A 57,671-nucleotide genomic window follows, 5' to 3' on the forward strand; every position below is an offset into this window, starting at 1 on the left:
GTCACATCAGACTGCCCTGCCATACCTGTTACACCAGCTTTGGTTGTACTGGTTTGACTGTCACCATCACTGCCATAGCCAATGCCTTGCATATTAGCTGAGGCTTTTCCGTTAGACTGACCCAAGCTTACGCCAACTGCTATGGCTTCACCGTCATAGTTACTATGGTTTTGGATATCTGAGGTGTCTATACCTTGAGCAAAGACAGTCTGGTTGTCATCAATTGAGGCTGTGGTGAACGCGGCGCCTTTAAAGCTGCCTTTGCCGCCAACCTTTAAGTCTGATTGCTGAGTGTAAATACCCGTTTGCTCAGTGACGGCGGCATAGTCGGCATCAAGGTTAGTCCTACCACCGTTGATAGATAGGTTAGAGCCTTTACCCTTACCAACTATGTCAATATCGGCACTAAACCCTGCATTTTTCTGCTTGCTGTCATACTTGTAAGTGTCTTGCAGGCTCTCTGCGTTTAGATCCCCTGCCACTTGCCCTGTGAGTGTGTCTGTGGTGAGTACACCGCCTTTGATATTGACATCATTGCCGATATCTAATGTGGTGGTGCCGCCCACATTGATGTGACTGTTGGCATAAGTGGTTGCGTTACTGTTGGCATGGCCTTTAGCGCCACTGGCGTTAAGGGTGATACCTGCGCTTGTCTCTCCACCTGGGTTAGTAGCGGCATAAGCCCCTATTCCAAAGCTTGAGCTTTTGTTGTTGCTGCGTGTTTGCTCGGTTTGTGCCACGCCGTTTATATTTAAATCATTGTCTGTTTTAAATAGGGCATTATTAGCGACACTGATGTCACTGGCATTGATGTTGATATTACTGTCTGGATAGGTACTAAATAAGCTACTGATACTGTAAAAGCTAAGCTAATACTGAAAATCCTCACCATAAGCTGTAAAGTCAAAAAAACCTTCTTGTCTATTCAATAAGTGAGCGGCATATTTGTCAATTGCTTCAGCAGGGTTATTGAGTTTTTTAATGCTATAAACATCTTGTTCTTCAATAAAAAACATTTCTTTTTTAGCGTGATTGACAATTGAGAATAGCTGAAAGTTTTTTGGTTGCTCTAAGAAGTTAAATCTAGTATCGAGTAAGGCTCGAAGCTGAAAATGAGTCGCATAACTATCATCATCTTCATAGTCTACTAAAAACGGCTGTTGAAACTTTTCTTCTAAAAAGGCTACTTTCTCTCGAGCTTTTTTGCTCTTTCCTTCAATATCTGGACAAATTGATCCTAAAGGAGGGTTGTTACTTGACGGTAGAGCACTTGCAACTAATGGTGGAATATGTGTACTTTCTGGAATATACCAACCTGCACTATGCCACAGCCACGATTCAATAATCTCTATAGGAAAATTATACTCATTTTGCTCAGCACTTTCTGTAATATAAGGACTAAAATCCAAATAAACAATAATCCCATTTATATCGATACCAAAAGCTGTCGTATCAGACATTATTGCTGGAATTTCCGATCTTTTAATGGCATAAAAGAACTTTTCTTTAACTTGAGAGAGCACTGCATAAGTTTCAGGTTGAGCGTCTTTAAATGGCTCAAAGAAATACTCATGAAAGCTTATATCTTTAGGTTTGACGTTTTTGAAGTTTAAAGGATCATGACGGAATCGATCTAATCCTAATGAACTAATTCGATTCTTATAATAGATACTGTCTGCGTTAAGTTCACTCATATCATAATAAACTTCACTAAATTCACTTAAAACGTAGCTATTCATTTTATTTTCCCTCTTTAGCTTTAATAGCATCTAATATATCTTGGCGAACTTTCCTTTGAATCTGATCAATATGTTGTTTGTAAGCAGGACTAATCGGTATAGGATTCCCATTATTACCGTATTGCACCCAACCGCCATTTTTATATTCTACTCTACCGCCTTTAGATGAGTTTAAATGACCAGGTAGGGGCATTAAATTATCAGGATCATTGATGATTTTGTTTAGCTCTGCTGTTGTTAGCTTATTACCCGCTATCTTTTTAGCTTCGGCTCTAGGTAAGATATGATCAACCGTGGGTTTAACATTATCAGGAAAATCTTTAAATTTACCATCGAATGGATCTAAATATCGAACCTTATTTGTTTTCGGATCCACCCAACCTGCTTCTTTAAATTTGGATTCAATATTTCCCCAGTTACTAGTAAACTCACAACAATCTGCATTATGAACCCAAACACCCAGCTCACCAATGTGATAGGTGCTAAAGTCTTGTACTTCAAAGTTATAAACGGTATCAGTTTGCTCTAAAGCAGTTTGACTCATCACGGTAGCGGTTGCTTTACCGTGTTTATCCAGTAACTTCATTCCTTCTTCTAAGATAGACGCTTTACACCAACCTAGTCCGTCAATCCAGAATGGATGCTCTTCGGTGGTGCCGAAGGTTTCTTCTAATCCATTATCATGCTGCACCTTAACCTCATAAATAGGTATATTAGGTGTAACTTTAGTAGCAACAACAGGGCGATAATCATACTTCTCACCAAATTCTTCTCGTGACCAAACCAACTCACCACGTTCAATCGTTTCAATTGAGGTTAAAGCGCTTGTTATGACCACACGTGGTGCGTTTACAAAGGGTTGTTGGATAAGACAATATAGTTCAATACTTCTTCATCGTCTTAGAAACATTATTAAACTGATTGGCTGGGATTGTTTTGTTAAATATAAAAAGGCTGGACTAAAAGCCCAGCCTTTTTATAAAATGAGCAGCACTTTTTTGTCGATTAGAAGAATATATACAATCTCGTCTTAAGTTTGATGTATGGATAGAATTAACTTACATCCATATTCGATATATGTTTATTTATAAAACTTAGGTGATTGATTGTCTAAAACAGCAGTGGCAAAGTGTGATTGATGGTAAACTGGCTTCCCTAGAATGGGGCGTAACTCGATCACAGCTCTCGCATTGAGAAGCTAAATCAATACTCAATCAATTTTTAACGCCTCTCAGGTTTAATAAAACTAACATTCATAATACGATTGGATATGTGTCATCTTATGAATTTGAAAGACGATTCTATGATAGTCCTACTATGTCAAGCAAAGCTGCCTGACTCATGTAATTCACTCTCGGATATATTCGGGGTTTTCAATATTAACCTAAATAACTAAACACTCACCAAACTTAGAAATAATATAAAAAACTTAATGAATGAGGTGATGACAAAAGAAATGTATTGCAGAATTTTAGCGTTTGTACTGCTAGTTTTAGTCTTTATTATCAGAAACAAGATTAAAGAATATACCAAACTTAGAGTAAAGAATATAAATAGTACAGTATAATCTATAGACTGAAAAACTATATATACTACAATACTTATATATATGTCTGATATAAACCCTAAATAAAATCTTTCTTTTTTAATCATATTGTATAGCCATGAATAAAACATAAATTTAATTTGTAAAACAAAATAGCTTAGTTTTTTCTACAATTAATCGAATAGGACATGTTGACAATTAACGTAAATGGATAATCATCGCTGCAAAGTAGATATTATCAGCAAACCACTCATCCGTTTTTTAAGCATGCATAGCAATTATCTTAAAGTCTTTAAGTTTACAAAAAAAGTTCTCAATCAAATGATTCCATTTGTACTTCTCTTTATCGAAATTTCGTTGCTTTAAACGAGAGCATTTAGGGGGTATAACGCTTAGCTACCACGAGCTCCTAAATCCAGTAGTAATCAGTCGGCATCAAAGGATCCATCGGAAAGTAATGCACCAAACTCTTTGTCTTCAATTAATGGTTTAACACCAGCCATATCATGCTGTTGTCATTTGAATAAGGTAAAGTCAACGGGGTTACCTAAAGCATCAACATTGCAATGATTTTAGTCTTCATACTGCCTCTAGGTTTGCCATTTACCTGACATAAAGCCCCCTTTTTTCCACCTTTTCCATAGCGCTTTACTTATAAGATAGTCACATTAATCATGGCATACTCTAAATCAGGGTCATTTAGAGCATTAAATAGGTTGCTAAACATTTTACTTTTTCCCCATCTAAGGTAGCTCTTATAAACACTGTTCCAGTTACCAAATTTAGGCGGTAAGTCTCGCCATGGGCTTGCCAGTACGAATAATCCATAGGAGCGCTTAAATAGACAGGCTGTTATCTAACGCTTTTTGCATCGGTCAGTGGGTATACCCGCGCAGTACGATGCTAACTTTGACCATTGGGCATCACTTTATGTTAGTCTAGTCATATAGTCCTCTATTTCTTGCTATATATCAACACACCCTAGTAAAGCTTAAAAAATAGCAATTAATATACCTAAAAACATGTTAATTGTTACTACATAGGCTAATCTTTCATAATTACTCATAAATTAATCTCTAGTTTTTTGTCTATCAATCCTTTCAAACTCAGATATCGCATTCCTTCGTTTTGTTATTTCAAACATTGAAAACTCTCCAAAATACTTACCAGATATTTGAACGCGTCTTGATCCATAGGTCGTATTATCACCATACCCGCTGCCAAAATCTGCCCAAGGATCTACATCAAAATCTATGTGATCAAGAGTTGAAGTGCCATAATTATATGTAGCCCGGCTGTTAGGTTGTTCGATATAAACTATTTTGCCATCGGAATTGCGTTCTCTGGAAATGATAACCTCAAAATTACCATTGTTGTGTATGTATTTTATATTAGGATATTTTCCATTAACCTTTTCTCTAACTTCATTACCAGTTACATTAAAATTATGAAACGCGTTTTTACTATCTGTAACAGCTTTCCAATTCTCGTTCAACCTACCGTTACTTAGGTCTTTTTTAAACTCTGCAATTCCCATTCTAGTTAGTCTTTCACGCTCAATAACATGTATCTTATAGAATTGATCACATTTTGCATAGTTTCTACATGAATCATAGGCATCATTAAAAGCTTTACTCTGTTTAGAGTCTATAACATCCCATTTATGAGTTACCTCTACAACACATTTAACTGATTCACAATCACTAAGCTCTCTAGCTTTTTGAGCTTTTTGTAAATGATCTAAATAATTATTATCTGTTTGGTTGAAGCTATTTATTGTACTTGACGTATCATCACCTACTACAGCCCCAATACTTGCAGATAAGCCCAATAAAATAGCACCTTTTGTATTATCATCATAGCCTTGACCTTCAAGATACTTATCGACAAACGGAACTGTTAGAGATGTTGTGCCGCTGCTAATTGCTCCATCAATACTACCGGTAGCAAGGGCGCCTATCATTGTGTGCAGGATAGTTCGATATGTTCCACCCTCCGCCCACTTCTTAGATTCTTCAATATTGCCTGTATCAATTAATTTAAGTTGCATATTACTCGCAAAATCCCCAACCGCCTTCGGTGCTTCCTGTCCAAAAGCCCTCGTAATATCAACCTGAGCCCCAAGCTCTTCATTGACGGTACTGGCATCAAAGCTATTAACCAACACTTCATTTAAGCTGTCTTTAGTAGCCGTAGTCACATCAGACTGCCCTGCCATACCTGTTACACCAGCTTTGGTTGTACTGGTTTGACTGTCACCATCACTGCCATAGCCAATGCCTTGCATATTAGCTGAGGCTTTTCCGTTAGACTGACCCAAGCTTACGCCAACTGCTATGGCTTCACCGTCATAGTTACTATGGTTTTGGATATCTGAGGTGTCTATACCTTGAGCAAAGACAGTCTGGTTGTCATCAATTGAGGCTGTGGTGAACGCGGCGCCTTTAAAGCTGCCTTTGCCGCCAACCTTTAAGTCTGATTGCTGAGTGTAAATACCCGTTTGCTCAGTGACGGCGGCATAGTCGGCATCAAGGTTAGTCCTACCACCGTTGATAGATAGGTTAGAGCCTTTACCCTTACCAACTATGTCAATATCGGCACTAAACCCTGCATTTTTCTGCTTGCTGTCATACTTGTAAGTGTCTTGCAGGCTCTCTGCGTTTAGATCCCCTGCCACTTGCCCTGTGAGTGTGTCTGTGGTGAGTACACCGCCTTTGATATTGACATCATTGCCGATATCTAATGTGGTGGTGCCGCCCACATTGATGTGACTGTTGGCATAAGTGGTTGCGTTACTGTTGGCATGGCCTTTAGCGCCACTGGCGTTAAGGGTGATACCTGCGCTTGTCTCTCCACCTGGGTTAGTAGCGGCATAAGCCCCTATTCCAAAGCTTGAGCTTTTGTTGTTGCTGCGTGTTTGCTCGGTTTGTGCCACGCCGTTTATATTTAAATCATTGTCTGTTTTAAATAGGGCATTATTAGCGACACTGATGTCACTGGCATTGATGTTGATATTACTGTCTTTGCCACTGCTTGTGGCAATAATGGCAAGGTTGTTCCCAGCTTGAATAGTTGAGGCTTGGCTTTGCTCACTATCGCTTTGTGTATTGGACTGCGATTTACTACTGCCTATGGTGGCTTGTATGCGGGTTGAGCCCACATCTTTTAGGTTGCCAGCTTTTATAGCTTCTAAAGCTGCGCCGCCTTGTTTAGCTAAATCTTTGACTTTGAGTCCTGCACTGATGGCTGCTAAGCCTTTCATACGAGGGCTACTGGTATTGCCTGCAGCATCAATGAGGCTGTCTATGTTTTGGGCGCTATCGATAAGTGAGTTTGAGACAGAAACCGTTAGTCCGCTTTGTTTGAATGTCTGCTCGCTTTGGTTGGTGTAGAAATCCATTTCGTTGTCAATATCAACGCTTTTGGCTTGATAGACAACGTTGCCACGCTCTGTATCGCTACTGTCAACAGATTGACGATCGCCTATTCCTGCAATGACGTTACTGCCTGTTTGCTGGATATGATTGCCAGCACTGATGCTGACGTTACCGTCTATCGCGCCGATGTTGCTGCCGGTATGGGTCAGTGCGGTTTGGGTGTTGTCATTTTCTGTTTTTTGCTTACCTATGGTAAAGCCGAACCCGCCTGAGCTAAATACGCCTGATTTTTTGGTGCTGCTCTCACGAGTGGTGCTTGAGGTGTTTTGTGCTGCTAAAATGTTGGCATTATTACCCGCTTTTATAGAGGTACCGGTATCGCTAACAGCATTAGTGGCAGTAAGGTTCACGTCATTGCCAGCGTCAAAGATAACTGTGTTACCTTCAATGCTATTGCTGATGGCAGTGTCACTTTGGCTGTCATAGCGGTCTTGGGTGGTTGTTTTGCTAAGCAGGCCTTTGTCAGTGACTTTAATGCCAGTAGATAGGTTTTGGGTGTGACGACCCTCTGTTAGGGTGATATCATTACCCGCTTTGAGTCCTACTGTGCCATTATCTGAGCTTAGGGTGACGGCTTTTCCTGTGATATCGTCACCTGAGAGGATGGTAACATCGCCTGTGCCTGTGATACGGCTACCAATGTCACGGGTTTCACCTTGTTTATAGTAGTTGTTAGCATCCCCAATGGCATTGGTTTGATAGCCTGTGTTCACGGCATTAAGCTTGGTATCGCCTGTGGTGTTGATTCGGGTACTGCCGCCTTGGTTGTTAAGCACTCCAGCTTCAAAGGTGGTGTTACCGCCGACATTGGCATTAAAGGTGATAAGCGGTTTGCCGTTTGCGTCAGTTTGACCTTTTAGACCATCACCGACATAGATGGTGGCAAGCTGACTGATGCCAGTTCGGCTACCTGAGCTTAATCCTTTGGTTGAGCTTGTGCTATAGGTATCGCTTTGGTTGTTGAAGTTACCACCGACGTCAAGATTTGCGGCATTGTTTGCGTTGATTTGGGCTTTGTTGGTGAAGTCTTCTGTAGTGTTAATTTGTAGGTAGTTACCGGCTATAACGCCGCCGTTTTCGTTAGTTAGATTAAGTGCTTTAACGTTCAGGGTGTTATGCCCAACAAGTTGGCCTTGGTTGTTGACGTTACCGGTGACGTTGACAACGATATTTTGGGCTGCTATGAGGCTACCTGTGCCATCGATTTGTGAGGCGGCTTGGCGGGTGTAGACTTTGGGGACCAGTACCTTTTGGGTGCTGCCATCTGCAAGCGTGATACTTTGCTCCTCTAGCCACACCATGTCTGTGGTAAGATTTGCGACTTGTTCGGGGCTTAGGGCGATACCTGGGCGTAGGTTAAGTGCTTTTGCCATGGTGATGCCTGCATCCATTAGCCCTTTATATTGTTCGTCATTGTTACTATAGTCGCCTAAGTAATAGCGCCCTGTGAGTGCCATGATTTGGTCTTTGATGTATTGTTGTTCATAGTAGCCATCGCCTAGACGTTTTTGGGTGACACTAGGATCTAGGTTTAATTGCTGCATCATGTAATCTGATGATAGCCATTTTTTATAGTCTGCAAAGGCGGGGTCGGTTTCAACTAAGTAGTTAGTTTTACTATCTGGGTTAATGGCATATAGGCTAGAGTTTGGCACAGTTGGGCTATTACCACTACTGCGTATCTCCTCATCGGCTTTTTTATTTTTGCTGGTATCCACTTTATCGGTTGTAGCATTAGGCGCATCGCTAGCAGCTGCCGTGAGCTGAATATCTGTCTTTAATATAGGTAAGGCGTCGCTATCTATTTGGTAAAACTCATCAGCAACGTCTTTTGTCTTAGAATAAGTGTAAGGCCGTTTACTGGTTGGATTATCACTCCTTCTTTTCCTTTTTGTATAGTAGGTAGTCTCATAACTATTTGTTTCCTCTAAGTAAGTCTTACCTAGAGTTGTTATGTTTTCAAAGTCAAAACGACTCGTCTTAGTAGGATCATCTTTTACGATTAAAGTTTTACCGTCCACGACAGTACTATGATCATTTATTGCTTTTTGAGCTGATAGGTTTAAGTTTCCACCAGCTCTGATTAAAGCGGGATCACTGCTTAGTGTTTTATCTTGGTATGTATTTTCATCGTAGGTAAATTTATTGTAATGGCTATAACGCTTGCCATCAGGTGTTACTAAAGTTTTTTCCCAGTCTCCATCCCATCCATGCTCATCGATCTCGATTTCGCTTTTATCAAACCGAACCGTTTGATCTTTTGGGGTATATTCAACTTTATTTGAGCTATTTATAAGAGCTGAATAGAAATCAAAATCAGCATTTTTGTTATTCAATAGTTGAGTACTGATACTCATATCAGATAAAGACTCTATTGTCGCCCCAATATTGTTCACGGCTACCGCTTTACCAGTGGCATGATACTCATCATCTAAACTGCCACCAATATGCATCTCACCATTACTAATAATTTGCGCTTGACCATTAAAGTCTGCATTAAATCTATTCGCTCGTGCAATATTAGCTTCATTATTCAGTTTTTGGACGCCTATATCTAACCGCTCTCGTGCTGCAATAACAGGTGCTGCGTTTGAACCTACTTTAAAGTAGGTGGGTGTGTAGGTTGTATGTGCATCTACCCATGCAGGGTTAGTAGTAGGGTTCGGATTAGTTGGTGGCGTTAATTTATACTCGATTGAACAGTTATCAATTTGCTGACACTCCTCTTGAGTAATTTCGGATTTGCTAATATTTATATCAGGCGAGTTGTTTAGCGTATTTGCTTGAATTGCTACATGATCACCATAAATACGACCATGACTATGATTGGTTATAATAGGAGCATCAAGATAGGTTTTACTACCGTTAATCAATCCTCTATTATCAAGCTTATTATGAGCTGTGAACTGGGTGCGATTAACACTCTCTACTTGAGCATCTTTTTCATTGGTAATACTATCTGCATTCAGACTCAAATTCTGCGCTTTGAGCACATCTTTATTGATTAAATTACCTTGTGTAGTGACATTAAGATCATTTGCTTTGATAGTTGAGCGCTTATCATGCGTTATATTATCATTAACGGTTAAGCTTAGTTTATTAGCGCTTATTGTGCCGTTTTGGTTACTATATCTATTGGTGGTAATAGTTAATGTATCACTGGCTAATATATCGCCTTGATTATTATTAATACCGGCTATATCTTTGGTGTTTAGCTTTAAATTATTGCTCGATATTAGACCCTGTTGGTTGTCGATATTATTTGCGTCAATAACGGCTTTACCATTGGCTAATACACCAAGCTGCTTACTATCTGCCGCATCTGTATTTTTATTACTCAGTACCCCTCCGACATGAATGTTCAAGTCTTGGGATGAGTCAGTTTGTGCTATTAATCCTGCATCATTACTTATATCTTGACCAGTAGTTATATTAAGATGTGATGCTGATACACTGCCTGAGCGATTAGTCAAATTAGCCTCTGTAGTTAGTGCCAATTTACCAATTGCACTAATTTGACCTGTCGTATTATCGATATTATCTTTTACGATAATGTTGGCATTGTCTCTACTCACAAGTTTGCCATCTATGTTATCAAAGCTTGCAAGTTTCCAGTTAACGTCATCTAATTGAATACGGCTATCACTGTTGTTAACCGATCCATTATCATTAATGGCTAATGAGCTAACGCCAATACTTGACTGCTGAGTATTGTTGAGGGTATTTGATTGTATGTCCATCTTGCCATTGGCATAAATGGATCCTGAGTCAGTATTGGATAGCGTATCCACTTTGATGCTCCCCGCATCAGTAATGGTTGGTAATGGCTCAGGATTAGTGTCAGGCTCACTGCCAGCATTTATATCATCAGTGCTATTAAGGTCACTGCTATTAATATTACTACCATTATCGGCACTAGTAGGTGGTGTGGTTGTCGGTGCGATAACCTCAGGTTCACTAGGTTCTGTCGCAGGGTTTGGATATAAGTTTTGACCGATGATAGCGTTGTTGTGGTTATCTAAGGTAGCTGTCTCAATAGACAGGTTGCCTTGACCTGTTTGTAGCAGTTTACCTGTATTGGTTAGGCTTGCCGCTGTGATATCAAAGCTACCTGCGCTAATCTCAGCACTGTCACCTACGTTGCTAATACCCTGTGTTTGCTGCAGTTTGGCGGTATCATAACCACTGATCACACCACTATTATCAAGACCATCACTGCTTAAATGAAGACCGCTGCGGCTACTGGCAATCGTACCAGAATTATCAATCTGATTATTATTTACATCAATATCAACTTGGCCCTGATTGGCCATAACGCTTCCAGTATTTACCAAGTTGCCATTGGCATCAAGATGTAAGGTGCCACTGGTTGCCATAATACTACCGGCATTCGTCACCCCCATACCCTTATCTGTACCAATTAAACGAATCTTCCCGGCATACATACCGCCAAGGCTTGATACATCAAGGGCAACGCCAGTTTGACTGTTAGTAGTGCTTCCGGTGGTATTGGTAACTTTTGTATTCTCAGGATTATTGTCATAGCTTACTTGGTTTGTGCCTGTTATCACATCTAAGTTTTTGGCCGCAATGTTGGCATTAAGCTGTGCGGTTTTGGCGATAAGCTGGGTGTAGTCAGAGTCGCTGCTATTCATCCCTGTGCCATCTACTCGAATAAGACCGCCTTGAACATCAAAGCCTGTCAGCATGCCATCTGTCATCATTGCCTCACCTGTGGTTAAGGTGGTTCTTGAGGCGTTGATAAAGCCGCAGCCTGAGCAGCTAATACCGGCAGGATTGGCTATCACCAGTTCAGCGCGCTGACCTGCAATCTCGGTAAAGCCGTTAAGTTTACTTGGGTCACTAGAGTTCACTTCATTTAAGATAACGTTCGCTTCCCCGCGTGCAAGCCAAGGATTGCCCTCAACCCATCCGGCCATTTGGGTTTGGGTGTTGGTACGGCTGTTGTTTAATATCGCACCATCAGCACCGACATCAAATTGACTAAAGACGTTACGTGATACGCCCGCTTTACTTGGGGTTTGGATGTTAACTTGCGTCATCCCATTTGAGGTGTTGATAATGGAGGCTTGCTGGTTTTTAGCGGCGGTCTGATCGGCAATAATCTGGGTGTTGTCAGCGTAAGAGAGGTTACTGATGCCAACGATACTAGCAAGTCCTAAGGCAAGCAGTAAGTGCGATCTTAGGGTGTCAAGCTTGCTACTTTGGGCAGTGCTCAGCGTTTGTGAGCTGGCAGCTACTTGACTGATATCACTGCCGGTACTTGCAGGATTACCCGTTTTGCCTTGTGCGCGGGCGGCTTCGGATACCACCATGAGCATGCCACGGGCTTTGTTGAAGATAACTCGGTAACATTGTGCGTTCATAGTGGTGTCCTATTTGTTTAATATTACTTAGGGCGTGTGGAACATTCGCAAATTAGCACTGCTGATAGCTAAAATCGTTCCAGACTAGGCGCAAACTGACGCTAATGTCTAGACCTTGGCTAGGTTTGTAACAACGTCTGGGGCGATTTTAGTATCAGCCCGAAGGGGCGGGACTCTTTTTTGCCAATATATGGCGAAATTTTCTAACTTAAAATGACTAAGCGTCAAAAATTTCACTGCATATTGACTAAAAAATAGTCTCCGCCAGTGCCATGGTCGAATGTTCCACACGTCCTATATAAATATATTGATATTTTTAATAAAAATTGCATGATTTGTGTGAAAGATTAATGAATAATCTAACATCGTAATTTTTGATTTACTATTGGTTAAGTGACAGTGTTTAGTACTGCCAACCTAGGCTAAAGCCTGTCGTCCAGTCTTTATCACTAAAGCCATCGGGTTGTTTGAGCGGATATCCTGCAAATAAGTCATAATTGATATGCGCAGGCTTTATATAGCCTTTAATACCGACCACACCGCCAATTAAGTGATGCCCAAGCAGCAAATCATCTTGTGCGCTATTGTCCATTTTGACATAGCCTGCATCTACCCCAGCGTATAAGGCATGCGGTTTGTCGCCTAGGTAGGCGCTGATTTCTTGACGAATGAGCGCACCATGATCACCACTTAGGCTTCGCTCTCCATCAAAGCCGCGTACGGTGTAGCGTCCGCCTATACTAAATCTGTCATTGGGAACTAGCGCCTCCACGGCATATTGGCCTTTGATGTTGGCATGATAGTTTAGTGCTTGTGCTTTGATTTTAAACGGATGGTTAATGTCGATATTGGTTTTTATGATGCCGGTACGGGCACTACCTTCATTAAATAAAGATTCAGGCGGGGTCATGGCATTGAAGGCCCCTGTACCACGCTGATAGCTCAAATCACTGATTATCTGGGTTTGTCCGATACTGGTCTCATAGCCAATGCCTGCTTTGTAGCCTGCTGTTTTACGGCGCTGTACTTCAACTTCGGTGTCATCGATGTAGTTGCGCTGCTGTTTGGCAAACAGACCCCCTGTTAGGTAGGTTTTACTGTGGTTGTCACGATGTACTAGGTGACTGATGCTGGCGTCGGTGGTGTAGGATTCTCCACTGTAGGTATAGTCTTGGTTGACGCCGGCAACGGTTTGGTCATAGTCATAACCACTGTGGGTTAAGGTAAGCTGGCTGTAGTGAATAGGTAGGGTATAACCGACGTTATAACTCCAGCTGTCACCGTCTTTATCTGAACCATCAATGTCATCTAGGCTACGGCTATAAGATAAATAAAGCAGGTCGTTATGCCACGTTGGATTATCTAGTGATAAAGTCACGCTACCTTGATACTCTCCAGTACTCTCTTGTCCTGAGTCATCAAGGGTGGCAGATACTCTAAAGCGTCTGTCTTGCTTGTACTTAATGAGGATATCGCTATAGCCAGGTTTGCCGATACGGCTACTTGGGGCAATGGAGAAGTCAGCGTCTGCTGTGGGTACTTTTTTAAAGTTCTCTAGTGCCTGCTCGATGTCTCGTACATTGAGCAGGTCACCTGTTTTAATGGGGATGGCTTTTGCAAAGTTAGCAGGATTGCCTGTGCTATCGGTGTAGATGGGGCGACTGGATTGAGTGTCGTCTGCGATAATTTGATCCACTCGCCCTGGTATTAGGGTGAGATATAGGTTGCCTGTCTTTAGGTTTTGGTTTTGTATTAAGACTCGGGAGGTGATGTAGCCTTCGTCAACGATGTGGTTTTGTACGGCTGTGACTAAGTTATTTATATCAGTCACGCTCATGCAGCTGCCAATAATAGATCTTGAGCCTTGGGTAAACGGTAATACGGCAAAGTTAAATTGCTCGGCAAGCTCACCTGTTAGATATAGGTGGTGTATGTCAAAACAAGGAGAGTTAGTGTCTGGTTGGGTAGTCAGTGCGGTGTTTTGTTGCGGGGTGTTGGTTTGATAGGCAGTGGTATCTATTGAAACATTAGGATTTGGGAGTTGCTGCTGCTTTAACGCTTCGCTGCGTTGTTGTTGATATTGGTATTGTTGTTCGGGTGTAAGAGCTTGAGCAGAAGTCGTTATTAACAGTATACTTAAAGGCAATAATGATAATGCATAGGGTTTAGTTTTCATAAATAATACATTTTATTAATAAATTGATGAATTAATTATAAATATAGTATACATACGTTGCAAGAATAATTTAATGAAACTTAACTTCATTTGTAATATTATAATACCCTATTAAACTTAAACTTAAACCCAAAATCAAACCCTAACCTAAAACAATTTTTAATAAAACACACAGGCATAAAAAAAACCCTAAGTAACTTAATACTTAGGGTTAAAACTTTTGTACTTACTTAAAAGGTAACTTAAGTTTTAAAATGTGGCGCAGCGGACGGGACTCGAACCCGCGACCCCCGGCGTGACAGGCCGGTATTCTAACCAACTGAACTACCGCTGCTAAGGTCGTCTAGCTTATTTATCCACTTGGTGTTTAAACCATCGCTATATAGTGGTGGGTGATGACAGGCTCGAACTGCCGACATTCTGCGTGTAAGGCAGACGCTCTACCAACTGAGCTAATCACCCTTAGGTCTTGCTCTGTGGGTGTGTATTATATAGATTTTCATTAGTGTGTCAAACCTTTTTTTCAAATAAATGAGATATTTGTTCAATTTATTCATTTAGATGATATCTATAGCTTACTCCCCCTACTTGTTACCTAAAACTAAGTCAGTTGCCACAGATGTGACAACTGGTTAAATACCGTATCCAATAACATTACATAGACCTACCTGTCGAAGGGCACTAATACTATTAACGCTCTCCTAAGCCCTCAGATAGAGTCTTAGTAATTGGTTTGGTCAAGTAGGATAACACGGTACGCTCCATCGCTTTGATATCGACACTGGCTGTCATACCAGGCTTAATAATAATTTCTTCACCACGATCAGCAAACTCTGCCTCACCAATCTTAATTAACACCCGATAATAAGGCTCTTCCCCTTTTGGCGTCGTCTCAATTAAGGTATCAGGACTGATATAGGTGACTGTACCATGCATAGCGCCAAATATAGAGAAATCATACGCATCTAATTTTACAGAAGCGGCTTGTCCTTCTTTGACATAAGCAATATCAGCAGGGCTGACCTTGGCTTCTACAATCAGATCACTGCTGGTAGGTAGTAACTCCATAATGACTTCACCAGGCTTAACAACCCCTCCAATGGTGGTAATATTAATGCTATTAACTTTACCATCTTGAGGCGATAATAAGCGCTTCTCATCCAAGACTTGGGTGCGGTCGCGAAGCTGTTCAAGCTCACTATCAAGCTCTTCTTGAGCCTTGGTCATTTCAGCTTGAGCTTCCTCAAAATACTTATTACGCTTGTTATTTATTTGGGCCTCAATATCAGCGACTTGACGTCGTAGTTTAATAACATCAGCCTGACTCACATCACCATATGCTAATAAAGGCTCATTCATACTAAGCTCTTTATTCGCCAAAACTAGCATATCTTCAAGAGAGGACACCTCTTCTTGAATGGCTTGGCGGCGACGGTTATAAAGCTGTGTTTGGTTTTCCACATACTCTGGATATTTTAAGACATTCTTTGGGAATACAAGAGGTCTATCAAAGATTTCAGCATTAAGACGGGCTAATTTTGCTTGTAATGCCGCTGTTTTTGTCGCTGAGTTATCATAAGCAGCTTTCGCTCTTTCTTCTTCTAAGATAACTAAAAGTTGACCCTTCTTAACATCATCCCCTTCAGAGACAAGTATGTCTGTTAATACACCACCTTCTGAAGCTTGAATTTGTTGAGTGCGATCACTCGCGATAACAGTTGCTTTCGCTCGAGTTACTTGGTCAATTTTTGCGAATGAAGCCCACACCAATAGTATGATAATACCTGCAACGGCAATCCAGATAGTGAGGCGAGCACGGCCAACTTTTGGCTGTGTGGGAATATATTTATAATCAGACATGCCTACTTCTCTTCAGATTTTGGGTTAATAATAATCGTTTTGGGCTTAGCTTTTGCTTTGGGAGCTTTTTTATCCTCTGCACTGACAATCTCAACATTAGTAACTGCTTCAACATTGCCTTTATTTGCCGTGGTATTGCTAGGCTTAACATCTTGCCTCTCCTGATTGACAACCGGTCTATCGGTCACCGTGTTCTCAGAAGTCGGTTTTATGGTAATTTTTGTCTTAGGAGATGAGCTCTCCGTAGACTTAGCCGTTATGTTAGTCTGACTCCCGCTTTTCGTTTGTGGGGTGCCTCTACTGTCAGTAGTGCTAGGCTGAGAGCTATTCGGGTTACTATCACTCGGTTGATTAGGTTGATTAGGATGACTAGGCTCATTTGGCGTATTAGGTTTAGCGTCAATAGCAGGTCTTTGTTCAGACTGCTGAGTGAGTTTATTGGTACTGCCTTGTCGTTTAGCCTGCTCATTTTGCATAAGCTGTTTTAGTACTTCTTCTTTCGCACCATCCATAATAATCTGGTGCTTGTCCATAATAATAATACGATCTACCAAATCAAGTAGTGCCGTTTTATGAGTGGACACTACCAGTGTTTGACCATGCTGTAACTCTTGTTTAAGCACTTGCAAACAGCGTTGTTCTTGTCGATTATCCATCGATGCGGTAGGCTCATCAATCAACATGACTGATGGTTTTGTCAATAATAAGCGGGTAAATGCAACCAATTGCTTTTGCCCCCCTGACAGTCCACGTCCCCCTTCACTAATGGGTAAGTCAAGACCGCTTGAATGGTTCGCTACTAGATTTATTAAGCCTGTTTTTTGCATTGCCTCATGTAAGACATCATCTTTAGGTGCCGGCATACCAATCAATAAATTTTCACGCAATGTGCCTTGGAATAATCGATGGTCTTGTTGCAAATAGCCTACTTGATCACTTAACGCTTCACGGCTAATTTGTTGAATATCTAACCCATCCAACAAAAGTCTACCTGAAGTGGGCGCATATAAACCTGATAACAATTTAAGTAATGTCGATTTACCAGAACCAATAGGACCTAAGATAGCAATACGCTCACCTGGTTTGATTACTAACTTTTTAACGGTTACCGCAGGACGATCATTGCCCACATAATTGAATACGAGATTATCACACTGGTAATGACCTCTAATCTTCGTAGGTGATAAGGGGTAGTTTACGCCATGATTATCTTGCTCTAACGCAAAAATGGCTTCAATCATGCTTTTAGCTGCTTTAGCATGAGAGAACTGAACCAATAAGTTAGGTATTGACATTACTGGTGCAAGGACGCGTCCACCAAGGATAGAACAGGCAATTAATCCACCCATGGTCATATCACCGTTCATCACCACAAATGCCCCAGTGATAACAATACCCACGTAACTGACTTGTTGTAGCATTTGGGTAAAGTAGCTTAGATAGTCATTCGCATGCTTCATATTAAGATCGTTCTTAATAGTAATGTTCATGACATCTAGCCAACGCGATAAAAACTTCCAACTACCAGCGCCTGCTTTGATGGTTTCAATGCCTTCTACAGATTCAACTAATAAACCTGTCTTATAGTAAGAAGCAGAGGCACCTTCAGCCGCAATCGCATCAATACGTTTACGGGCAAACAGCCCCATAGACAAGGCAATGATTGAGGCAATAATAGGTACTAATGCAATAATTGGTGCACCGATATAAGCAATTAAAGACAAAAAGATAATGGTCATGGGTAAATCGACCAACGCAAACAACGTACCCGCCGTAAAGAAGCTACGAACTTGCTCATAGCCTCTTAATTGGGCTGCCATCGACCCTACTGAGCCAGGCATTTGATCAATACGCACTCTTAGCAAGCGTTGAAAGACTTCGCGAGATAAATGCTGATCGAGACCAACCACCACTTTATCCATAATTTTCGATCGCGCAAATTTCATAAATGCTTCGAATAGTATGAATAATGCCACACCACTGGCGAGAATAATGAGGGTGCTTACACCGCGAGTGGGAATAACACGATCATAAACTTGCAATGAAAATAGCGATACTGCTAATGCTAAGAAGTTAATCAAGAATGAGGCGACGACCGCTTCAAATACCACACCTTTATAGCTGAACAGCTCTTTTTTTAGAATATCTGTAAAGCTTGAATTACGCTTTTTGATATGATCTTCGGTTAATCGTAAACGCAAAATAATTTTTAGTTCATCTAATGGTACATAGCGAGTCTGTGAGTCCTGACGGAAGCTCCACGTTCCTTGAGGTGTTTGACCGTCAATAACCCCCCACCCATGTCGTATATGATAGGCCAGTAAGGGTAAAAACGCGGCATCTGGTTGCTCTAATATTTCAGGTGTTTCTGAGACGCCTAAACCAACAAGAACACTGATTACTCCGCCAAGAGTATCGATACCACGGCCTTGCTCGATAGCTTTTTGATTGTCATGTTTTCTGACCACATCTTGCAAACGTATCGTATCAATAGGGTATCCCTGTTGACTTAAAATATGTCTTAAAGCATCCGCTAACGAGCGTGCGGTGGTTAATTCTTCGGTGCTTGTCATCAAGTCACCCTGCGACCCTACAGTATCTATAGTTGAGTTACCAGATGGGTTTTGATTTTTGCTCATATTTCCCGCTTATTTAAAATAATTTCTTATCCATTGGATAATAGTATTTTGAATGTTATTTAAAAGATTATTCCTTCAAAACTAATGGTGCTTTTAGTTTAAATAAAATATCTTTTTTAAAGTAAACATTAAATTTGCATGCTATTTATTTAATTAAAATAATCTTTTATAGATCTAACCATATAGTATCTAACTAAGTATTCATGTCCTGAAGGTAAGGTATTAATCTTTAGGTTTTGAATCATTAACCAGTACCTTATCAACAGAATTGCGCGATATAGGTATTTGAGTCATAAAATTCTTTAAATTAACGTTGTTTTGTGGAGGATTTGATGATGTCGTTTCAAGGGATGAGTTAGTTGTATTAGGACTATTTTTATCAATATCAATTTTATCAGTATCAATTTTATCAGTATCAATTTTATTAGTGTCAGTCTTATCAGTATCAATTTTATTAGTATGAATTTTATTAGTATCAGTGTTATTGGTATCCGTTTTATTAGTGTCAGGTTCTACACCACTATTTACTACGTTTTCTTGAGTCGCCAGGTTTGCTTTAACAACAACCACATCAGTTTCTGATACATCTGTATTGACTGTATTAACAATGGGTCGTCCATTTTCATCAAGCATAACGAACTCACCATTATCAAGCTTTTGTTCGATAGAAGAAGGAAGTGATATATGGATATATTCATCTTCCGAACTTTCATCAGCCTCGTTATACAAGCTATTAGGGACTAAATTAGGGTTCGAATTTGTCCCATTTTTTTGACCATATCCAAACTGACGGCTATTAACAGAGTTCTGCTGGTTATTTACCCATTCTTTCACAGGATCAAGCGCATTAAACATTTTGACGGGCTGACGGTTTTGTGCAAACGTTTGCCAAGGCATTAAACTAAAGTCGACTTGCAGCTTATAGAATGAGCCAAGGATTTCAGAGCGTGTTTGCACCAAACGTATTTGATAATCACTTAATTCGCGTACTGCATTGAGTACTTCAAGCCAAGACTTACGACCCGCTATAAACTGACGTTGATAGGAGTCTAAGACAATTTGCGCCCCTGCCACAGCGGATACCAAGGATACTTCACGACTTTTTGCACTGGCAAACTGTTGATATTGAACTTGGATATTCTCCATGACACTACGCTGTGCGGCTTCTTTATTTTGAATTAAACTGTTAACACGGGCTTCAGATGCTCGGGTCAGTGCAAGGTTTGAAAAACCGGCTCCAGGCTGGTAGTTTAATCCGACGTAAAATCTACCATCATCTTCTTTGGTATCATGATCATACGTATGTGTATATTCTGCAAAGACAGTGGGATATTGTGACGCACTTTGCGCTTTCACTTCTTGCTTTGCAGACTCAATTTGGAATAGCTCTTTTACAACAGAAGGATTATAAAAACTGGCATTATCAAAAGCCATCCTCTCAAAGCCAATCGATGCTCTTTTGGCTTGTTCCACAAGGACACTTAACTGGGGTATATTATGCTCGCTGCCACGAGGCAGGGGTCGTCCGGTAATTTGTTGAAGACGTGCTTCTGCAATGTATTGCTGCTCTTGAGCAGCTTCAAAAGCATTGGTTTCTTGAAGGATACGGTTAGCAACTAGCTCAAGGTCAATACGAGCTGATACACCTTGTTTCACTCGGCGATTCATCATCGCTTCAAATTTTGCTAACTGTTGCAGATTATCAAGATAGACCCGTTGCTGAGCTACCGCATTAACATAAGTCTGCCATGCCTCAATAGTGGTTTTAGCCACCTCATTTTGTTGCGCATATATATTTTCGACCGCCGCTTTATCATCAAAAATAGCTTGGTTTACATTAGCGGTAAGTCGCCCACCCGTCCATAGCGGCTGACGAATACCAATCTCAGATACGATATTATTACTACTGTTGTAACTGGTTGAGGCACTTGGGGTAGGAAGTAAATTCAACTTTGCAGCCCTGATTCCCTCTGTCGTTGCCTGTTGTTCTGCTCTTGCTGATCCTACTAAAGGATGAGTTTCAATAGCTCTTGAAATCAGTTCATTAATTTCTGAATCAGTGGTGACTGAAGCAGCGTAGCTGGGTAGGCTTCCCCCTGTTATCAACAGGATGGCCATTAGCAGTTTGTTTTTATATTTATATGGGCTAAACATCATAATGTGTTAACTTATTAGTCTAAGAGTGAATCGATGCCAATGGCACTATTGTAGCAAAAATGAGTATTGAAAAACGCAACGCCTAAATAGTTTAGGTTGCAATACTACTACATTTTATTTGAATTTACTTTCAAAAAATACTTAATTCTTGTTTTATATCATAAAATAATTTAAATAGTTAGTTAAATTTTTGCTTAACTAATGTTCCATAAAAGTATTAATTATCACTTAATTCTAAAAATTTTAAGTCTTTCATTATTTTAAAGACTGTATATGACGGTAAGTTTATGACTACCCTATAAGCTGGAATCGCACGTTTAAGCTTGATAAACTTTAAGAGTAATGAAGAAAGTCATGCTTTTTCATAACAGCTAATCAAACTAAACTAAAACATATCATACTATGTATAAAAACTTAAACCGATACCAACACTTCACCTATCGTATGAAATGATCCACATACTAAGATTAAATCATCTACCTCTGTGGCATCAATGACGGCATTTTTTGCCTTAGCAAGTGACGGATAACTGAGTATCTGAGCCTGCGGATGCTGGTTTAATACCTTCGTTAGCTGCTCAATACTAGCGGCTCTAGGATGGTCTATTTCAGCGATATGCCAGGTTTGGATCGGCAACTTAGCCTCAACTAATAAGTCTACCACCTCGCCAATATCCTTATCTGCTAACATCGAAAATACAATATGCAACTTACCCTTCGGATAGTTAGCCTGATGAGTCTGCCAAAATGGGATAAACTGACTTAATAAAAAGCGCATCCCCTGCTCATTGTGCGCCACATCAAATAGCCAATGTCGACCTGAAATATCTCGGGCATCAAAACGTCCTGCCAGCGTGACTTTTTGCAATGCTTTTTGAAGGTGAACAGCGGAGATATTAAGATTGCTGGCTAGCAAGGCTGCCACTGCATTGGCACTATTGACTAATGATAGCTTAGGTTTTGGCAACTGCAAAGTGACACGGGCACTACTAAACTGCCAAACGGCATTTGACGACTGCTCTTTTTGAATAGCAGGTTCAGTCGTTAATGGCTCAGTGAAATCATAATCCTTGCCTATTTGATAGCACGTACAATTTAGTGCATTTACTCTTTCACGTACGGAAGCTGGCATGTCGGTCTCGCCGTATACTAGAGGAATACCCTGACGCAATATACCCGCCTTCTCAAAGCCAATCTTTTCTCGAGTATCGCCAAGCCAATCAATATGATCAATACCCACATTGGTAATCACCGCCAAATCGGGTTCTATGATATTAACCACATCCAAACGACCCCCAAGTCCGACTTCTAACACCCAGACATCACAATCTGCCTGAGCAAAAATCAACATGGCAGCCAGTGTTGTCATCTCAAAAAAAGACAGCGTCAGTTCGCATTTTAGGCGAGCCTGCTCTACCTCTACAAAGGCATCAATAAGCGTTTGATCACCCACGGGTTGTCCGTTAATGCGCACTCTTTCATTAAAATCAATCAGATGCGGGGACTGGTATAGTGCCGTTTTATAGCCCGCTTGTTGACAAGCAGCACTGATCACAGCAGTGGTAGAGCCTTTGCCATTAGTGCCTGCCACCGTAAAGACATAGGCATCATCTTTTGCAGACTCAATCAAACCTAGATGTTCAGCCACTGGAATAACCCGTGACAGTCCCATATCGATAGCAGTGACATGTATCTGCTGCATATAATAAATCCAGTCCGATAACGAACTGGATTGAGTGGGGGTATCAAGACTAGAGGGGGTATTAGAGACAGTCACAGTCATTTAATCTCGCTACTAAAACTATACTTAAAATTAAGACACTGAGCATTTACACGCGCATCAGCTTCGCTAATAATCGATACACCGTATCATTAAGCTGATGACGATGCACAACCTGATCAATCACACCGTGCTCAAGCAAATACTCAGCACGCTGGAACGGTTCTTCTAAGGTCTCACGTACCGTTTGTTCGATGACACGCTTACCTGCAAAGCCAATCATCGCTTTAGGCTCGGCCAAATGGATATCACCTAGCATTGCCAGTGATGCCGTCACACCACCATAGACAGGATTGGTCAATACCACAATATAGGGAATGCCGGCAAGACGCAGACGCTCAATAGCAGCACCAGTCCGAGCCATCTGCATTAAGGATAACAATCCTTCTTGCATCCGAGCTCCACCAGAGGCGGCAAAACAAATGAGAGGGCTCTTATTGGCTAGCGCCGTTTCAGCCGCTTGCACAAAGCGATCACCCACGACTGAACCCATCGAGCCACCCATGAAACGAAAGTCAAAGGCACATGCCACCACATCCAAGCCATGCAATTTGCCTTTAAATACGATTAGCGCCTCAGATTCACCTGTTTTTTCCTGCATTTGATCCATGCGCTGGGTATAAGGCTTACTATCAACAAACGACAAGGGATCTCCAGTCGTAAACTCTTGACCCAACTCCGCATCCACCTGATCTAAAAATCCAGTCAGCCGATCACGGGCGGTCATCGCCAAATGGTAATCACATTGTGGACAAACATACGAGTTAAAAATTAATGCCGTATTGGTGGTCATCGAATGACACTGGGGACACTGTGTTGATGGCTCCGTTTCAACTGCGGTTAGTTGTGGAAGGCTATGACGCTTAACGCGTGGCACTGGTCGAGACAGCCATGTGCTACTGTGTTGATCAAGCTTAGCAATGGCAGCTTCCGTTTTAGACTCACATACTGACATTGACTCCGACTCAGTATCATTTGGCTTATTTTTTGGGGTACTGTTTACTTTGGTCATAGACTTGTCTATTTATAAAGGATTTTAATGCACAATAACTATAAAACAGATTAGCCTTTATAAGGCATCCAATGCCTGACGTAATTCATACATTTTATCCATAATGTTTGCTTGAGCACGGGTGATCTCCTCAGCACTTGACTGATTATTCAATCCAGCAAAGTGTTTCACCAGCTCACTCCCAACGATAACCCCATCAGCATATTGACCAATAGCCGCTGCTGATTTTCCATCACGAATACCAAAGCCCACACATACCGGTATATCTGTTTCTTGTTTAATCGCTTGTACTTGCTCGCTGACGGCTACCGTATCTAAACTTGCCGACCCAGTCACACCCTTTAAGGATACGTAATATATATAGCCACCACAATGGGTCATCACTTGCTGGCGACGCTCTGGCAACGTGGTTGGAGACAATAAGAAAATCTTATTCATATTGTGCTCAGCCAAATGCTCTACAAAGTTCCCAGACTCAGCAGGTGGTAAGTCGACAACCAACACCCCATCGACGCCCGCATCTTCACACAAACGAATAAACTCATCATAACCAATAATCTCAATCGGGTTTAGATAACCCATTAAAATAATCGGTGTCGTGGTATCTTGCTCCCGAAACTGCTTTACCATGGCGATAGCCTGATGGGTACTCGTGCCACCAGCTAAGGCACGCTCACCTGCCAAAGCCACCGTTGGGCCATCTGCCATTGGATCAGAGAATGGCAACCCCACCTCGATCATATCAGCGCCATGCTTAACCAAATCATGCAGTAAGCCAACGGTAACGTTTGGACTGGGATCACCGGCCATCACATACGGAATTAACGCTTTTCTATTTTGTTCTTTTATCGTTTTAAAAGTGTTTTCAATACGGGTCATAGAGGTCTCTTAATTCGTCATCATTTATTTATTAAGTATCAGGATTCTAAGTTTTTAAATCTAAGCTTCTAAATCTAAGTTTCTAAATAAGCTTTTAAAAGTAACCACTCAAGATTTGAATTATTAGAACTCACGCAGATTTAAAACACTATGTAAGTTCTAGGTTTCCCATTAAGTTATTTCATTCACTCTTAAACAGTTAACCTTGAGTTAGGCACTAAGCTTTCTTTAAAGCTCAATGCCTTCCGCCTTCATTACCGAATGCAAATCTTTGTCACCACGTCCCGACATATTAACAATAATAGTCTGCTCAGGAGTCATGGTCTTTGCAAGCTGTAAGCCATAATATACCGCATGCGCCGATTCTAACGCAGGGATAATACCTTCTTTACGCGTTACTTCATGGAAGCCTTCAAGCGCCTGTTTATCGGTACAGCCGACATACTCGACACGCTTAATATCTTTTAAGAAGCTATGCTCAGGACCCACACCTGGATAGTCTAGACCTGCTGAGATAGAATGCGTCTCAAGGATTTGCCCTTCATCATCCGCTATTAGATAAGTACGATTACCATGTAGCACCCCTACTCGGCCTTTGGCCAATGGCGCAGAGTGACGATCGGTATCTAAGCCATCTCCTGTGGCTTCAACGCCATAGATTTTCACATCTTTGTCGTTTAGGAAATCATAAAACAGACCAATCGCATTCGAGCCACCACCGACACACGCTACTAGAGCATCAGGCAGTTTACCTGTTTTTTCTAAATGCTGAATACGCGCCTCTTTGCCGATAATCGCTTGGAAATCACGTACCAACAGTGGGTAAGGATGCGGTCCTGCACAAGTACCGATAATATAGTACGTGGTATCGACATTGGTGACCCAATCGCGCATCGCCTCATTCATCGCATCTTTTAATGTGCGTGAGCCCGATTCCACTGCCACTACTTTTGCCCCTAGCAGACGCATACGATACACGTTCATCTTCTGGCGCTCTACATCATCGGCGCCCATATACACAATACATTCAAGGCCCAAACGCGCGGCAATGGTCGCCGTCGCCACACCATGTTGACCGGCACCTGTCTCTGCGATAATACGCTTTTTACCTGACATTTTAGCCAGCAATGCCTGCCCAATCGTATTATTAACCTTATGCGCGCCCGTATGATTTAAGTCTTCACGTTTAAAATAAATCTGCGCCCCGCCAATCTCATCACTGAGTCGTTTGGCATGATACAACGGCGTCGGACGACCCACATAGTTCACCAAATCATTGTGATACTCTTCCCAAAACTTAGGGTCCTGCTTCACTTGATAGTATAGCGTTTCAAGCTCTTCAAGCGCCGCCATCAACGTTTCAGAAACAAATCGACCACCATGAATCCCAAAATGGCCACTGGCATCAGGGTATTGTCTAAAGTCTTCACTGTCGTCTATTTCATCGTTATGTAGCACAGTATTAAAATCATTCATAATTTATCACTCTATTCTAAAATGTATTTTTATTCGATTTAGATCATTATAAGGGGTTATCTCGCAAAGAGAAATTAAGCTTTAGTAAACATTTTGATGTCTTATTATTTAATCACTATCTTATCGCATTAAACTTATTTAATGAGAACTTTATTTAATAACTTAATACTCAATTTTGCAGTGAGATTTTCAGTATTATTTATCAGGCACGCAGTGTCATCAGTGCTAATAGTATGATTAAAAGCCTTAAAGTCTTGTAGCTATTCTCGCCATCCGCTTGTATCGACTGGATTGGGCGAGACGATGACTAAAGCCAGATGCGTTCCTGTTATCTCGATACCGCCTCTGACTAAGACATCGTCACTCGCCCTACCCAGTAGTATACCGCTACTGTCAAGGCTAGCGGGTCACATCAATACTCTATTTCAAATCTATTGTGGTTTGAGTTTTAGGGTTCGTTGAACATCCAATGCTCTTATTCCAGCTCCCATTGAAAGCTGTCAATCTGAAAATAATTAACCTTCGTGGGTTCCATTTCATTGAACCCACGCTACACACCTACCTTTATAAGGCTCAATGAGTCCTAATATTTAATCACAATAACATATCGTCAAAACTGTATTTGATGAGCAATAGTTGTAGCGTGTGGTGAAGCGAAGCGTAACCCAAGAATTTTTAGATGCCTCATTAAGCCTTTGCTAAATTAAACCTTCCGTGGGTTCCATTGCATTGCACCCACGCTACATAACCATTTAGTAATGATTGAAAGTTCTTTATTACAACTAAAGCTACTTAGTCATTTTGATTTTGAAAATCTATATCAACCGTACTACCTTTATTAGACTCATAAGTTTCTATATATCTAATTTCAGTATTGCTAAAAGCATCATTTATTTCAAACTCCTCTTCGATATCAACTCCATTTATTTTATTTAAAACTACTCTCAGCAGTTCACTGTTATTTGGAACACCAAAAGTAGAGCTATCCCAGAGAGAATGCTGTAAATAATCCCCGTAGTCCATATTAAAGCTTAATAGCGTTCTACCATTTTTACTAAACGTAATCCTAAAGAATAAATGATTATAAAACATAGTACTAACATTTAGATAAGGAAAGATCCCATACAATAATTGATTAAATAAGTTTAAAGCGTAGTCTATTTTTTGATAGTTTAACTCACCATTTTGTATATCAATAACCCTATCTTCATTTTTATGAGCATCTATAGTAGTTCGGGAAATGACTACTCTGGTTGAGAAACAAACATTATCGACATCAAATCTTTCTATATTTATTTTAGCTTTTTGACCTATATCAGTCAGAGTGACTTCCATCCAAGTTAAGTCATCAATATATTCAAGATTAATGATAAAAACTGGTTGCGGCAAACCCGTTTCGACTCCACCCACTCCTGTAATAATAGCTAATGCATTGTCATCCTGCATATATAGGTAAAAGTTTTCTAAATCAAGCTTGTCTATATTTTCTACATGCTTTATATCTGTATAGAAAACTGGTTTAAATATTTTGGATTTAGGCTCATAAATATAATGAGGCTGTGTGAAGTCTTTGGTTGGTTGAATAGCCTTGTCTGCATGTCCAATATACTGTAGCCAATGGTTGACTAAGGTCTCACAAACTTGCTTGCTCGCTTCATCATAGTCTATCCAAACACTTCCTGATAAATTCATTTTGGACATCTCATCAGCCATTTCTTTTAAGGATATGTCGCAAGATACACTAAAACGTAAAGTTTGCATGATCATCCTATTTATAACAGTGTCTTATTTAGACACTGAAAGCCTTTATAAATGCCCGCATCTTGCCCGAATCTTTAACACCCTTAGCTGACTCAATACCCCCACTGACATCCACCGCTTGAATGGGCAGATTAAGCGTAGCGCCAACATTATTAGGTGTTAATCCCCCTGCAAGAATAATAGGTAAGCTTGCATTATTTGGAATAAGTGACCAATCAAAACGCTCGCCCGTGCCACCATAACTATCTTTATGATAGGCATCAAGCAAAATACTGCTAGCGCCTGCTTTAGCATAGTCATCAATTTGCGCCCTAATGCTTTCTAAATCATGCGTCTCTTTATTGATTCTAAGCGCTTTAATCCAACGTTTATTTACCTTACTGGATAACTGTTGGCACTCCTCGGCAGTCTCATCACCATGAAACTGAATCACATCAAACGGAACAGTAGCCGCCAATTCAACAAGCTCCTCCTTACCCATATTGACAACCAAAGCAACGACACTGACAAACGCAGGCAAATGCTTAATGAGATCTTTGGCATGCTCAGGGGTAATGGCTCGTGGACTCGGCGGATAAAATACAAAGCCTAACGCATCTGCGCCAAGCATAACCGCATTTTTAATATCCTCGAGGCGGGTAAATCCACAAAATTTGACCTGCATAGTTTTATAAAATCCTTAAAACAACATTTTTACTAAAGTCAGTTAGCTAAATACTGCTTATCCTAGCATATATTGAATCATTATTAGCATTACTCGCTGAAGGTTAGTTTATGACGTCTTATGTGCCTACTATTGAACCAATTATTAAACCAAAAAAATATTTGATGTGGTTTCGCCGTGACCTACGTATCCATGATAATACTGCTTTAACAATGTTGTTTGATGACGTTAACCAAATCTTAAGCAATGACATCAATGAATCAGTACCGCCAATTTTAGCCGTATATACGATAACGCCTAAGCAATGGCTTGAGCATGATATGTCATTGGTGCAAATGGACTTTATTTTTAGAACCTTAAAGCAACTCGCCAAAAATTTGTTTAACAAGCTAGGCATACCCTTACAACTTATAAACTCAGATAGTTTTACACATAGCGTTAATGCTATTGAAGAGCTTTGTATTGCGCAATCTATCACTCATGTCTTTGCCAATATCGAATATGAAAGTAATGAACAGGTAAGAGACAGCCTATTAGACAAGCTGCTTAATAAACATAACATAAAATTTAGCCGCTACCCTGACCAATGTATCTTGCCGCCGAACACGATTAAGACTGGCGATGATACTATGTACAAAGTCTTCACCCCCTTTTATAAAAAATGGCAGTCTATTTTAGAGGCAAGTCCTGTTCAGGTATATCCTGCTCCCGTTCCTGTTAATAAAACTACTACATCTAGTGACGATGAACATTTAGTAATGCTATTGCAAACCATTGATAGTTACCATAAGCAAACCGTTGAGCTATTTAAGCTATATTATGGAATAAAACAATCTACTGTTGACGCTTTACTTAAAAATACTTATGAAGATTATCCGGCAGGCGAAAGCCAAGCACAAAAGCGACTTAATGAGTTCGTCAAAGAAGATATTGGCAATTACAATACTGCTCGAGATAAGCCTGCTTTAATGGCAACCAGCCAAATGTCAGCATACTTGACCATTGGCAGCATTAGCGCACGAGTGTGTTATCAACGGGCAAATAAATTGCTTAATGTGTTCAGCCAAGCAGATTCAAAGGGAGAATCAGAAACTTCCCAGACCGATATCGAACGCTGGATTAGTGAGCTGGCTTGGCGTGATTTCTATCGTCATGTCATCAGTTATCGCCCCGACATCGTAAAAGGTAGCGCTTATAAAATAGTTACAGATAAAAAAGTTGAGTGGTCTTATGATAGTGATGACTTCAAAAAATGGTGTGAGGGCAGAACGGGTGTACCCATAGTAGATGCCGCAATGCGATGCCTTAATGCGACTGGCTTTATGCACAATAGATTACGCATGGTGACAGCGATGTTTTTGACCAAAGATTTGTTAATTGATTGGCGATTGGGTGAACGCTACTTTATGCAACGTTTAATTGACGGTGATTTTGCGTCAAATAATGGAGGTTGGCAATGGAGTGCCTCTACAGGGGTTGATGCGTCGCCTTATTTTCGAATTATGAATCCGTTTAGTCAAGCTAAGACGCATGATGAAAAAGCTATTTTTATCAAAACTTGGCTTCCAGAGCTCAGAGACATGCCACCCACAATATTGCATGATGAATCCAAATTTAGACAAGCCTTAAGCAGTCAAGGCAAGTTTGCCAATGTCGACTACCCTCAACCGATGGTAGAACATAAGCAAGCCCGCCTTTATGCGCTTGAACAGTTCAAAAAATGAACCGTTCAAAAAATCAACCGTTTAAAAAATGAACCGTTTAAAAAATAAGCATTTAGAGGCTGAAGGATGACGTTATAGTCACCATATCAAACTTAGTTCTTAAATGGCTTAATCGGTTGGCTGGCAAGCCCCTGCCCCCTGCGTGGTTACCGTGACTTTGGCACCAGTCATTGCAAAGAGGTTTTCCATTTGCGTTTTGGCATTGGTTTCCGCTTGTTGCATCACCCCATCAGCACAGGCACGCTTTAGCACTTCTTGCTTGGCACTGGCTTGTGCTTGCTCTAAGATTTTTGGCTCAGCTTTTACCATCCCAAAGAAGCCGCCGGCTTCCCAGTCATATACTTCAACATCATCAAGATATACGCTAAAAATTTCAGCGGGCGGTAAGGTAATCATCAGATCTGGCATTAGAGTAATCGGTGTATTGTCATTACCCGATATAGCCGCTTCATTTTTTGCCGCTTCAATCTGCTCTTCAGTCGGCTCCGAAACCTTTACCATCTCAGGACTTAGCTCGCTTAAATCAACGCCCGCTACGACTCGACCCCGTGCAATAAACAAGCCTTTTTGCTCATCCTGCCATAGCCGTTGCCACGTACCCTGTTGTTCACTGGTGATCACCGTATCGACATTGTAGGCGACAGTCTCTAGCCGATTCAGCTGTTGAATTTTGGAAATAACCCCCTCACGACTGACGGTTTGAATCTGTGGCGTTTTATCTTGAATATACTGCCGCCAAAGCATGACACTCACGATAATGAGAGTGATTAACAAAACAAGTTTTAACCATATACCGTTACTTTGAGCCTTATTTTGAGTCGAATTATTCATAGTTTGTCTTCATTGAAGTGGTCATTAATAGTTTAATATGAGACGAAGTATTATTAAGAAGTATTATTAAAAGGTTAGCGACTTAAACTCGCCACGTTTATAACTGTAGTATTTCTAGCGCTCGCTTGCCTTATCTCGCTTATTTAGGTTGACTGACTATTACAATATAGTCAATAAGCTCATATTTGTCTGCTATTTTAAGTTACAGATTTGAGGAGTCATTTTAGAGGCTTATTTTAAGTATCGCTGACGCCTAAACTTATCTATCTAAGGTTATTTTGAACTAAATTCACAAAGTGGTAAAAAAAGGATTGCGTCATCACGCGAGTTTACCTAACATAGGCAAGTTATAGCGACTAATTTTGAGTGACACCGTAAGATGAATTTTTTAATGGGTTAACGGTCATCAAGGTCAGTATATTATCAGTGATAATTTGCGAATGTTCCACACGCCCTATTCTTTTGTTTAACTGTTTTATTTAATTCTTTTGTTTCACCCTTTTTAAATTACACATTGAGTAAAGTTGAGTCAGTTATGAGAGCCAGCCAGTTTTTGTTTGCTACCCTAAAAGAAACCCCTAACGATGCCGATATCGCATCAAGTCAGTTAATGGTTAGAGCCGGTTTGATCCGTAAACTCGCCTCTGGTCTTTATGTATGGTTACCCATGGGGCTGAAGGTGTTGCAAAAAGTTGAAAAAATTGTGCGTGAAGAGATGCAAAATATCGGGGCACAAGAAGTTTATATGCCAATGACTCAGCCCGCAGAATTGTGGCAGGAGTCAGGACGCTTTGAGGACTATGGTCCAGAGCTTCTTCGCTTCAAAGACCGTCATAATCGCGACTTTGTATTGGGACCCACTCACGAAGAAGTCATTACCGATTTAGCCCGTGGTGAATTACGCAGCTATAAACAGTTACCGGTTACTTTTTTCCAGATTCAAAGTAAGTTCCGTGATGAAATTCGTCCTCGCTTTGGCATCATGCGGGCTCGTGAATTCACTATGAAAGATGCTTACTCTTTCCATGTCGATCAAGCCTCTTTAGAGACGACTTATCAACAAATGTATGAGGCGTATAGCCGTATCTTTAGTCGCTTGGGTCTTAACTTCCGTGCGGTATTGGCGGATACAGGATCAATCGGTGGCTCAGCCTCGCATGAGTTCCATGTACTGGCAGGTAGTGGTGAAGATGCCATTGCCTTCTCTGACAGCTCAGACTTTGCGGCGAACGTTGAGTTAGCAGAAGCGATTTGCCATGATGAGCGCCCTGCGCCTTCTCAAAATCGTCAAGATGTGGACACGCCAAATATGCAGACTTGTGAAGCGGTTGCCGAGCATTTAAACGTGCCATTATCGCAAACGGTTAAAACCCTCATCGTAAAAGGTCAAACTGCTGAAGGTGAAGAGCATTTAGTAGCCCTAGTACTACGTGGCGATCATACCTTAAATGATATTAAAGCGGAAAAAATCGCTGAAGTAGCCACGCCTCTTACCTTTGCCACTGAAGAAGAAATGAAACAAGCGGGTCTACATAAGGGCTATATCGGTGTTGATCTTGATATGCCCGTATTTGTCGATCGTGCGGCGGCAGCATTGGCAGATTTTGTCTCTGGTGCCAATAAGCCAAATATGCATACCACCGGTATGAACTGGGATCGGGATGCGACCATTACTCAAGTAGTTGATATACGGAACGTAGTGGATGGCGATGCTTCTCCTGATGGTCATGGCACGTTAAGTATCAAACGTGGTATCGAAGTGGGTCATATCTTCCAGTTGGGTGATAAATACTCAAAAGCCCTAAACTGCACAGTGATGGGTGAGACGGGCAAACCTGTCACGCTTATGATGGGCTGTTATGGTATCGGTGTCAGTCGAATCATTGCTGCCGCTATTGAGCAAAACCATGATGAGAACGGTATTATTTGGCCAAAGACGCCTGATATTCAAGACTCTATCGCTCCTTTTGATATCGCTATTGTACCGATGAAGTCGAAAGAAGACACGGTGATGAATACTGCAGAAGCATTATACGAAGAGCTAAAAGCCAAAGGGCTGAATGTGATTCTTGATGATCGTAATGAGCGTCCTGGTGTGAAGTTCGCAGATCTTGAGCTAATAGGTATCCCGCATCGTATTGTAGTCTCTGATCGCAACTTAGGTGATGACAAATATGAATATGTGGATCGTCGTGATGGTGAAAAGCAGTTACTCAGTCGTGATGACGTTATCGCGAAAGTCAGTTCATGATACGATGCTTCGCTAAAAGCTCTCAGTGATAAATTATTCATCGTTTAAAGGCTTAAGTACACTACTAAGCCTGTGTTCTTAAGTTAAATAAGAGCCTCTATCTGGTATATAGTTACCCTTTTGCTATTAAAGGGACTAAATCGCCGATAGAGGTTTTTTTTTGGCAGATCTTTTTATAAAAAGTTGTATGCAGAAATGCTCGTTTTATATAAAGCACTTGTTTTATATAAATAGTATTATTTATTGTTTCTTTTAGTTGTGAATATAAACATAACTTTTCTAATTGAATGGGTTTAGGAGTATAATTATTACCCATTTATTTGTGGGCACTGACAATCATCTGGCATACAAAAATCCGTATTTAAGATAATATCAGTATGACCTAATACAAGTAATTTAATACCAGCTCCTAAATATAAACTGAGGTGACTATGCAATTTGCTGTTATAGGATTAGGCGTGTTCGGTAGAGCGTGCGCATTTGAGCTACAAAGTTTGGGAAATGAGGTGTTAGGTATTGACTTAGATGAAGATGAAGTCAATAAAGTTAGTGATACCTTGGCGCATTCTGTTATTGCCGATGCCACTGATATTGAGACATTGCAAGAACTCAACCTCAGTCAGTTTGATGGGGTCATCGTAAGTATTGGTGAAGATTTGGAAGCCAGCTTATTGTGTACGCTAAATCTGATTAAATTACCGGTTAAGAACTTGTGGGTAAAAGCTAAGACAGATGCTCATCATGATATTCTCAATAGTCTTGGCGTTAACAATATCATCCATCCTGAACAAGATATGGGTATTCGTATCGCCCAATCTATGGCCTATCCCATGATGAAGCAGTATCTATCACTGGGTAATAAAGAGTATCTGGTACGTATCGATCTACCAGAACATGCGTCCCCCATCAATATCGGTAAAATTAAGTACAAAAACCCTGAAACATCCTTATTACTCATTATTCGTAATGATGATGTGTTTCAAGATTTTACTGATGATATGTATGTTCAATACCCAGATCGTTTAGTCTTTAAAGGCGATGTGAATGATCTTAAAATATTAGCCAAAAAACTATTGTCTATTTAAATAGTTATCTATCTAAATTATTGTCAAAAGAAAGCGTATTGGGTTTAAAAGTAGGTAATATGCCAAAGAAAAGAATGTCTATTTTAACATCACCGCCTATGATTTTGTCAGTAGGATTTCTGGTCGTCATAACCATAGGCACCTGTTTATTAATGCTGCCCGCCTGCTCTATTGAACCCGTTTCATGGCTTAAAGCCGCTTTTACAGCGACATCCGCTGTAACAGTAACAGGTCTCGCAGTTGTGGACACTGCCAACTATACCCGCTTAGGTCAGGTCATTATCGCCTCTCTTATTCAGATAGGTGGACTTGGGTTTATGACCTTTGCGGTCTTTGCATTTATAAGCTTACAACGACGGCTAAATATTGCTGGACAAAAAATAGCGCGTGAAGCATTTGCGGATGCAAGCTTCGGCGATATAACCTCTACTGCAAAATCTGTCATCGCTATTGCATTGACGGTTGAGCTTATAGGATTTATCTTTCTATCACTATTTTTTGCTAAAGAAATGCCCCTATCTGAGGCCCTTTATAGTGGTTTTTTCTATACGATATCAGCATTCAACAATGCAGGCTTCGGCTTAAGTAATGACAACTTGATGCCTTATGTGCATAATGTTGGGATAAATATTACCATCACCTCCCTTATCATTATTGGTGGACTGGGTTTTATTGTCATAAAAGATTTAATTGAAAATAAAAGATGGTCAAAAATAAACGTTAATACCAAGTTAATGCTTGGGGCTACGGCTGCTTTGAATGTAGTTGCATTTGTTTTATTTTGGTTGTTAGAGCATAATAATCCCAATACTATGGGGAATTTTACCTTAGGTGATCAGCTTATTGCCTCTTGGTTTCAAGCTATTACACCTAGAACGGCAGGTTTTAATACCGTACCTGTTGATGGACTCACTGATGCCAGCACCATTTTGACTATATTCTTAATGTTTATTGGTGGCGGTTCAGTATCGACTGCTAGCGGCATTAAAGTAGGTACCTTTGTTATTTTACTACTGACGACTTGGGCTTTTTTACGCCAACGTGATCATGTTACTATTTTTGAGCGTCGTATACCCGATAGACTTGTCAGAAAGTCACTAGCGCTCATTAGCATAACAATGATGTTAATATTTTTAAGTGTGTTTATTCTATCCGTTATTGAGGCGGATCATCCCTTAGAAGATGTTCTTTTTGAAGTGGTATCTGCTTTGAGTACGGTTGGTTTAACGAGAGGCCTGACGACTCGCTTAAGTAATGCAGGTGAAATTGTCATTATGTTTATGATGTTTGCAGGGCGCTTGGGACCGTTGACACTGGCTTATTTAATTGCCATGCCAAGATCTACTCGGGTCAACTATCCAGAAACCAATATATTGGTGGGTTAAATTATCAGGTAATAGATATATCGTTTTACATTTCTAAGAGAGTCTTGAGTTAATGATATTATGATTCAGTCCACTATATAAATGGCCTTGGCTGCTTCTCTGACTATCAGGCCGTAAGGAGTGATATGAAAACCACATCATTATTGGCGACGCTATTGCTATTAAGCGCTGGCTTAGTAGGGTGTAACCCCCCTGAGCGAGATCCAAATATTTTGTACAATGAAGATCATAAGGACCCGATAAAAAAACTTGAAGTCGATATGCCTAAGGGTAATATGGCTTATCAACACCTGTTTTATGTCCCTGTTTATTCAAATATATATGGTGATGAAGAAACTCCTAAAGTTATGTTATCAGCGACTTTGAGCATTCGTAATACCAGCTTAGATAACAGCTTATATGTGACTAGAATTGATTACTATAATACTCAAGGGGATTATGTTCGTCCTTATCTGAATAAATCTATTGAGTTACCGCCTATGGGAACGCTCAACTATATTGTCGAAAAAAATGATGATACAGGCGGTGACGGTGCCAACTTTGTGGTGGCCATCGAAAGCGAAGCGCAAAATGTTTCACCATTAATTGAATCTATTATGGTTGGAACTTTTAGCAATAAAGCGTTTTCATTTAGTAGTAAAGGCGTTGTAATTGAAGACTCAGCTAAAGATGGTTATTTCAATCATACAAAAAATTAGTTACTTTAAGCAGAAATTATTTGAAGCAGAATAGCATCGTTTACTTTTAAAATTTTACGCGACACAAATTCTCTGTGAACACTAAAAAACTCAGCTAATTTGCTGAGTTTTTTATGAAAAAAATTTTAGTATTTAATTTATAAGAGTTTAGTTAAGCGATAACAGAACAGCTTAAAACATCATCGACGTAGCAGTTCTCAACCGTTAAGAAACTCTGATTACCTATTGCCACAGATACATTAGACCCATTTTGAGTCGTTTGAGCACTCAATTGACTCATATCTGAAAACAATTCAGAGGAGAGCTGAAGGGTATCTTGATAGCCAGCATCGTTATTAAAGTCAGCGATTACATCGTTGCCTGATAAGATATCAATGACAAATGTATCATTACCAATGCCGCCAATTAAGATATCATCGCCTGCCCCGCCATTGAGGGTATCATTGCCCTCAGCACCATATAAGCGATCATCACCAGCGAATGCTAAAATCACATCATCACCGCTACCGGCGTGCAACGTATCTGATAGCTCAGTACCGCTAATCATATCATCACCTTCGCGTGCAAAGACAAATTGACCCTCTAGCATATCATTACTGTCGCTACCTTCAATGTGGTCTGAAAACTGAACATCGTTTTTACTAAACCATTTACGAATAGGCTGAGTATTGTCAAGTCCGCTATCAGTGATGGTGTAATTATGGTTGTGGCTCATGAGCTCGCTATTAAAACTCACCGACTCAACATTGTCAGCCTCGACCAGATTGCTGCCATCTTTATCGACGAAGAATAAGGTGTCATCTTCCATCTTAAAGACATCCCAGTCTTTACTACGGCCTTCGATGCGTACTTCATCCACGCCTGTATTACCATCAATATGATCGACACCGTTGCCCGCTTTAATCGTATCGTTACCTGCGCCAGCATCGATATAATCGAAATTTGAGCCACCCGCTATTAAATCATCGTATTGACTACCGACTAGAAAGGCTGACGTACCAAAATGACTAGACGTATGAGAGGCATCATCTTGTACCCACGTTATCGGACGCATCACGGCTGTCAAATCAGCAACAATAACGGTACTGTCTTTTTGGGTATAATCGTAAAATGAAGAGTTTGCAATACGAGTGATAGCATCGGTGGTAAATCCATTGATATGGGCATACCAGCCTGTAGGAATATTTAATAAAGAAAAAATACTCAAATCCCAAATTGGTGACGCATAAACATCATTAAATAACACCACGTTGTCCATGGAGCTGGCGTAGCTCTTATCAGGGTTTACTAAACCAGGTTCACCATCTGCGACCGCTGAGAAGAAGTCTGGCGCATCGCCCGCTGCACGATGGACCACATCATTTTCATAACCGTAATTTAGGACGACGTCGGGATTATCATAGATAACAGGTACGGCAAATGCCATATAATCTGAGTCAGTAAAGAAGCCGTCGGATAACCCTTCACGCTCGGCGGCAATGACGTTAGTCACACCTGCACCCAGACTATAGCCACTTATCAAGACATCACTGCCTGTCAAGTCATTCGCAATGGCATAATCTTTAACGATTTGCAGTATTGGCTCTAACAGCTCTTTACCTTCATGACTGTTTAAGTTTAAATAATCGAGAATATCAGGTAAGTCATTGGTACCCGCTATATTTAGGTTAATACGTACAAGCTTACCACTCTCGTCATACTGACCAAAGATCTTAGCTTGAGGACCTTCTACTGCGGTACCGGTATATAAGCTTTCAATCTTGAAATAGCCTGACTTATCGACTAAGTCATCACTAACCCCTAAATCACTAGGCGTTAACTCACGCCACCCTTCAGGAATGCCGATATCGGTCTTATTGGGAAAGAGGTCACCAGTTATTTTACCTAATCCATTTAGTACATCGTCGCCTGGAATAAATCCTAAGAAACTTGAGGTATTGGTATAGGTAGACAGGCGATTTGCATCGTCTGCTAACTTTTTTGATTCATCACTTGAATAATTTTTATAATCGAACATGGCCATACTATTGTGTCCTTACGTGGTATTGTTTTGATGCGCTATTGTTGACTTTAGTCATTCCATTGAGAGCCATACAATCAAGGTGACTGACATATTGCTACTTTGCAATGTCACTTTAGGATAATGTCGCTTTACTATTTTGAAGGGTAATTGAAGTTGACTAACGTTGATTAAACCTTGGTAAAATGAGCTGCTTAATGAAAAACGTAGTAACATTATTTTAAAAGAAATTTAAAAAAGCGCAATAAATTATGCCTTTTAAACTCATTAAAATCAATAGTTTATTAAAATAATGGGTATTTTGTTAATTCCAGAATAGAATAATAGAAGCTTCTGAAATAGTATTTTTGAAATATAGTAAAAGGATAATTAAAAGTAACTTAATAGATGCAATTTAAGACTATTGAGCTTGATGACTCGATACTTTTATAACTTTCATAACTTTTATAAGTTAACTAGGGTCTGTTGAAACGTACTTGCTCATTTTCAACCCGTGTAACGTACGGGATAGAGCGGGATTTAGCAATAAAATAAATGATTTAAGATCTTAGTGTCATAGTGAGGGCTTAATATAAGCATCATTTGAGCCTCACCTGTGTCGTCCAATATAGTGACAGTTGCTACATAACGTTTTTAAGTTGATATGATTGTCAATACTGGCAGGCATGAGTAAAGTAAGCCGTTTAGCCTTGATTGTAGCGGATATACTTGGTGCAGCACTTGGCAGAGGCGCTTGGGTTAGCTCGTTATCGCGGTAGCAGGAACGAGCTAACACTTAGCGACTCGCCGAGTGCCAACCAAGATAGTAGTGGAAAGCAAGATTAGATATAGTATAAAAGCTCTAAAATTATGTACGGCAACTGTCTTTAACACTCCTTGGGTTACGCTTCGCTTCACCAAACGTGACAACTATTGCTCATTAAAATGCAGTTTTGACTATATCCTCCCGACATACTGACGAATTATCAAGACATACTGGCTTTAAATTAAAACCATAAACCAAACCCATACACTAAATGTTTAAACTTGTCTAAATACGAACAATTATCATTTGTTTTTTAATTAAAAAAGCGTATCATAGTCATCTTAAAAACCAATTATTAGAGATAACCTATTCATTCAAAAGGGTTTTACAGGTTATTAAACGTCAAAGCGTGGCGTATTTAGAATATGATTACCTAGCCCTTTCAATAGATACCTAGCCCTTTTCAATAGATAATAATAGACAGATAAGCGAGATTTTATGTTTAATTCATTATCCCTACCTAACACTTTTCCAAAAACCAAGCTGGCATTACTCTCGTTATTCATCAGCGGCGCTCTATTAGGCTGCTCACCTCAAGACTCTGCCAATGACTCAGGTGCTGAACAAACGACTGCGACTGAGAAAACGGCTGCGACTGAGCAAAGCGCCACTGAGTCAGCACAAACTCCTGACAACACAGCGGCTACCAACAGCGCTGAGGTCACGATTGACACTGCTCGTGGTGATGTGAAGCTGCCTGCCAATCCAAGACCTCTTGTTGTCTATGATATGACTTTGATGCAAGATTTGGCCGCCCTTGATATCGCGGTAGATGGACTCCCTGAGAATCTACACTTAGACAACTTCAAGGCTGCCAATGCCCCAGAAAGCACCAATGTAGGCACTATATTTGAGCCTAATATGGAAGTGCTCAACCAGATGCAGCCGCAAGCTATCTTAATCGGCTCACGCATGGCTGAGAAGTATGACATCTTAAGTAAAATGGCGCCTACGCTAGATCTCACTATAGATACTGAAAACATGTATGAGTCTAGCCGCCAACGTCTAGCTGACTTAGGTAGACTGTTTAACAAAAAAGACAAAGCACAGCAGTTGCAACAAGATATTGACCAAGCCATAGACCGTGCTAAAGCTGCCAGTGAGGGCAAAGGAAACGGTCTGGTAATAATGGTTAATGGCAATAAACTCTCTGCCTATGGCGAAGGGTCACGCTTTGGCTTTATTCATAATGAATTTGGTATCCCAGCAGCCGACACCCATATTGAACAAGCACCTCACGGTCAACCGGTATCCTTTGAGTACATTCAAAAAGTAGATCCAGATTGGTTATTTGTACTCGATAGAACCGCCGCTATTGGTGAGGAAGGTGTCGGAGCAAATGTGGTATTAGACAACCCCTTAATACATCAAACCAAGGCTTGGAAAAACAACCACATCGTCTACTTAAGTCCGGATTCATACTTAGCCTTTGGCGGCTACTATCAATGGATGAATGATGCCAAAATCGTGGCCGATCAATTAAGCAAAGCCGATAAACTGGCCGATTAAGCCTTATCATACCCACTCTTAAAAATGACCTATCGAGAAAGGTACAAACCCTATAAATAATAGGCTCATAGTAAGCTTAATGAGCCTAACAAATCTAACAAGGATAGGTCGTTTTAGAGAACACTTTATAGGAACGGTATACGTTATTAGGCTATTTTTATTCATTATTTATGGCTCAAAATATGGTTCGAAACTTATAACTAATCGCTATAGATATGGCAAATTTCAAAACGGATAAGTTTGACGCCTATGTTTAAAAGCTCAGCGTTTAAAAGCTCAGCCACATCCTCATTTTCGGAAGATTCGTCTAGGCCAGCGTGGTTATCCCCTGCAATACTCAATACCTTGAGTGTTTGTTTGTTAGCAGGCTTGGTGTTACTCAGCGTGTCTTTGGGTGTGGCTGATTTTACATGGCAGGGGCTGTGGCAAGTATTAACGCAGCATAATTCGGGTAATGACTTGCAGCTGTTATTGATCAGTCGCCTACCCCGTACCATCGCCATTATCCTGACTGGTGCATCATTGGCCGTCGCTGGAATGATATTACAAGTGGTGTTAAAAAATCGCTTTGTCGATCCCTCAATGGTGGGTGCTACTCAAAGTGCAGGATTGGGGTTATTGGTGGTCAGCTTACTCATGCCTGCCAGTAGTCTGTTTAGTAAGATGCTAATCGCAACGGTGTGTGCCATCTTCGGAATGGTGCTATTTATGCGACTTATTAAGTTCTTGCCTGCGACAGACCTGTTAATGGTGCCGTTAGTCGGTATTGTGTTTGGCGGTATTATTGAAGCGGTAACCACCTTTATCGCCTACCAGACTGAGTCGTTACAACTGTTATCGGTTTGGCGCTTTGGCGACTTCTCTACCATTTTAGCGGGTCGCTATGAGCTGCTATATCTCACTGGCATTTTGGCCTTTATTGCCTATCTATTGGCCGACAAACTGACCATTGTTGGATTGGGAGATGCTATAGCCATTAATCTAGGGGTCAATCAGCGCGTCGTCATTTGGTTTGTTATTTTAACAGTAGCTATGATTAGTGCAGTGGTCGTGGTCACAGTGGGCGCCATTCCTTTTGTAGGCTTGGTGGTTCCCAATATTATTAGTCAACTAATGGGCGATCGATTACGGCGCTGTTTGCCTGCGGTTGCCCTTTTTGGCGCTAGCATGGTACTGCTGTGTGATATTTTGGGCCGTAGTATTCGCTACCCATTTGAGATACCCGTTGCGACCATTTTTGGGGTACTGGGAGCCGTGGTCTTTCTATGGTTACTACTCCGAAATCCTAAACCTAAAAAAGTTAACATCCATTCTTAATAATTATTCAGCTCGGCTTATAACAACCGTCAAAACCATAACAATATTCAATCGTTACTGTTCTATCCCTTTTATTTAAGCGCTAAGTCGATTATGAACCTACATAAGCAAGCTATCACTAAGCCAGATTCAGTATCAGATTCAGCAGACGACTCCTGCGATACAACGACTTCTCCCTCGTTTCAATTTTCAAAGCCTAAACGCACAAAGCCGAGTAAGACAGTTACATCAGACTCGGCGCAGATACTGCCACTGCCGTCTCAAAGTCTTTGGACGAAGCCAGTATGTTTCGGATTAGTCGCACTGATAGTAAGCTGTGTGTTATTTATGACGCTCAATGCGCACGGTAATTGGGACTTTATACTGCCCTTTCGCGGTCAAAAATTACTGGCTTTGATGATTGTCGGCTATTGTATTGGCGTCTCTACCTTGCTGTTTCAAAGCTTAACTCACAACCCCATTTTGACGCCTGCCTTGTTAGGGTTTGATGCATTATACGTTTTGATTCAAAGTCTACTGGTATTCTTTTTGGGGTCGTTCAATATATTCTCGACTCAGCCTTTGTTGAAATTCGGATTAGAAGTAGTGCTGATGGTCGGCGCGTCATTATTACTATTTAAACTATTATTTAAGCGCTCGCAGCAGTCGTTATCTCAACTGATACTGGTCGGTATCGTATTTGGCGTTCTATTTAGAAGTTTATCCAGTTTAATCGCGCGTATGATTAGCCCTGAAGACTTTGTGGTGGTACAAGCAGCGAGTTTTGCTCAGTTTAATACCATCAATACAATCTTAATGTGGTTCAGTCTGGCGGTATGTTTTATCAGTGCTGTGATTATTTGGCGGTGGCGCTATCAGGCAGATGTACTGATGCTCGGTCGCGCGAATGCCATCAACTTAGGGATAGATTATCCTGCGCTCACTTTGAAATTACTGGTCATTATTGCCGTATTGGTCGCAACTGCCACTGCTTTCGTTGGTCCTATCGTATTTCTAGGGCTATTGGTATGTGCCTTAACCAATCGCATTAGTCGCTCCATGCATCACAGTGAGCGAATTTTATTGGTCAGCATAGTCGCCATGACCTGTCTAATTTTAGGTCAAACGATCTTTGAGCAAATATTAGGGATGGCTGGCGTTTTATCTGTTGTTATCGAGCTATTGGGCGGTATTGTATTTATTGCGTTGATTCTTAAACAGTACCCTAAAAAGAACCTAAAAATGTAATGAGTTCTAAACATCTAATTTTATTTTTAAATCATCCTAACTTTAGCTTATTACTTATAACTTATAACTTATAACTTAAAACTGCAGGCTGTTAATTTAAAAAACTCCCGCACCCTAGCTTGTGTAACCTATTGATCCTGACAACCGAAATGAACTTATGATTACACTTAAAAATATTCGTCACCATATTGATGGTCAAGTCATCTTAGACGATATCAATCTGACTTTAAAGAACAACCAAGTGATTGCGCTAATCGGACCAAATGGTGCAGGTAAATCCACATTGTTCAATGTCATGTCACGTATACAGACCCTTCAAAGCGGGTCAGTCCAATTCGGCGACCATGACATTCGCCATACTGATAGTAAGACCCTCGCCAAAACGGTGGCTATATTGGCACAAAGCAATCATTTACAAGGACGTTTACGGGTTGCAGAGCTGTTGATGTTCGGTAGATACCCTTATCATCAAGGGCGACCCACTGAAGCGGATCACTTAAAAATAGCAGAAGTGATTGAACAGTTTGAACTACAGCCTTTGGCGCAGCGTTATCTATCTACCCTCTCTGGTGGGCAACAACAACGCGTGTTAATTGCAATGATTGTCTGTCAAGATACCCCTTATCTGCTGTTAGACGAACCCTTAAACAATCTCGATATGTATCATTCCGGTCAGTTAATGCGCGCATTAAGGGCGCTTGCGCATGAGCAGCAAAAAACGGTGGTCATTGTCTTACACGATATCAATCAAGCCGCCCAATTTGCTGACACTGTGGTCATGATGAAAGCTGGCAAAGTAGTCAAAACAGGTCATCCTGTTAACGTATTGACCCAAGATACCATTAAGGACTTATACGGAGTTAATGCCACTGTCCTGCAGCACAATGGGTATCCCGTGGTGGTGGATAGTCGAGTTTAAGGCGGTTGCAGTTAGCGATCTTGCAGATCAATGATTTATTTATAATGTACTCATGATGTATGTATGGGCTGATTAACTATACACTACTTAGTCATTCATCTAACCGAGACTTAACAGGATAGGTTGCTTTAAAGAAAAGGTATTATTTTATACTCCGTTCTCAACTTATTAAAACTCATTGTAGGCTGGGGCTTGTAGCCCAGCTAATCAAAACCTTTAATCAAAATACTGGGCTAAAGCCACAGCCTACGTTAAGAGTTTAGAGTGAGGTATTTTATAGAAAAGGCAACATTGTTTAGAAAAGGTCTTAAGTTTAAAAAAGCGTACTCTCAACAGAGTACGCTTGTAGTTAATAGCAGCAGAATAATAACATTCTCAATTAACGTTCAAGATGCAGATACTGCATGTGACGTTCATATTGATTTAATATATCGACCAACACTTGCTCTTTGGTATAGCCTACTAAATCATATTCTTGAGAGCCTTCACCTAAAAACACTTCGGCACGATAATAGTATTCAGCCTGCTTGGTCGAGCTTGATAGCATAAAGCTTGGCCTTTCCGCTTTGACCAAATAGACATCATAGAGGAAATCATCTTCAGTACCATGACCGACTTTAAGACTTAAGCCTTCAAAGCCTACCGACCCGTCATGTTCTATTAACGTCGTAGCCAGTCCACCACTATCTAACTCAGAACGAACCTCTTGCATGGCTGGTAACACGATATTTTGTAAAAACCTTTGTACTTGTTGTTTATCAGGGAAGCTCACAATACGTTGTAATCTAGCTTTCCACGTTTTGCCATTATTGAGCACACTGGCAGTCCCCACTGCACTTGCCTTACGCTTGTTACCCTCTTCTTTAAGTGACTTCCACATCGCTATCATATAAAGCACTAAGATAATTGAGAACGGTAATCCAGCCATAACAGAAACAGATTGTAGTGAGGTGAATCCACCTGCAAACAATAAGCCTAGGGTGATCAACCCTGTAGCGGCTGCCCAAAATAGTCGCAACCAAACGGGTGCATCCGCATCATTGGTCAGACCTCTCGAGCTTAAGTTAGATAAAACTAAAGCCCCTGAGTCGGCAGAGGTCACAAAGAAAACCAGCCCAATAATAACACCGGCAAAAGATAGAATATCGCTAAATGGAAAATATTCAAATAGTGCAAATAAACCCATAGGCGCATTATTTACCGCAATTTCACCAAGCTCAGTTGCGCCATTATTCACCAAATCAATCGCTGAGTTACCAAAGATTGAGAACCATGCGAAAATAAAGCCTAACGGAATGAACATCACCCCAAACACAAATTCTCGCAGCGTCCGTCCACGACTAATACGCGCAATAAACAATCCAACAAAGGGCGCCCAAGCGACCCACCATGCCCAAAAGAAAATCGTCCACCATGATTTCCATTCTGCACCTGCATCACCCTCATAAGCATAAACATCAAAGGTCTTAGCCACTACAGTTTGGAAATAATCGCCTATATTTTGGGTAAATGTATTTAATAAATATACTGTATTACCCATAAACAAAATGGCAAGTAATAACAGTAACGCCGTAATCATATTGAACTCAGACAATCGGCGTACACCGCGCTCAACCCCAGTCATTGCAGACAACCCCGCCACGATAATGACTGAAATAATAATTAAACTTTGTACTGTTTTACTATCGGCAATACCAAATACGTGTGTCAAACCCGCATTAGCCTGTAGAACCCCGATACCCAAACTGGTAGCAATGCCCATCAAGGTACACACCACACCAAAGGTATCGACGCCATCGCCTAGCCAGCCTTTGACCAATCTTTCGCCAAATATTGGCGTCAATGCTGAGCGCAAAGCCAAAGGCATATTTTTACGATACGCAAAATAGGCTAAGGTCATGCCAATTAATGCATAGATACCCCAACCATGTAGTCCCCAATGAAGGAAGGTCTGAGGCAATGCTTGACGCATGGCTTCAGCACTTTCAGGCGTTAACCCACTATGAGGTGTCAGATAATGCATCAAAGGTTCTGAGGCGCCAAAAAAAAGCAGGTCAATACCAATACCTGCTGAAAATAACATGGCGGCCCACGTCAGAAATGGAAACTGTGCCTTTTCATGGTCTTGACCTAGCTTGATATCGCCATAGCGTGACAGGCCAACAAATAGGGAAAATATACTATATGCAGCGACGACGAGCATGTAATACCAACCTAGGCTATTAGATACCCAGCTCATACTGGCACTTAATAAAGCTTCACTATATTTAGGAAAAGAAATTGTCCAAATGATCAGTAAAATCGAGATAATCGCAGAACCAATAAAGACGGTCTTATTTAAACTTAAGACCTGTTTATGATCGGTCAAATCCTTTGAAGGAGAGCTATTCATGAAAGACCTCAGTTATGACTGTTTTAATCCGTTAATAAAAATGGTGCGCGCCCTTTGAACCATTAGATGACAGAGTTTTATTTAAACCGTCAAAGAGCATCACCATAGCGATAAGTAAATATTTTTATAAGAAAGCTATTCTGTCTAAGAACCTGTATTCATAAGCGAAAGTTTGACAGTTTTAAGAATAAAACGAACCCATTGTAGATTGTGAACACAGTAGGTTGTAAATACAGGTTCTAAATAGCACAGTCTTGATAGCACGTTAAAGCTCAAGAGCTTAGCGCTATACAGGGGTTTGTTCAGTATTGCGTAGAGGCTCCCCTCGTATAGGAGCATTATTAGCCACGTAATAGTCGGCAGTTGATCGTGGTAGCTTTCTACCCCGCATTGTATCGGCTATTTTTTCCGCCATCATGATGGTTGTGGCATTTAAGTTGCCGCTAATAATATTTGGCATAATGGACGCATCAACAACACGTAGCCCTTGCATACCATGTACCAAGCCTTCCTCATTTACCACAGCTTGCTCATGATAGCCCATCGCACAAGTACATGAAGGGTGATAGGCCGTTTCACCATGCTCACGCACGTAATCATCTAACTGCTGATCTGTCACCAAATCATCGGTCGGAGATATCGCTTTACCACGATAAGGTTCTAAGGCGGGTTGCTTAATAATCTCACGAGTAATACGTATGGCTGCTCTAAACTCTCGCCAGTCCTGTTCAGTCGACATATAATTAAACAGTATGCTGGGATGCTCATTTGGATCACGTGATTTTAACTTCACACGGCCACGACTTGGCGAGCGTAACGAGCCTACATGAGCTTGGAAGCTATGATTATCAATAGCATTGCGCCCATCATAACGTACTGCTAACGGCAAAAAGTGATACTGAACATTGGGATGAGTAAACTCTTCATGCGTTCGGATAAAGCCGCCACCTTCGAAGTGATTAGTCGCCCCAAGACCCGTTCCCATCAATAACCACTCAGCACCGATCGCAGGCTTGTTCCACCATTTATTAGCTGGTGCAATAGACACAGGCTGGGTGCATTCATACTGCATATAGATCTCTAAATGATCTTGCAGGTTATTACCCACTCCGGGTAAGTCTAATACCACTGGTATATCCAACTCTTGTAGCCACTGTGCTGGACCAATGCCTGATCGTTGTAATAATTGCGGTGATCCAATCGCTCCAGATGACACAATAACTTCACGACTGGCTCGAAACTGTTTTGTTTGTCCTTGATGTTCGACTTTTACGCCAATTGCCCTATTGCCTTCAAAAAGAATAACGTCTGTTAATGCGCCAGTTAGAATAGTAATATTGCTACGTGGCTTGGCTTTATCCAAATAACCTCGCGCAGTTGATGCACGGCGACCATTAGGAGTAACGAACCTATCCATAGGACCAAAGCCTTCTTGCTGATAGCCATTTAAGTCGTCAGTACGAGGGTAACCCGCTTGTACACCTGCCTCTATCATCGCCTCATATAAAGGATTGACATTCGGCTTGGATGTGGTTACTTCGACGGGTCCTCCGACTCCATGATAGTCGTTTTCCCCCGCATCACGATTTTCACATTTTTTAAAGTATGGAAGACAGTCTAAATAGGTCCAGTCCTCTAAGCCTTTAATCTTTGACCAATCATCAAAGTCCAGCGCATTACCTCGTATATAGCACATACCATTAATGAGTGAAGATCCGCCAAGACCCTTACCACGTCCACAGTCCATCACCCTATTATTCATATAGGGTTCAGGGTCTGTTTTGTAGCCCCAGTTATAAGTTGTCCCTTGTAGCGGCATGGCTAATGCCGCTGGCATTTGCGTCCGAAAATCTAAACGATGATCCGGACGACCTGCCTCCAGTAATAATACGGTTGTGTCTGCATCTTCCGTTAAGCGAGTTGCTAGCACATTCCCCGCGGAGCCTGCACCGACGATAATATAGTCAAATTCTGATATGCTGGTTGTCATAACACTGTCCTTTTAAAGCTGCTGTCGTCGCCTTAATTTATTAAACATTCAATTTGAAACTTAAAAGCCGCTATTAAGTTGAAACGAGTAATAGTAGTCAGGTGAATAGCGTTTATTGCTTATTAGAATACTGATTCAAACTGACCCAGTTCGATTTGTACCGACTTAGTTTGGGTGTAATGTTGCAGTGTATGAATACCATTTTCACGACCGATTCCAGAGTGCTTATAGCCGCCGACAGGCATTTGGGCAGGAGATTCTCCCCACGTATTAATCCAGCAGATGCCTGCCTGCATTTGACCGATCACCCGATGTGCACGGGTTAAGTCTTTTGTCACAATACCTGCTGCTAGACCATAATTGGTATCGTTTGCACGGCGTATCGCCTCCTCTTCAGTGTCGTAGCTCAAAATAGACATGACTGGACCAAAGATTTCTTCTCGTACGATACGCATGTCATCTGTACAATCAGTAAATACCGTCGGGGCAATGTACGCGCCTTTTGCAAACTCACCAGTCGTCACACGCTCCCCGCCACACAATATCCTCGCATTACTCGCTTTACCCTCTTCGATATAGCTGAGTACATTATCCATGTGCTTAAAGCTTACCATAGGGCCCATCGTCACACTCTCATCCATTGGATCGCCAAGTTTAATGCGACCCACACGCTCAACGATAGCCTGTTCAAATTTGTCTTTTATTGAATGAGGAACGAAGACCCGGGTGCCATTGGTACAGACTTGACCTGAGCTATAAAAATTAGCCATCATTGCAATATCCGCAGCCCTATCAATATCTGCATCATCAAATATGATCAGTGGAGATTTGCCGCCAAGTTCCATGGTGATGTCTTTTAAAGAAGAGGAGGCGGCGGCCTCCATTACTTTTTTGCCCGTATCCACGCCGCCAGTGAACGACACTTTTGCGATATCAGGATGATTGGTAAGTGCACTACCCACTTCATAATCTCCCTGAACGACGTTAAATACACCGTCAGGCAGACCGGCTTCAGAATATATCTCAGCCAACTTTAATGCAGATAGCGGGGTAACTTCTGAGGGCTTGAAAACCATCGCATTACCCGCCGCCAAAGCTGGGGCAGACTTCCACATCGCAATCTGAATAGGATAGTTCCATGCCCCAATACCTGCCACCACCCCTAATGGCTCTTCACGAGTGTAGACAAAACTCGATTCTCGAAGGGGAATTTGGCGACCTTCCAACGCTGGGGCTAACCCCGCATAATACTCAACGACATCTGCCCCTGTCACGATATCGACATATTTGGTCTCTGAAATTCCTTTACCGGTTTCAAGAGTTTCTAAAACGGCAAGCTCATCATTGCGCTTACGTAATATATTGACTGCTTTGAGGAGTATACGACTGCGCTCAACGGGCGTCATACTGGCCCAAACCTTTTGACCTTTTTCAGCAGCTTTTACCGCCTGATCTACTTGTTCGCTAGTCGTTTGTTGAATCTTAGCGATAACCTCTCCTGTTGCTGGATTGATGGTATCGAATGTCTTAAGCGACGGATCTATAGGTAAATAAGCACCATTTATATACGCTGTTTGAACCTTTGTAAAAGTTGCAAGCTCATTGTTAAGCTGAGAAGCAGTCATAATTAGTCCTTATCATTAAAAGATTTTAAGTAAAATAAATAAAAAAACTTACCCTAAAGATAAGTACTCTTGCCCTTAATATGTTTATAAATTATCAAATGGAGATGAAATAATAAGACATTGATCGACATTGCCTTAACAAACCTTACCTCAAAAAAGTTGATTTTAAGATTAAGGCGAGTCGAGTCTAATAGATCAATAATGAATTAAATTTAAATATGACGACGTTTCTAATTTTTTCAATAAATAAAAGATTTATTATAACAAACTTAAATTTATACGCTAACACGCTGACAATATCATGTCTCTATGTTTCTTTCTTAGCGACCCTCTTTTTAGCTCTGATTACTTATTACCCTTATTAAAAACTTAACATTTAATATATTTTTATTACAGACACCTGAGTTGCTTACTTTCATAATGGTCATAGCAAATTTAATTTTTAATTAAAAATGCCGGGCTAAAGCCATAGCCTACGTTAAGAGTTGAAAATGAGGTATCTCTTATAAATTTTACAACTTTAAGAAATAAGGAATGACAAATGTCAGATAACATTATCGATTTAGGATCAGGATTTTGGAATATTCGAGGCTCGTTCAAATTAGGCGGTGTTATAGATATTGGCACACAGTGCTCACTGGTTAAGCTTGAATCAGGTCGTTTTATATTTTTAGACAGCTACACGTTAACGGGCGATGTACGTGATAAAGTGATGTCATTGACCAATAACGGACAAGATGTTGAGGCTATTCTTAACTTACATCCCTTTCATACCGTGCACTGTGCTCAAATGGCCAAGGACTTTCCAAATGCCATTAACTATGGCAGTAGCCGACATAAAAAAAAGGTGCCTGAAGTCACTTGGGCAGATGATTTAGTAGAAAGCGAAGCCGTTACTCAGCGTTACGAAGAGCTTGAGTTCTCGTTACCTAAAGGCATCTATTACATCGCCCCTAATGAAATGATTCATGCAAGCTCTTTACTTGCCTATCATCCTGCTAGCAAAAGCTTGCACGTCGATGATACGTTTGTGACTCCTCCTGCCAAAATTCTTAAAGCGGTGATGCCTGAGCTATCATTGCACCCTACTACTAAGAAGGCGTTAAAAGATGAGCCAAATGCAGGTAAAGAATATTGCGACTGGGCTGAAGACGTAGCAGATAAATGGCAAAATACTCGTAACCTTTGTGCGGCTCATTCAGATGTGGTCAAGTTTGAGCCAGGCGAATTTAAAGTAGCTTTACTTAAGGCCATTGATAAAGCTCGACCTAAGCTTGAAAAAGCTTAATTTGAAATTGTAAGGGACAGTTTTAAAGTACGGTTTTAGGTGCTGTTTTAAAGTACTGTCCCTAAGGGGAAGTCTCACTATTTAAAGTATGGACTATTCTATTGGTTAAAAGCGTATCGGTTAAAAAATAATAGACGTTGAATATTGACATGTTAAATAGCCAATTTAAATACAATCTTAGGATCTGTTTACTTTAATATCTGTTTAACAGTAAACGACTGACAACAATGAACACCTTTCTTTTTAAAAGAAAGGTTTTTTAGCTCTAACGGTCTGACTGACCCCACCAACAGTATGTCGGGCCTTTTAGCCGCTATCAATATTAGGGCGTGTGGAACATTCGCAAATTAGCACTGCTGATAGCTAAAATCGTTCCAGACTAGGCGCAAACTGACGCTAATGTCTCGACCTTGGCTAGGTTTGTAACAACGTCTGGGGCGATTTTAGTATCAGCCCTGAGAACGGATTAAGCAAAGCACTGCTTTGCCCGTTCGCAAGGTGAGATCTATGCTCGAGTGAGGGCGGGACTCTTTTTTGCCAATATATGGCGGCTTTTAAAAATTTAGGGTTCTAACTTAGAATGACTAAGCGTCAAAAATTTCACTGCATATTGACTAAAAAATAGTCTCCACCAGTGCGATGGTCGAATGTTCCACACGCCCTAAGCTTAAAAGACAACACTAACTCCATTAGTCTAAGGTATAGCGTGTCTAAAAACTGTATTCAACCCTGACATTTATGACCTATAGAAAAACCAGCTAGACATACTTAGCTCTTCAAATAAGTAAGTGAGCAAGGTATGATAATCAACCCCCTAAAGTATCATAGTCATCATAGCTTAGTCGTCATAGCTTAGTCGTCATAGCTTAGTCGTCATAGCTTAGTCGTCATAGCTTAGTCGTCATAAACTTAGACGTATTTAACATCGTTGTTTTAAATTGAGTTATTTTTGATAATAGTGCATTAATCAGCGTCGGATATGGACTGATAGTAACTCTATATCTTTCAATATATAGTGTTGTTATTAACGCCTCCCTTTTATTGAAATCCTAACATTAGCCAGTTGCCGATATGTCATTACTTAAATCAAACCCCTTTAAGATTGTTAGTAAAGAGGCCTCTTTTGCAGACTTTTTTAGTACAGTCAGGTCTGGTACGCTTGCCGATAAGAGACTTATCACTGACCAACCTTTTCAATTAAAGACAACCTTTATAAAGAAAACATTTAAACCAAAAGTAGCTGCTGCAAACCATCTGATGTGGCCATATGCTCTTGCCTGTGGATTGTCACTTTGTATCCTGCCTGCCAATGCGGATACGAATACAACGGACGCCAATACCTTATTAACCCAAACACAAACATCAACACCAACTCAAACTCAAACTCAAACTCAAACTGATGTTACTGATGCCTCAGATGAATATATCTTTCCTGATAATACCAGCCATCAATCTACTACAGCTCAGACATTTGATGCCATTGATGTAGATCAGATCGGCCAAAATTTAGAGAAAGGCAACTATCACACGATTGAGCTACAAAGTATTGTCGACCCCACTACAGGGGTTGCCATTGATGAGGCATACAGTATTGTGGTGCCACATAGCTTAAGCTTGGTTCAGGCTCAAAATGTTTTGGTACAAGTGTCTCCTAAGTTGGCAGCGAATAATGCCGGTATTAGGGCAAACGAATTACAATCGGATGCCACAAAAGATCTTAATAAACCGTGGATATTTTTGCGCGCAGGTGCCACTCGCTATCGTCTGGATACCGATCTAGACCTCACTGGTCTAAAGTCTAGTGTTAATGACTCTATTACTCAAATACCCTCTAACGATCCTGTTATTAATAATCCCGTTATTGATCCCAATATCTTACCCCCTATTATCGACAATACCATTCCTAATGAGTATCAGCTTGAAACTGAAGGCTCTAACATCAGTGCAGGTGTAGCCGTGCTTTGGCCCATATATACTGCTGGACGTACACAGGCGGTGACCGACTTAGCAGAGGCACGTACACAAGAAAGCCAAGCGGATGCCCTACTTGATGCCGATGACCTGCAAACCACCCTAATAGAGCGCTATTTTACAGCGCAGCTTGCGATGCTTGGGGCGTACTTACGTGAGGATGCGCTGAATACGGTGAAAGAAACTGACTATATGGCGCAGCGTATGTTAGAGGAAGGGTTTATCTCTAGAGTTGAACGATTAGAGGCGCAAGTTGCGTTATCAGAGGCGCAAAGTGAAGCCGACAAAGCACGTAATGATGCTCAGTTGGCCATGACCGCTTTACAGCGATTATTACGCTCACCTCACCCTGTGATGCCGACTTCCCCTTTATTTATCTCATCAACACCTTTGCCCTCATTACAATACTTCCAAGATCTGGCGTTAAAAAACCACCCAGGCTTAAAAAAAGTTGATGCCAAATATAACCAGGCGCAATCTTTAAGCAATTTGTCTAATACAGGCCATAAACCGACTGTTTCATTGTTCGGCTATCACGAAATTGACAATGATCCGAGCTGGATAGCCGGCGTATCAGCAAGCTGGAAGCTTTGGGGTGGCTTGAATAGTGATGCGCAACACGCCTCTGGTCAAGCACAGATGCGTCAGGCGCTTTTATCCAAAATTGAAGTGAGTGATAATATACTGCTATTGGTTGAGAAAAACTGGCAATCTGTCGAAAATGCCCGCGTACGTTACCTCTCTTTAAACAGTAATGTGTTACTTGCTAAGGAGTTATTACGATTGAAAAAATTGGGTATGCAAGAAGGGGTCAATACGGCACTAGATGTGACGACTGCCCAGACCAAATATTTACAGGCCCGCACAGAACAGGCTTCAGCCGCGAATGACTATGTGCAAGCGCTGGCTGCGTTAATGAATAGTATCGGAACTCCAGAAGCTTTTAATGAATACATGGCAGTTGCTGATATTAAATTGCCGACTGTGTATTAGGGTCTGCCTAATTTATTAGCCCTTACACCCAGTTTAAAATTGTAAACCGCCATTTAACCTGTCACTCCTTAATTCAAACCTTTTATCTTCAGGATAAAAACATGAACGCCTCTAAAAAGCCCAGTCCAATCATGCTAAGAAATATTGTGATTACCCTAGTCGTCATTACTGTGATTGGGTTAATACTATACGGCTTGAACAAAAGTTCAGAAGATGCACAAAAGCCAGCTATGTTGCAAGGCCAAATGGAAATGCAGTCCACCTCTATAGCAGCCAAAGTACCTGGTCGTATCGCAAAAATACTGGTCACTGAAGGCGATACTATACAAGCGGGACAACAGCTTATCGAGATGGACTCGCCTGAAATTAATGCAAAACTGAATCAGGCGCTAGCTGGAAAGGATATGGCACAAAGCCAGCTTGATAAAGCTCAAAATGGAGCCAGACCGCAAGAAATTGGGCAAGCCAAAGCAGCTTGGCAGGGCAATCAAGCCGCGGCTGATTTGGCCAAAAGTACTTATGAGCGGGTCAACCGCTTATACCAAGAAGGCCTAATGTCCCGCCAAAAACGTGATGAAGCCTATACCCAATATGTAGCCAATCAAGACAAGGCAGACGCTGCTCGCTTACAGTATGAGATGGCATTAGAAGGGGCTCGTGAAGAGGATATTCAAGCCGCAAAAGCGCAAGTTGCGCAAGTGGATGCAAAGATCGATGAAGCGCAAGTGGCTCAAGACGAAGCCAATCTAAAAAGCCCCATATCAGGCATCGTAGATAATGTCATAGTCAATCCTGGTGAAGTCATCGGTCAAGGGGTGCCTATAATGACCTTAGTTGACCCCAATGATCAATGGGTGGTGCTTAATGTGACAGAAAATAGTCTGAACAATTTTAGTATCGGTAGTGAATTTAAAGGCACTATCCCTGCTTTATCTAAGCCTAATGCCCCTTACCGTATGACCTTTAAAGTCTTTAATACCGCCAGTATGTCTGACTTTGCGACATGGCGCGCCACCAATACTGAAGATAATTTTGATGTCCGTACCTTTGAAGTCAAAGCTCGTCCGGTTAAGGCCGACCCAAAGATTCGCTCTGGTATGAGTGTTATTGTTGAGCTAGATGGTTCAACTACTGATGCTAACACCGTTAGTAATGCGTCAATTAACCCCCCAAATAATAATTAATACCGTCACTGTTGATAGGCTAGATTATGTCCCAAAGTCAAAGTGATAACACCATTAAGTCGAAGATAGTATTTGGCGGTAAAGGCAATCGTGAGTCGTCACTTTTGTCTGTTTTTTTGCGTAGTGCCCGTTATGAAGGTAAGTTTTTACTGCATAACGCTTGGGATTACATGATGCTAATTTGGCTGCCCTTATTAAGCATATTTAGTATTTGGTGGATATTTTCGCAGCCTTATATCATTGATTTACCTATCGGCGTTATTGACGACAGTAAGAGCAGCTACTCGCGCACCTTAACCCGTTATCTCGATGCCAGCCCAGACTTATCAGTGGATCATGTCTATCACAACCTTACTGAGGCTAAGGATGCCATTTTAGACAAGCAAATATATGCGATGGTTATTATCCCGCAAGACTTTGCGGATCGAATCAATAAAGGCGCTCCCTCCCCTGTCATTTTAAAAGTCAATGCGCAATATGGCACTCACTCTGGCATTATCCAAAAGGGAGTTCAAGCAGTCGTCGGCACAGTCTCAGCAGGAGTTGAAATACAGCGAACGGTTAAGCAGGGCAGCTATACTGAGCAAGCAATGGTCTCCTACTCACCAATCGGTATAGAGCGTCTAAGCTTATTTAATATTGGCGCAAACTACAAACAGTTCCTGGCCGCTACCGTTATACCCGCTCTCCTACACATTTTGGCGATGATTATTGGCGCCACGACCATAGGTCGTGAGATTAGGGATAAGACCTTCTCCATCTGGTATCACAATATGATCTATCCAGATATGCCGTATCCCGACTTTAGAACCCTCAAGTATATACCGCCTGAAAAGAAACTGGCTTATTTGCATACAAGTTTGGATGAAAGTTGGCAACTCCCTATTAATTATGAGCATCTTCTCACGCTTAAATATACCCCTGTCAGTCGTAAAAAATTCAGCTTATATGAGCCTAGATACCATTATGACACGAACTTTAATAAGAGTGCCAAACCTCGTATGCCTAAAAAGGTCTCAATATTGGCTTTGGTCATTGGCTTGAATGGTAAGCTAATCTGGGCCCTGTTGTTCTTTATGCTTTGGGGCGCCCTCATGATTACGCTGGCTGTCTCTGTCCATCCCACCAGCTTTACCGCGATGTTTGTCGTCTTCGCCGCATTTGTGGCATTGACCATGATATCTTTATGGTTGGGCGCTATATTTAGTTTAGCTGCTTATTCATTACGTATGGGGCTATCGAGCACCGCCTTCATATCCGCACCTTCCTTTGCGTTTGCTGGCGTGACCTTCCCGCTAATTGCCATGAGTGAAGGGGCTCAGCGTTGGGCGAATATATTACCCCTCACCCATTACCTAAAGATTCACCTCTCACAACTGCAAATGTCAGCGCCACTATCTTTTGCGCTGCCCACACTGGTTGGGTTAATCTTTGCGGTCGTGGTATTACTGGTGATCACCGCTTTATTAAGTATACGTGCGTTTAGAAATCCAGAACGCTGGGGGGCGCGTTAATGTCAAATAAATTTAACGACAATATTACCCATAATACGTTTTTACAGGGCTTACTTGGGGTATTCCAGCAGGTTTTTAAAGATAAAGGCGTGTTACTCATGCTAGTGATTGCGCCCATTATTTACGGATTTTTCTACCCGTGGCCCTACAGAGGCGAAGTGGTTAACCAAGTCCCTGTAGGGGTGGTTGATTATGATCGCAGTGAGCTGTCGCAGACCATCACCCGCTACAGCAATGCCAGTCCAAACTTAAAGGTACATCAGTATGCTTCAGAACAAGCAGCAAAAGAGGCCATTTTTAAAAATCAGATTGCAGGATATCTTGTTATTCCAAGGCACCTAGAGCAAGATGTTTATGCCAGCAAGCCCGCCTATGTGTCTGTCTTAGGTAATAACAGCTATTTCTTACTGAATAAACAAGTTCAAATGGGT

The 57,671-nt window shown here is 41.1% G+C and carries 33 protein-coding genes and 2 tRNA genes (1 of these 35 running past the window's edge); 14 read left to right on the plus strand and 21 right to left on the minus strand.

The window, feature by feature from the left end; all coding sequences use genetic code 11:
• The 16 genes from AC2SLT_RS09280 to AC2SLT_RS09355 form a co-directional block, all read right to left on the minus strand.
• On the minus strand, positions 1–854 hold an 854-nt coding region (locus tag AC2SLT_RS09280; protein ID WP_486547512.1), incomplete at its 3' end, for a hemagglutinin repeat-containing protein.
• Positions 855–869: 15 nt separating this feature from the next.
• Complete coding sequence (locus AC2SLT_RS09285; protein ID WP_486547381.1) at positions 870–1,739, minus strand: hypothetical protein; 870 nt, start codon at positions 1,737–1,739, stop codon at positions 870–872.
• Position 1,740: 1 nt separating this feature from the next.
• Positions 1,741–2,577 carry a polymorphic toxin-type HINT domain-containing protein gene (locus AC2SLT_RS09290; protein ID WP_486547382.1) on the minus strand — a complete coding sequence of 279 codons (837 nt, stop codon included), beginning with the start codon at positions 2,575–2,577 and terminating at the stop codon, positions 1,741–1,743.
• A 1,777-nt stretch (positions 2,578–4,354) separates the two neighbouring features.
• Complete coding sequence (locus tag AC2SLT_RS09295) at positions 4,355–12,109, minus strand: two-partner secretion domain-containing protein (RefSeq protein ID WP_486547383.1); 7,755 nt, start codon at positions 12,107–12,109, stop codon at positions 4,355–4,357.
• Positions 12,110–12,512: 403 nt separating this feature from the next.
• On the minus strand, positions 12,513–14,285 hold the full coding sequence (locus tag AC2SLT_RS09300; RefSeq protein ID WP_486547384.1) for a ShlB/FhaC/HecB family hemolysin secretion/activation protein: 1,773 nt from the start codon (positions 14,283–14,285) through the stop codon (positions 12,513–12,515).
• Between the two features lie 257 nt (positions 14,286–14,542).
• A tRNA-Asp gene (locus tag AC2SLT_RS09305) sits at positions 14,543–14,619 on the minus strand.
• A 52-nt stretch (positions 14,620–14,671) separates the two neighbouring features.
• Positions 14,672–14,747: transfer RNA gene (locus AC2SLT_RS09310), tRNA-Val, on the minus strand.
• A gap of 228 nt (positions 14,748–14,975) precedes the next feature.
• A complete protein-coding gene (locus AC2SLT_RS09315) occupies positions 14,976–16,145 on the minus strand; it encodes a beta-barrel domain-containing protein (protein ID WP_486547385.1) in 1,170 nt (389 codons plus the stop codon).
• A gap of 2 nt (positions 16,146–16,147) precedes the next feature.
• Positions 16,148–18,784 (minus strand): type I secretion system permease/ATPase, encoded by a 2,637-nt coding sequence (locus AC2SLT_RS09320; protein WP_486547386.1) that lies wholly within the window; start codon positions 18,782–18,784, stop codon positions 16,148–16,150.
• A 222-nt stretch (positions 18,785–19,006) separates the two neighbouring features.
• Positions 19,007–20,941: a TolC family protein gene (locus AC2SLT_RS09325; protein WP_486547387.1), complete on the minus strand. Its 1,935-nt coding sequence runs from the start codon at positions 20,939–20,941 to the stop codon at positions 19,007–19,009.
• A 414-nt stretch (positions 20,942–21,355) separates the two neighbouring features.
• Positions 21,356–22,723, minus strand: a complete 1,368-nt coding sequence (locus tag AC2SLT_RS09330; protein ID WP_486547388.1) for a bifunctional folylpolyglutamate synthase/dihydrofolate synthase — start codon at positions 22,721–22,723, stop codon at positions 21,356–21,358.
• Between the two features lie 46 nt (positions 22,724–22,769).
• The gene (accD, locus tag AC2SLT_RS09335) at positions 22,770–23,675 is read right to left on the minus strand and encodes an acetyl-CoA carboxylase, carboxyltransferase subunit beta (protein WP_486547513.1); all 906 of its coding nucleotides are present in this window, start codon (positions 23,673–23,675) and stop codon (positions 22,770–22,772) included.
• A gap of 114 nt (positions 23,676–23,789) precedes the next feature.
• Positions 23,790–24,611, minus strand: coding sequence for a tryptophan synthase subunit alpha (gene trpA, locus AC2SLT_RS09340; protein ID WP_486547389.1), 822 nt, complete (start codon positions 24,609–24,611; stop codon positions 23,790–23,792).
• 228 nt (positions 24,612–24,839) lie between these two features.
• Positions 24,840–26,087, minus strand: a complete 1,248-nt coding sequence (trpB, locus tag AC2SLT_RS09345; RefSeq protein WP_486547390.1) for a tryptophan synthase subunit beta — start codon at positions 26,085–26,087, stop codon at positions 24,840–24,842.
• A gap of 792 nt (positions 26,088–26,879) precedes the next feature.
• Complete coding sequence (locus tag AC2SLT_RS09350; protein ID WP_486547391.1) at positions 26,880–27,848, minus strand: hypothetical protein; 969 nt, start codon at positions 27,846–27,848, stop codon at positions 26,880–26,882.
• A 28-nt stretch (positions 27,849–27,876) separates the two neighbouring features.
• Positions 27,877–28,512 carry a phosphoribosylanthranilate isomerase gene (locus AC2SLT_RS09355; protein WP_486547392.1) on the minus strand — a complete coding sequence of 212 codons (636 nt, stop codon included), beginning with the start codon at positions 28,510–28,512 and terminating at the stop codon, positions 27,877–27,879.
• Between the two features lie 110 nt (positions 28,513–28,622).
• Here AC2SLT_RS09355 and AC2SLT_RS09360 point away from each other — a divergent pair, with 110 nt between their 5' ends.
• Positions 28,623–30,236, plus strand: coding sequence for a cryptochrome/photolyase family protein (locus tag AC2SLT_RS09360; protein ID WP_486547393.1), 1,614 nt, complete (start codon positions 28,623–28,625; stop codon positions 30,234–30,236).
• Between the two features lie 108 nt (positions 30,237–30,344).
• Here AC2SLT_RS09360 and AC2SLT_RS09365 read toward each other — a convergent pair whose 3' ends face one another.
• Entirely contained in the window at positions 30,345–31,067 is a 723-nt protein-coding gene (locus AC2SLT_RS09365; RefSeq protein ID WP_486547394.1) for a DUF4230 domain-containing protein, read from the minus strand.
• Positions 31,068–31,602: 535 nt separating this feature from the next.
• Here AC2SLT_RS09365 and AC2SLT_RS09370 point away from each other — a divergent pair.
• From AC2SLT_RS09370 to AC2SLT_RS09385, 4 genes are all read left to right on the plus strand, one after another.
• Positions 31,603–33,318, plus strand: coding sequence for a proline--tRNA ligase (locus tag AC2SLT_RS09370; RefSeq protein ID WP_486547395.1), 1,716 nt, complete (start codon positions 31,603–31,605; stop codon positions 33,316–33,318).
• Between the two features lie 431 nt (positions 33,319–33,749).
• On the plus strand, positions 33,750–34,403 hold the full coding sequence (locus tag AC2SLT_RS09375; protein ID WP_486547396.1) for a potassium channel family protein: 654 nt from the start codon (positions 33,750–33,752) through the stop codon (positions 34,401–34,403).
• 59 nt (positions 34,404–34,462) lie between these two features.
• Positions 34,463–35,788 (plus strand): TrkH family potassium uptake protein, encoded by a 1,326-nt coding sequence (locus AC2SLT_RS09380; RefSeq protein ID WP_486547397.1) that lies wholly within the window; start codon positions 34,463–34,465, stop codon positions 35,786–35,788.
• Positions 35,789–35,913: 125 nt separating this feature from the next.
• On the plus strand, positions 35,914–36,486 hold the full coding sequence (locus AC2SLT_RS09385) for a DUF3124 domain-containing protein (protein WP_486547398.1): 573 nt from the start codon (positions 35,914–35,916) through the stop codon (positions 36,484–36,486).
• A 151-nt stretch (positions 36,487–36,637) separates the two neighbouring features.
• Here the strand turns inward: AC2SLT_RS09385 and AC2SLT_RS09390 are convergent, their stop codons facing one another.
• On the minus strand, positions 36,638–38,509 hold the full coding sequence (locus tag AC2SLT_RS09390; RefSeq protein WP_486547399.1) for a calcium-binding protein: 1,872 nt from the start codon (positions 38,507–38,509) through the stop codon (positions 36,638–36,640).
• Between the two features lie 1,240 nt (positions 38,510–39,749).
• Here AC2SLT_RS09390 and AC2SLT_RS09395 point away from each other — a divergent pair.
• The 4 genes from AC2SLT_RS09395 to AC2SLT_RS09410 all read left to right on the plus strand — a co-directional run bounded on the left by AC2SLT_RS09395 (position 39,750) and on the right by AC2SLT_RS09410 (position 44,283).
• The gene (locus AC2SLT_RS09395) at positions 39,750–40,820 is read left to right on the plus strand and encodes a siderophore ABC transporter substrate-binding protein (protein ID WP_486547400.1); all 1,071 of its coding nucleotides are present in this window, start codon (positions 39,750–39,752) and stop codon (positions 40,818–40,820) included.
• Between the two features lie 249 nt (positions 40,821–41,069).
• Positions 41,070–42,137: an ABC transporter permease gene (locus tag AC2SLT_RS09400; protein ID WP_486547401.1), complete on the plus strand. Its 1,068-nt coding sequence runs from the start codon at positions 41,070–41,072 to the stop codon at positions 42,135–42,137.
• Positions 42,138–42,230: 93 nt separating this feature from the next.
• Positions 42,231–43,364 (plus strand): iron chelate uptake ABC transporter family permease subunit, encoded by a 1,134-nt coding sequence (locus AC2SLT_RS09405; protein ID WP_486547402.1) that lies wholly within the window; start codon positions 42,231–42,233, stop codon positions 43,362–43,364.
• 157 nt (positions 43,365–43,521) lie between these two features.
• Positions 43,522–44,283: an iron ABC transporter ATP-binding protein gene (locus AC2SLT_RS09410; protein ID WP_486547403.1), complete on the plus strand. Its 762-nt coding sequence runs from the start codon at positions 43,522–43,524 to the stop codon at positions 44,281–44,283.
• A gap of 379 nt (positions 44,284–44,662) precedes the next feature.
• Here the strand turns inward: AC2SLT_RS09410 and betT are convergent, their stop codons facing one another.
• From betT to betB, 3 genes are all read right to left on the minus strand, one after another.
• Positions 44,663–46,675, minus strand: a complete 2,013-nt coding sequence (gene betT, locus AC2SLT_RS09415) for a choline BCCT transporter BetT (protein ID WP_486547404.1) — start codon at positions 46,673–46,675, stop codon at positions 44,663–44,665.
• Between the two features lie 286 nt (positions 46,676–46,961).
• Positions 46,962–48,665, minus strand: a complete 1,704-nt coding sequence (gene betA, locus AC2SLT_RS09420; RefSeq protein ID WP_486547405.1) for a choline dehydrogenase — start codon at positions 48,663–48,665, stop codon at positions 46,962–46,964.
• A 122-nt stretch (positions 48,666–48,787) separates the two neighbouring features.
• Entirely contained in the window at positions 48,788–50,290 is a 1,503-nt protein-coding gene (betB, locus tag AC2SLT_RS09425) for a betaine-aldehyde dehydrogenase (protein ID WP_486547406.1), read from the minus strand.
• 541 nt (positions 50,291–50,831) lie between these two features.
• On the opposite strand from betB, the gene AC2SLT_RS09430 reads away from it, so the two are divergent.
• The 5 genes from AC2SLT_RS09430 to AC2SLT_RS09450 all read left to right on the plus strand — a co-directional run.
• Positions 50,832–51,578 (plus strand): hypothetical protein, encoded by a 747-nt coding sequence (locus AC2SLT_RS09430; protein WP_486547407.1) that lies wholly within the window; start codon positions 50,832–50,834, stop codon positions 51,576–51,578.
• Positions 51,579–52,649: 1,071 nt separating this feature from the next.
• The gene (locus AC2SLT_RS09435) at positions 52,650–54,542 is read left to right on the plus strand and encodes a TolC family protein (RefSeq protein WP_486547408.1); all 1,893 of its coding nucleotides are present in this window, start codon (positions 52,650–52,652) and stop codon (positions 54,540–54,542) included.
• 101 nt (positions 54,543–54,643) lie between these two features.
• A complete protein-coding gene (locus tag AC2SLT_RS09440; RefSeq protein ID WP_486547409.1) occupies positions 54,644–55,726 on the plus strand; it encodes an HlyD family secretion protein in 1,083 nt (360 codons plus the stop codon).
• A gap of 26 nt (positions 55,727–55,752) precedes the next feature.
• Positions 55,753–57,240, plus strand: coding sequence for an ABC transporter permease (locus tag AC2SLT_RS09445; RefSeq protein ID WP_486547410.1), 1,488 nt, complete (start codon positions 55,753–55,755; stop codon positions 57,238–57,240).
• A protein-coding gene (locus tag AC2SLT_RS09450) for an ABC transporter permease (RefSeq protein WP_486547411.1) crosses the window boundary here: on the plus strand, positions 57,240–57,671 show its beginning. Its footprint extends 735 nt past the window's final position; the window shows 432 of its 1,167 coding nt (coding positions 1–432); its start codon is at positions 57,240–57,242; the stop codon falls past the right edge of the window. The genes AC2SLT_RS09445 and AC2SLT_RS09450 overlap by 1 nt, the downstream gene beginning before the upstream one ends.

The organism is Psychrobacter sp. CX18, assembly GCF_057396215.1.

What these genes read in the sequence shown, in the direction of transcription:
- AC2SLT_RS09285 (WP_486547381.1), bottom strand. Translation starts at nt 1,739, where the DNA reads ATGAATAGCTACGTTTTAAGTGAATTTAGTGAAGTTTATTATGATATG.
- AC2SLT_RS09295 (WP_486547383.1), bottom strand. Translation starts at nt 12,109, where the DNA reads ATGAACGCACAATGTTACCGAGTTATCTTCAACAAAGCCCGTGGCATG.
- AC2SLT_RS09300 (WP_486547384.1), bottom strand. Translation starts at nt 14,285, where the DNA reads ATGAAAACTAAACCCTATGCATTATCATTATTGCCTTTAAGTATACTG.
- AC2SLT_RS09315 (WP_486547385.1), bottom strand. Translation starts at nt 16,145, where the DNA reads ATGTCTGATTATAAATATATTCCCACACAGCCAAAAGTTGGCCGTGCT.
- AC2SLT_RS09320 (WP_486547386.1), bottom strand. Translation starts at nt 18,784, where the DNA reads ATGAGCAAAAATCAAAACCCATCTGGTAACTCAACTATAGATACTGTA.
- AC2SLT_RS09325 (WP_486547387.1), bottom strand. Translation starts at nt 20,941, where the DNA reads ATGATGTTTAGCCCATATAAATATAAAAACAAACTGCTAATGGCCATC.
- AC2SLT_RS09330 (WP_486547388.1), bottom strand. Translation starts at nt 22,723, where the DNA reads ATGACTGTGACTGTCTCTAATACCCCCTCTAGTCTTGATACCCCCACT.
- accD (WP_486547513.1), bottom strand. Translation starts at nt 23,675, where the DNA reads ATGTCAGTATGTGAGTCTAAAACGGAAGCTGCCATTGCTAAGCTTGAT.
- trpA (WP_486547389.1), bottom strand. Translation starts at nt 24,611, where the DNA reads ATGACCCGTATTGAAAACACTTTTAAAACGATAAAAGAACAAAATAGA.
- trpB (WP_486547390.1), bottom strand. Translation starts at nt 26,087, where the DNA reads ATGAATGATTTTAATACTGTGCTACATAACGATGAAATAGACGACAGT.
- AC2SLT_RS09350 (WP_486547391.1), bottom strand. Translation starts at nt 27,848, where the DNA reads ATGCAAACTTTACGTTTTAGTGTATCTTGCGACATATCCTTAAAAGAA.
- AC2SLT_RS09355 (WP_486547392.1), bottom strand. Translation starts at nt 28,512, where the DNA reads ATGCAGGTCAAATTTTGTGGATTTACCCGCCTCGAGGATATTAAAAAT.
- AC2SLT_RS09360 (WP_486547393.1), top strand. Translation starts at nt 28,623, where the DNA reads ATGACGTCTTATGTGCCTACTATTGAACCAATTATTAAACCAAAAAAA.
- AC2SLT_RS09365 (WP_486547394.1), bottom strand. Translation starts at nt 31,067, where the DNA reads ATGAATAATTCGACTCAAAATAAGGCTCAAAGTAACGGTATATGGTTA.
- AC2SLT_RS09370 (WP_486547395.1), top strand. Translation starts at nt 31,603, where the DNA reads ATGAGAGCCAGCCAGTTTTTGTTTGCTACCCTAAAAGAAACCCCTAAC.
- AC2SLT_RS09375 (WP_486547396.1), top strand. Translation starts at nt 33,750, where the DNA reads ATGCAATTTGCTGTTATAGGATTAGGCGTGTTCGGTAGAGCGTGCGCA.
- AC2SLT_RS09380 (WP_486547397.1), top strand. Translation starts at nt 34,463, where the DNA reads ATGCCAAAGAAAAGAATGTCTATTTTAACATCACCGCCTATGATTTTG.
- AC2SLT_RS09385 (WP_486547398.1), top strand. Translation starts at nt 35,914, where the DNA reads ATGAAAACCACATCATTATTGGCGACGCTATTGCTATTAAGCGCTGGC.
- AC2SLT_RS09390 (WP_486547399.1), bottom strand. Translation starts at nt 38,509, where the DNA reads ATGGCCATGTTCGATTATAAAAATTATTCAAGTGATGAATCAAAAAAG.
- AC2SLT_RS09395 (WP_486547400.1), top strand. Translation starts at nt 39,750, where the DNA reads ATGTTTAATTCATTATCCCTACCTAACACTTTTCCAAAAACCAAGCTG.
- AC2SLT_RS09400 (WP_486547401.1), top strand. Translation starts at nt 41,070, where the DNA reads ATGTTTAAAAGCTCAGCGTTTAAAAGCTCAGCCACATCCTCATTTTCG.
- AC2SLT_RS09405 (WP_486547402.1), top strand. Translation starts at nt 42,231, where the DNA reads ATGAACCTACATAAGCAAGCTATCACTAAGCCAGATTCAGTATCAGAT.
- AC2SLT_RS09410 (WP_486547403.1), top strand. Translation starts at nt 43,522, where the DNA reads ATGATTACACTTAAAAATATTCGTCACCATATTGATGGTCAAGTCATC.
- betT (WP_486547404.1), bottom strand. Translation starts at nt 46,675, where the DNA reads ATGAATAGCTCTCCTTCAAAGGATTTGACCGATCATAAACAGGTCTTA.
- betA (WP_486547405.1), bottom strand. Translation starts at nt 48,665, where the DNA reads ATGACAACCAGCATATCAGAATTTGACTATATTATCGTCGGTGCAGGC.
- betB (WP_486547406.1), bottom strand. Translation starts at nt 50,290, where the DNA reads ATGACTGCTTCTCAGCTTAACAATGAGCTTGCAACTTTTACAAAGGTT.
- AC2SLT_RS09430 (WP_486547407.1), top strand. Translation starts at nt 50,832, where the DNA reads ATGTCAGATAACATTATCGATTTAGGATCAGGATTTTGGAATATTCGA.
- AC2SLT_RS09435 (WP_486547408.1), top strand. Translation starts at nt 52,650, where the DNA reads ATGTCATTACTTAAATCAAACCCCTTTAAGATTGTTAGTAAAGAGGCC.
- AC2SLT_RS09440 (WP_486547409.1), top strand. Translation starts at nt 54,644, where the DNA reads ATGAACGCCTCTAAAAAGCCCAGTCCAATCATGCTAAGAAATATTGTG.
- AC2SLT_RS09445 (WP_486547410.1), top strand. Translation starts at nt 55,753, where the DNA reads ATGTCCCAAAGTCAAAGTGATAACACCATTAAGTCGAAGATAGTATTT.